Origin of the sequence: Pseudomonas sp. D8002 (assembly GCF_013385695.1) — a bacterium.
Lineage (GTDB): Bacteria > Pseudomonadota > Gammaproteobacteria > Pseudomonadales > Pseudomonadaceae > Aquipseudomonas.
This window is the reverse complement of record NZ_JACAPM010000049.1, coordinates 37,005-94,675: the sequence shown is the minus strand read 5'-3', so window position 1 is coordinate 94,675 and position 57,671 is coordinate 37,005. Positions and strand designations below refer to the sequence as shown.

General features: G+C 61.5%; 49 protein-coding genes (1 of these 49 only partly in view). 31 read left to right on the top strand and 18 right to left on the bottom strand.

The window, feature by feature from the left end:
• Positions 1 to 333 carry the end of a glutamine-hydrolyzing GMP synthase gene (guaA, locus tag HX807_RS26415; protein WP_003209644.1) on the top strand. It extends 1,245 nt beyond the left edge of the window, so 333 of the gene's 1,578 nt are visible here — the last part of the coding sequence; its start codon lies beyond the left edge, outside the window; it ends in the stop codon at positions 331 to 333.
• Positions 334 to 407: 74 nt separating this feature from the next.
• Here guaA and treR read toward each other — a convergent pair whose 3' ends face one another.
• Positions 408 to 1,112 (bottom strand): trehalose operon repressor, encoded by a 705-nt coding sequence (gene treR / locus HX807_RS26410; RefSeq protein WP_003209636.1) that lies wholly within the window; start codon positions 1,110 to 1,112, stop codon positions 408 to 410.
• Between the two features lie 235 nt (positions 1,113 to 1,347).
• On the opposite strand from treR, the gene treP reads away from it, so the two are divergent.
• From treP to HX807_RS26385, 5 genes are all read left to right on the top strand, one after another.
• The gene (gene treP, locus HX807_RS26405; protein WP_008438268.1) at positions 1,348 to 2,790 is read left to right on the top strand and encodes a PTS system trehalose-specific EIIBC component; all 1,443 of its coding nucleotides are present in this window, start codon (positions 1,348 to 1,350) and stop codon (positions 2,788 to 2,790) included.
• A gap of 66 nt (positions 2,791 to 2,856) precedes the next feature.
• On the top strand, positions 2,857 to 4,503 hold the full coding sequence (gene treC, locus HX807_RS26400; RefSeq protein WP_003209630.1) for an alpha,alpha-phosphotrehalase: 1,647 nt from the start codon (positions 2,857 to 2,859) through the stop codon (positions 4,501 to 4,503).
• A gap of 71 nt (positions 4,504 to 4,574) precedes the next feature.
• A complete protein-coding gene (locus tag HX807_RS26395; RefSeq protein ID WP_177051579.1) occupies positions 4,575 to 5,795 on the top strand; it encodes a carbohydrate porin in 1,221 nt (406 codons plus the stop codon).
• 49 nt (positions 5,796 to 5,844) lie between these two features.
• Complete coding sequence (gene ptsP, locus HX807_RS26390) at positions 5,845 to 8,376, top strand: phosphoenolpyruvate--protein phosphotransferase (RefSeq protein WP_177051577.1); 2,532 nt, start codon at positions 5,845 to 5,847, stop codon at positions 8,374 to 8,376.
• A 1-nt stretch (position 8,377) separates the two neighbouring features.
• On the top strand, positions 8,378 to 8,674 hold the full coding sequence (locus tag HX807_RS26385; protein WP_177051575.1) for a PTS transporter subunit EIIB: 297 nt from the start codon (positions 8,378 to 8,380) through the stop codon (positions 8,672 to 8,674).
• A 137-nt stretch (positions 8,675 to 8,811) separates the two neighbouring features.
• Here the strand turns inward: HX807_RS26385 and mltF are convergent, their stop codons facing one another.
• On the bottom strand, positions 8,812 to 10,272 hold the full coding sequence (mltF, locus tag HX807_RS26380) for a membrane-bound lytic murein transglycosylase MltF (RefSeq protein WP_087695124.1): 1,461 nt from the start codon (positions 10,270 to 10,272) through the stop codon (positions 8,812 to 8,814).
• Between the two features lie 287 nt (positions 10,273 to 10,559).
• Between mltF and purL the strand changes: the two genes are divergently transcribed.
• On the top strand, positions 10,560 to 14,456 hold the full coding sequence (gene purL / locus HX807_RS26375) for a phosphoribosylformylglycinamidine synthase (RefSeq protein ID WP_008438262.1): 3,897 nt from the start codon (positions 10,560 to 10,562) through the stop codon (positions 14,454 to 14,456).
• A 4-nt stretch (positions 14,457 to 14,460) separates the two neighbouring features.
• Positions 14,461 to 14,772, top strand: a complete 312-nt coding sequence (locus tag HX807_RS26370; RefSeq protein ID WP_087695123.1) for an NGG1p interacting factor NIF3 — start codon at positions 14,461 to 14,463, stop codon at positions 14,770 to 14,772.
• 179 nt (positions 14,773 to 14,951) lie between these two features.
• Here the strand turns inward: HX807_RS26370 and nagE are convergent, their stop codons facing one another.
• From nagE to HX807_RS26335, 7 genes are all read right to left on the bottom strand, one after another.
• Positions 14,952 to 16,610: an N-acetylglucosamine-specific PTS transporter subunit IIBC gene (gene nagE, locus HX807_RS26365; protein WP_218174117.1), complete on the bottom strand. Its 1,659-nt coding sequence runs from the start codon at positions 16,608 to 16,610 to the stop codon at positions 14,952 to 14,954.
• 74 nt (positions 16,611 to 16,684) lie between these two features.
• Positions 16,685 to 19,192, bottom strand: a complete 2,508-nt coding sequence (gene ptsP, locus HX807_RS26360) for a phosphoenolpyruvate--protein phosphotransferase (protein WP_177051571.1) — start codon at positions 19,190 to 19,192, stop codon at positions 16,685 to 16,687.
• A gap of 36 nt (positions 19,193 to 19,228) precedes the next feature.
• A complete protein-coding gene (locus HX807_RS26355; protein WP_177051569.1) occupies positions 19,229 to 20,251 on the bottom strand; it encodes an SIS domain-containing protein in 1,023 nt (340 codons plus the stop codon).
• The gene (gene nagA, locus HX807_RS26350) at positions 20,232 to 21,338 is read right to left on the bottom strand and encodes an N-acetylglucosamine-6-phosphate deacetylase (protein WP_087695120.1); all 1,107 of its coding nucleotides are present in this window, start codon (positions 21,336 to 21,338) and stop codon (positions 20,232 to 20,234) included. Before nagA ends, HX807_RS26355 begins: the two co-directional genes overlap by 20 nt.
• A gap of 10 nt (positions 21,339 to 21,348) precedes the next feature.
• A complete protein-coding gene (locus HX807_RS26345; RefSeq protein WP_003209609.1) occupies positions 21,349 to 22,107 on the bottom strand; it encodes a GntR family transcriptional regulator in 759 nt (252 codons plus the stop codon).
• Positions 22,108 to 22,370: 263 nt separating this feature from the next.
• Positions 22,371 to 22,874 carry a murein L,D-transpeptidase family protein gene (locus HX807_RS26340; protein WP_003209608.1) on the bottom strand — a complete coding sequence of 168 codons (504 nt, stop codon included), beginning with the start codon at positions 22,872 to 22,874 and terminating at the stop codon, positions 22,371 to 22,373.
• 42 nt (positions 22,875 to 22,916) lie between these two features.
• Positions 22,917 to 23,465, bottom strand: a complete 549-nt coding sequence (locus HX807_RS26335; protein WP_003209606.1) for an NUDIX hydrolase — start codon at positions 23,463 to 23,465, stop codon at positions 22,917 to 22,919.
• Positions 23,466 to 23,611: 146 nt separating this feature from the next.
• Between HX807_RS26335 and HX807_RS26330 the strand changes: the two genes are divergently transcribed.
• From HX807_RS26330 to purT, 5 genes are all read left to right on the top strand, one after another.
• Positions 23,612 to 24,214: a CoA pyrophosphatase gene (locus tag HX807_RS26330; RefSeq protein WP_003209605.1), complete on the top strand. Its 603-nt coding sequence runs from the start codon at positions 23,612 to 23,614 to the stop codon at positions 24,212 to 24,214.
• A gap of 39 nt (positions 24,215 to 24,253) precedes the next feature.
• Positions 24,254 to 24,778 carry a gamma carbonic anhydrase family protein gene (locus HX807_RS26325; protein WP_008438249.1) on the top strand — a complete coding sequence of 175 codons (525 nt, stop codon included), beginning with the start codon at positions 24,254 to 24,256 and terminating at the stop codon, positions 24,776 to 24,778.
• Entirely contained in the window at positions 24,775 to 24,990 is a 216-nt protein-coding gene (locus HX807_RS26320; protein ID WP_087695119.1) for a DUF1289 domain-containing protein, read from the top strand. Before HX807_RS26325 ends, HX807_RS26320 begins: the two co-directional genes overlap by 4 nt.
• A 164-nt stretch (positions 24,991 to 25,154) precedes the next feature.
• A complete protein-coding gene (locus HX807_RS26315) occupies positions 25,155 to 25,622 on the top strand; it encodes a hypothetical protein (RefSeq protein ID WP_003209599.1) in 468 nt (155 codons plus the stop codon).
• A 69-nt stretch (positions 25,623 to 25,691) separates the two neighbouring features.
• Positions 25,692 to 26,873 (top strand): formate-dependent phosphoribosylglycinamide formyltransferase, encoded by a 1,182-nt coding sequence (gene purT / locus HX807_RS26310; protein WP_023659130.1) that lies wholly within the window; start codon positions 25,692 to 25,694, stop codon positions 26,871 to 26,873.
• 126 nt (positions 26,874 to 26,999) lie between these two features.
• Here the strand turns inward: purT and HX807_RS26305 are convergent, their stop codons facing one another.
• From HX807_RS26305 to HX807_RS26295, 3 genes are all read right to left on the bottom strand, one after another.
• Positions 27,000 to 28,310 carry an MFS transporter gene (locus tag HX807_RS26305; RefSeq protein ID WP_177051567.1) on the bottom strand — a complete coding sequence of 437 codons (1,311 nt, stop codon included), beginning with the start codon at positions 28,308 to 28,310 and terminating at the stop codon, positions 27,000 to 27,002.
• Positions 28,311 to 28,531: 221 nt separating this feature from the next.
• Complete coding sequence (locus HX807_RS26300; RefSeq protein ID WP_177051565.1) at positions 28,532 to 29,770, bottom strand: transporter associated domain-containing protein; 1,239 nt, start codon at positions 29,768 to 29,770, stop codon at positions 28,532 to 28,534.
• 12 nt (positions 29,771 to 29,782) lie between these two features.
• The gene (locus HX807_RS26295; RefSeq protein WP_010176828.1) at positions 29,783 to 30,595 is read right to left on the bottom strand and encodes an inner membrane protein YpjD; all 813 of its coding nucleotides are present in this window, start codon (positions 30,593 to 30,595) and stop codon (positions 29,783 to 29,785) included.
• 234 nt (positions 30,596 to 30,829) lie between these two features.
• Here HX807_RS26295 and ffh point away from each other — a divergent pair, with 234 nt between their 5' ends.
• The 11 genes from ffh (at position 30,830) to HX807_RS26240 (ending at position 44,462) form a co-directional block, all read left to right on the top strand.
• Positions 30,830 to 32,206: a signal recognition particle protein gene (gene ffh, locus HX807_RS26290; RefSeq protein WP_003209589.1), complete on the top strand. Its 1,377-nt coding sequence runs from the start codon at positions 30,830 to 30,832 to the stop codon at positions 32,204 to 32,206.
• A gap of 250 nt (positions 32,207 to 32,456) precedes the next feature.
• Positions 32,457 to 32,708: a 30S ribosomal protein S16 gene (gene rpsP, locus HX807_RS26285; RefSeq protein ID WP_003209587.1), complete on the top strand. Its 252-nt coding sequence runs from the start codon at positions 32,457 to 32,459 to the stop codon at positions 32,706 to 32,708.
• Between the two features lie 5 nt (positions 32,709 to 32,713).
• On the top strand, positions 32,714 to 33,250 hold the full coding sequence (gene rimM / locus HX807_RS26280; RefSeq protein WP_003175898.1) for a ribosome maturation factor RimM: 537 nt from the start codon (positions 32,714 to 32,716) through the stop codon (positions 33,248 to 33,250).
• Positions 33,251 to 33,293: 43 nt separating this feature from the next.
• A complete protein-coding gene (trmD, locus tag HX807_RS26275) occupies positions 33,294 to 34,004 on the top strand; it encodes a tRNA (guanosine(37)-N1)-methyltransferase TrmD (RefSeq protein WP_236260845.1) in 711 nt (236 codons plus the stop codon).
• A 45-nt stretch (positions 34,005 to 34,049) separates the two neighbouring features.
• Entirely contained in the window at positions 34,050 to 34,400 is a 351-nt protein-coding gene (gene rplS, locus HX807_RS26270; RefSeq protein WP_003175895.1) for a 50S ribosomal protein L19, read from the top strand.
• 362 nt (positions 34,401 to 34,762) lie between these two features.
• Positions 34,763 to 35,659, top strand: a complete 897-nt coding sequence (xerD, locus tag HX807_RS26265; protein WP_003209584.1) for a site-specific tyrosine recombinase XerD — start codon at positions 34,763 to 34,765, stop codon at positions 35,657 to 35,659.
• 154 nt (positions 35,660 to 35,813) lie between these two features.
• A complete protein-coding gene (gene dsbC, locus HX807_RS26260) occupies positions 35,814 to 36,545 on the top strand; it encodes a bifunctional protein-disulfide isomerase/oxidoreductase DsbC (protein WP_003209582.1) in 732 nt (243 codons plus the stop codon).
• Positions 36,546 to 36,671: 126 nt separating this feature from the next.
• Positions 36,672 to 37,976 carry a homoserine dehydrogenase gene (locus tag HX807_RS26255; RefSeq protein ID WP_003209580.1) on the top strand — a complete coding sequence of 435 codons (1,305 nt, stop codon included), beginning with the start codon at positions 36,672 to 36,674 and terminating at the stop codon, positions 37,974 to 37,976.
• A gap of 67 nt (positions 37,977 to 38,043) precedes the next feature.
• Complete coding sequence (thrC, locus tag HX807_RS26250) at positions 38,044 to 39,453, top strand: threonine synthase (protein ID WP_003209579.1); 1,410 nt, start codon at positions 38,044 to 38,046, stop codon at positions 39,451 to 39,453.
• A 109-nt stretch (positions 39,454 to 39,562) separates the two neighbouring features.
• Positions 39,563 to 43,144 (top strand): transporter substrate-binding domain-containing protein, encoded by a 3,582-nt coding sequence (locus HX807_RS26245; RefSeq protein WP_177051555.1) that lies wholly within the window; start codon positions 39,563 to 39,565, stop codon positions 43,142 to 43,144.
• Positions 43,145 to 43,217: 73 nt separating this feature from the next.
• Positions 43,218 to 44,462, top strand: coding sequence for an EAL domain-containing protein (locus HX807_RS26240; protein ID WP_003209575.1), 1,245 nt, complete (start codon positions 43,218 to 43,220; stop codon positions 44,460 to 44,462).
• Here the strand turns inward: HX807_RS26240 and HX807_RS26235 are convergent.
• Both HX807_RS26235 and HX807_RS26230 read right to left on the bottom strand, forming a co-directional pair.
• The gene (locus HX807_RS26235) at positions 44,431 to 45,084 is read right to left on the bottom strand and encodes a response regulator transcription factor (RefSeq protein ID WP_003209573.1); all 654 of its coding nucleotides are present in this window, start codon (positions 45,082 to 45,084) and stop codon (positions 44,431 to 44,433) included. The two genes, HX807_RS26240 and HX807_RS26235, sit on opposite strands and share 32 nt — an antisense overlap.
• Positions 45,085 to 45,234: 150 nt before the next feature.
• Entirely contained in the window at positions 45,235 to 45,435 is a 201-nt protein-coding gene (locus tag HX807_RS26230; RefSeq protein WP_003209572.1) for a hypothetical protein, read from the bottom strand.
• Positions 45,436 to 45,737: 302 nt separating this feature from the next.
• Here HX807_RS26230 and HX807_RS26225 point away from each other — a divergent pair, with 302 nt between their 5' ends.
• Complete coding sequence (locus HX807_RS26225) at positions 45,738 to 46,022, top strand: DUF3509 domain-containing protein (RefSeq protein WP_003209570.1); 285 nt, start codon at positions 45,738 to 45,740, stop codon at positions 46,020 to 46,022.
• 171 nt (positions 46,023 to 46,193) lie between these two features.
• On the opposite strand, the gene HX807_RS26220 is transcribed toward HX807_RS26225, so the two are convergent.
• On the bottom strand, positions 46,194 to 47,072 hold the full coding sequence (locus tag HX807_RS26220; RefSeq protein WP_003209569.1) for a TIGR02285 family protein: 879 nt from the start codon (positions 47,070 to 47,072) through the stop codon (positions 46,194 to 46,196).
• The gene (locus HX807_RS26215; RefSeq protein ID WP_177051553.1) at positions 47,072 to 48,271 is read right to left on the bottom strand and encodes a CaiB/BaiF CoA-transferase family protein; all 1,200 of its coding nucleotides are present in this window, start codon (positions 48,269 to 48,271) and stop codon (positions 47,072 to 47,074) included. Before HX807_RS26215 ends, HX807_RS26220 begins: the two co-directional genes overlap by 1 nt.
• Before the next feature lie 145 nt (positions 48,272 to 48,416).
• On the opposite strand from HX807_RS26215, the gene HX807_RS26210 reads away from it, so the two are divergent.
• The 6 genes from HX807_RS26210 to HX807_RS26185 all read left to right on the top strand — a co-directional run bounded on the left by HX807_RS26210 (position 48,417) and on the right by HX807_RS26185 (position 53,709).
• Positions 48,417 to 48,959 (top strand): YaeQ family protein, encoded by a 543-nt coding sequence (locus HX807_RS26210; protein ID WP_003209567.1) that lies wholly within the window; start codon positions 48,417 to 48,419, stop codon positions 48,957 to 48,959.
• Positions 48,960 to 49,145: 186 nt separating this feature from the next.
• Positions 49,146 to 50,855, top strand: a complete 1,710-nt coding sequence (recJ, locus tag HX807_RS26205; RefSeq protein ID WP_008438230.1) for a single-stranded-DNA-specific exonuclease RecJ — start codon at positions 49,146 to 49,148, stop codon at positions 50,853 to 50,855.
• Positions 50,856 to 51,006: 151 nt separating this feature from the next.
• Positions 51,007 to 52,113, top strand: a complete 1,107-nt coding sequence (locus HX807_RS26200) for an NADH:flavin oxidoreductase/NADH oxidase (protein ID WP_003209564.1) — start codon at positions 51,007 to 51,009, stop codon at positions 52,111 to 52,113.
• A 192-nt stretch (positions 52,114 to 52,305) separates the two neighbouring features.
• Positions 52,306 to 52,806, top strand: coding sequence for an ATP-binding protein (locus tag HX807_RS26195; protein ID WP_177051551.1), 501 nt, complete (start codon positions 52,306 to 52,308; stop codon positions 52,804 to 52,806).
• Positions 52,790 to 53,326 (top strand): GNAT family N-acetyltransferase, encoded by a 537-nt coding sequence (locus tag HX807_RS26190; protein ID WP_177020423.1) that lies wholly within the window; start codon positions 52,790 to 52,792, stop codon positions 53,324 to 53,326. Before HX807_RS26195 ends, HX807_RS26190 begins: the two co-directional genes overlap by 17 nt.
• 197 nt (positions 53,327 to 53,523) lie before the next feature.
• A complete protein-coding gene (locus tag HX807_RS26185; protein ID WP_003209560.1) occupies positions 53,524 to 53,709 on the top strand; it encodes a hypothetical protein in 186 nt (61 codons plus the stop codon).
• Positions 53,710 to 53,754: 45 nt separating this feature from the next.
• Here the strand turns inward: HX807_RS26185 and HX807_RS26180 are convergent, their stop codons facing one another.
• Both HX807_RS26180 and HX807_RS26175 read right to left on the bottom strand, forming a co-directional pair.
• Positions 53,755 to 55,380 (bottom strand): glucan biosynthesis protein D, encoded by a 1,626-nt coding sequence (locus tag HX807_RS26180; RefSeq protein ID WP_102368202.1) that lies wholly within the window; start codon positions 55,378 to 55,380, stop codon positions 53,755 to 53,757.
• 361 nt (positions 55,381 to 55,741) lie between these two features.
• Positions 55,742 to 57,604, bottom strand: a complete 1,863-nt coding sequence (locus HX807_RS26175; protein ID WP_177051549.1) for an NAD(P)/FAD-dependent oxidoreductase — start codon at positions 57,602 to 57,604, stop codon at positions 55,742 to 55,744.
• Between the last annotated feature and the right edge of the window lie 67 nt (positions 57,605 to 57,671).

Here is a 57,671-nt window from a genome sequence, read left to right as displayed (position 1 = left end):
GTGAAGAAAGAATACGCCGACCTGCTGCGTCGCGCCGACCACATCTTCATCGAAGAACTGCGCAAGGCCGACTGGTATCACAAGGTCAGCCAGGCGTTCGTAGTGTTCCAGCCGGTGAAATCGGTTGGCGTGGTCGGCGATGGCCGTCGTTACGCCTGGGTTGTTGCCCTGCGTGCGGTGGAAACCATCGACTTCATGACCGCCCGTTGGGCACACCTGCCGTACGAACTGCTGGAGACGGTCAGCGGCCGTATCATCAATGAGATCGAAGGTATTTCGCGCGTGACTTATGACGTGTCGAGCAAGCCGCCGGCGACCATTGAGTGGGAATGATCCTGCCGTAGCAGGTGAGCGCTGAATAACAAAACCCCGGCCTGGTGCCGGGGTTTTGTGTTTCTGGCGTTTGTCTACCGCCGCGCAATATCCGAAAAGTAAAACTTATCCAGCGTATGCCGCGACTCGGTGTACTCGAACTGCCGTCCATCCTGCAAAAACGTCTGGTTGCTCACCACGATCACATGGCTCTGACCTTCGAGGTCCAGGTGTGTCTGATCGTCCTTTCCCCGCGGCAGCGCTTCGATAGTGCGCTGGGCATAGCTGATCTGCAGCTGCAAGGTCTGTTCGATAAACGCATAGATCGACTGCTCGGCAATCTCCCGATCCAGCCCCGGTATCAGGTCGGCGACGAAGTGGTTGATGTCGAGAATCACCCGTTTGCCATCGATCCGCCGCACCCGTTTGACCCGGGTTATCAGGCTGCCGGCTTCGGCTTCGATGTGTTGCATCAGCGGGCCTTCCAGGGGGAATTGGCTGAACTCCACCACTTCGGTGCTGACATCATCGCCTAGGGCGGCATGGGTCTCGCGAAAGCTGACGATACCGCCGAGCTGGAACTCGATGGGGTTGGGTGACAGCACGAAGGTGCCCTTGCCGTGGATCTTTTGCGCGAAGCCGCGCTCCTGCAATTGCTCGATCGCCCGGCGTACCGTGCCACGGCTGGCCTGGTAGGCGTCCATCAGTTCGGTTTCGGAGGGCAGGCGCGTGCCGCGTTGCAGGCGTTCGGTGGTGATGCTGGCAAGCAGATCGGTATAGATCTGGTTGTATTTACTCATGGGGAAGGGCTCTGTGCCGCGTTGGCGTTCAAGGCAGGAACCTTAGTGGCAGCGATGGGGTTTGTCCATGCAACCCATTGTAGAACTCGGAAATTTCTGACTCAAAAAACAGAAAATTAATCATTTTCAAACTCGTACATACGAGTTATTGCTTTAACTCGTACAGACGAGTACTTTTGGCTTCGGCGTGCTGCCTATGACCGCCCAATAAAAAAAACCAGAGTGGATACCAAGCATGAGCCACGACTATCCGAATATTGCCCGCGAGATTCTCAAGAACCTCGGCGGCAGCGACAACCTTGAGCAAGCTGCCCACTGCGTGACCCGCTTGCGCCTGGCCCTCAAGGACCCGAGCCTGGCCAACAGCGGCGAGCTGAACCAGGTCGACCTGGTCAAGGGTTCGTTCTTCACCGGCGGCCTGTTCCAGATCGTGATCGGCCCCGGCGAAGTGGAAAAGGTCTACGCCGCCCTGCGCGAGCAAACGGGCCTCGCCGCGTCGACCATCGCGGACGTGAAACAGAAAAGCGCCGACAAAATAAACCCGATGCAGCGCCTGGTGCGGGTGTTCTCCGATGTGTTCATGCCGATTTTGCCGGCGCTGATCATTGCCGGTTTGCTCATGGGGGTGAACAACCTGATGGGCGCCAAGGGCATGTTCATCGCGGACAAGACCCTGCTCGACGCCTATCCGAACCTGGATGGCCTGTGGAGCCTGATCAACCTGATGGCCAACACCTCGTTCGTTTTCCTGCCGGCGCTGGTGGGCTGGTCGGCGGCCAAGCGCTTTGGTGGCAGTGAAATCCTCGGCATTGTCCTCGGCCTGATGCTGGTGCACCCCGATCTGCTCAACGCCTGGAACTACGGCAAGGCGGTCGCCGGCCTCGACGGCCAGAGCCTGCCGTACTTCGATATTTTCGGCTGGTTCAAGATCGAGAAGGTCGGCTACCAGGGCCAGATCCTGCCGATCCTGCTGGCCGCCTACGTGATGAGCGTGATTGAGAAATGGCTGCGGGCACGGGTGCCGAATGCCATTCAGTTGCTGGTGGTGCCGATCACTACCATCGTCGTCACCGGCGTACTGGCGCTGGCGATCATCGGCCCGGTGACCCGTCACCTCGGCATCCTGATCACTGAAGGTGTGGTCACCCTGTTTGACCTGGCGCCGATGGTCGGCGGCGCAATCTTCGGCCTGCTGTATGCACCGCTGGTGATCACCGGCATGCACCACATGTTCCTCGCCGTGGACCTGCAACTGATCTCCACCCAGGGCGGCACCTTTATCTGGCCGATGATCGTCATGTCCAACCTGGCCCAGGGCAGCGCGGCGCTCGGCGTGTTCTACATGAGCCGCAATGCGCGGGACAAGAGCATGGCGTCCACCTCGGCGATTTCCGCCTACTTCGGCATCACCGAGCCGGCGATGTTCGGGGTCAACCTGCGCTTCAAGTTTCCGTTCTACGCGGCGCTGACCGGCTCGGCGCTGGGCAGTATTTTCCTCTCGCTGAACAAGGTGCAGGCCTCGGCGATTGGCGTGGGTGGCTTGCCCGGGTTCATCTCGATCATCCCGCAGTACATCCCAAGTTTTGTCATCGGCATGGTCGTCGCGATTGTCGTACCGTTTGTTTTGACCTGTGTGTTGAGCATGAAAATTGTCCGGCCTGGCTACCGGGTCGCCTGATCTACCGCTATCGCAGGCAAGCCAGCTCCCACAGTTGATCGCATTTCCAGATTGAAGGAACCCGTCATGCAAAACTGGCAACATTCGGTGATCTACCAGATCTACCCCAAAAGCTTCCACAGCCACGCGGGTAACGCCACCGGTGACCTGCTGGGCATCGTGGACAAGCTCGATTACCTGAAGTGGCTGGGCGTCGACTGCCTGTGGATCACCCCGTTCCTGCGTTCGCCCCAGCGCGACAACGGCTACGACATCAGTGACTACTACGCCATCGACCCGAGCTACGGGACCATGGCCGATTGCGACCTGCTGATCAGCGAAGCCGCCAAGCGCGGCATCACGCTGATGCTCGACATCGTGGTCAACCACACCTCCATCGAACACGAGTGGTTCCAGCAGGCCCGCAGCAGCCTCGACAACCCGTACCGCGACTTCTACATCTGGCGCGACCAGCCGAACAACTGGGAATCCAAGTTCGGCGGCTCGGCCTGGGAATACGAGGCGCAGACCGGCCAGTACTTCCTGCACCTGTTCGACCACACCCAGGCCGACCTGAACTGGGACAACCCCAAGGTGCGCGCCGAAGTGTTCAAGCTGATGCGCTTCTGGCGCGACAAGGGCGTGGGCGGTTTCCGCCTGGACGTGATCAACCTGATCTCCAAGCCGGCGGATTTTCCGGAAGACAACAGCGACGGTCGGCGCTTCTACACCGACGGCCCGAACGTGCATGAATACCTGAAGGAAATGCACCGCGAAGTGTTCGAGGGGCATGACCTGATCAACGTCGGCGAGATGTCGTCCACCAGCCTTGAGCACTGCATTCGTTATTCGAATCCACAGTCGAAAGAGCTGTCGATGACCTTCAACTTTCACCACCTGAAAGTCGACTATCCGAACCTGCAGAAGTGGGTCGCGGCCGACTTCGACTTCCTGCAACTCAAGCAGATTCTGTCCGACTGGCAACTCGGCATGCAGGCCGGTGGCGGCTGGAATGCGCTGTTCTGGTGTAACCACGACCAGCCGCGGGTGGTCTCGCGTTTTGGTGACGACGGCGAGCACCGCGTGGTCTCGGCGAAGATGCTCGCCACTGCGTTGCACTTCCTCCAGGGCACGCCTTTCGTGTACCAGGGCGAAGAGTTGGGCATGACCAATCCGGGCTTCGACACCATCGACCAATACCGGGATGTCGAGACGCTGAACATCTATCGGCTCAAGCGTGAGGCCGGTGAGTCCGAGGCATCGAGCATGGCGGCGATCATGCAGAAGTCCCGCGATAACAGCCGCACACCGATGCAATGGAATGCCGAGCAAAACGCTGGCTTCAGTCGCGGCGAACCGTGGATCGGCATCCCGGCCAACGCCGCGCAGATCAACGTGCAAAGCGAGCTGGATGACCCGCAATCGGTACTGCATCACTACCGTGCGCTGATCAAGCTGCGTCGGCATGAGCCGCTGATTCAGGAAGGCGTTTATCGCCAACTGCTGCCGCAGCACACCCAGGTCTGGGCGTACCTGCGCGAAGGCCACGGCGAACGCCTGCTGGTGCTGAACAACTTCTACGGTACGCCCTGCCAGATCGAACTGCCCGATGGCCTGCTGACGGCGGCGAGTGAGCAACGCCTGCTGATCAGCAACTACGACGACTGCCCACAGCGCTCGAGCCAGGTCTCGCTGCGCCCGTATGAATCGTTTGTGCTGCACCTCAAGGACTGAGACCCGCTTTACCCCCGGCGTGGGAGAGCCGGGGCGCTTAAAAAAACATAATAAAAATATCGGAGTGCTTCATGAAAACAACAATAAAGCTGGGCCTCGTTGCATCCTGCCTGACCTTGCCGATGGCAGCCCAGGCGTTGGAATTTGCCGGCTACTTGCGTAGCGGTGCGGGGACTTCAACCGGCAGTGGCAAGCAGCAGTGCTTCCAGTTGCCGGGTGCACAATCCAAATACCGTCTGGGCAACGAATGCGAGCAGTACGCCGAACTCGAATTGCGCCAGGACCTGCTGACCCTCGACGACGGCTCGGTGTTCAGCGTCGACGCCATGGCTTCGCTGTACAACAAGTACGACCGGGCGCTGAAGTTCCAGGGCGAAGACAACGGCTCGGCACGCATGCCGCAGATGTATGCGCAGTGGTCGAACATCCCCAGCCTCAACGGCGGTTCGCTGTGGGCCGGCCGGCGCTACTACAAACGAAACGACATCCATATCTCCGACTTCTACTACTGGAACCAGAGCGCCACGGGCGGCGGTATCGAGGACGTGAAAATCGGCGACCTGAAATACAGCTACGCGCTTTCCCGCAAGGACAACCTGTATCAGAAGGAATACGCCACCCGTCACGACTTCAACGTGGCCGGCTTCAAGACCAATCCCGGCGGCGAGCTGGAACTGGGCTTGAGCTACATCGAAAAAGCCGGTGGCCGTGACACCAACAGCGGCTGGGCCATTACCGCCCAGCATGTGCAGAAACCCTTCCTCGGCGGGCGCAACAAATTTGCCCTGCAGTACGGCGAAGGCCCCGGCACCGGCCTCGGTTATACCGGCGATACCTTCCTCGATAAAAGCAGCAAGAGCTACCGCGCAGTGGAGTTCTTCGACTGGCAAGTGACGCCACGGTTGGGCGGGCAGATCGAGGCCGTGTACCAGAAGGATATTCGCCCGGGCAGCCAGGATCAGACCTGGATGTCGCTGGGCGTGCGCCCGGCCTATGCGATTTCCGAACAGTTCAAGCTGGTCACCGAACTCGGTCATGATCAGGTCGAGGCTACCGGTGGCACGCGCAAGCTGAGCAAATTTACGTTCGCCCCGACCTGGTCGCCCAAAGGCCCGGATTTCTGGGCACGACCGGAAGTGCGCCTGTATTACACCTACGCGACCTGGAACGAAGCGGCCAAGCGTGCGGCCAATGAACTGGCGGCAGGTTCGGCGTTGTCCGACACCGGCAGTTATGGCTCGGCGTTGCATGGCTCCAACTTTGGTGTGCAGGTTGAGTACTGGTGGAAATAAAGCCGTCGATGCCCAATGATTTTTACAGAACCAAACAGCAGGTGAAGTCATGACCACAACCCAATCCCTGGAATTGCTGGCGCCATTGTCCGGGGTGCTGCTCGCCCTGGACCAGGTGCCTGATCCGGTGTTCTCCAGTCGCCTGATCGGCGATGGCCTGTGCATCGATCCGACCTCGCAGACCCTCTGCGCGCCACTGGCCGGGGTGATCAGCAATATCCAGGACAGTGGTCATGCGGTGAGCATCACCGATGACAACGGCGTCCAGGTGCTGATGCACATCGGCCTGGACACCGTGAACCTGGCGGGCAAGGGTTTCACCCGATTGGTCGAGGAAGGCCAGCGGGTGGAAGCCGGGCAACCGCTGATTGAATTCGATGCCGACTACGTGGCGCTCAATGCCCGTAGTTTGCTGACCCTGATGCTGGTGGTCAGTGGCGAGCCCTTCAAGCTGCTGACGCCCGAGCAGGGCCTGGTAGACGTGGGGCAGCCACTGCTGCGAGTCACGCCGCAAGCCGTTGCCGACGAGGTGAAAGACGAGGAGGGTGACGCCCTGTTCTCCAGGCCACTGACCTTGCCCAACGCCAACGGCCTGCATGCGCGCCCGGCGGCGGTGCTGGCGCAGGCGGCCAAAGGCTTCAAGGCGAGTATTTACCTGCACAAGCAAACCGAGAGCGCCAACGCCAAGTCGCTGGTACGGATCATGGCATTGCAAACGGTGCAGGGTGACACCTTGCAAGTCAGCGCGGCTGGCGAGGATGCCGAAGCGGCGATCCAGGCGCTGGTGACCTTGCTGGCCGAAGGCTGCGGCGAAACCGTCGCGGCTCCTCAACCTGGCGCTGCACCCGTGGCGCCTGATTCATCGGCGACCTTGCTGCGCGGCGTGTGCGCCTCGCCCGGTTCGGCGTTCGGCCAGGTGGTGCAGGTCAAGGAGCCGGCACTGACGTTCGTAGAGACCGGCAAAGGTGAAGCGCTGGAACGTGCGGCCCTGACCCATGCCCTGAACAACGCCAATCAGGCGCTGCAAGCCCTGCAGGAAAAGGCCGTCGGCACTGCCCAGTCCGAGATCTTCCGCGCCCATCAGGAGTTGCTGGACGATCCGGCCCTGCTGGAACAAACCCGCGACCTGCTGGACCAGGGCAAGAGCGCGGCCTTCGCCTGGAACAGCGCCACCGAGGCCACCGCCACGCTCTTCCAGGGCCTGGGCAACGCCTTGCTTGCCGAGCGCGCTGCCGACCTGGCAGACGTTGGCCAGCGGGTACTGAAATTGATCCTCGGGGTTCAGGACAGCGCCTGGGATTTGCCGGAGCAGGCAATCCTGATTGCCGAACAACTGACCCCCTCGCAAACCGCCAGCCTCGACACGCGCAAGGTGCTGGGTTTTGTGACGGTGGGCGGCGGCGCTACCAGCCACGTCGCAATTCTCGCCCGCGCCCTTGGCTTGCCGGCCATCTGCGGGTTGCCGGCGCAGGTGCTGGAACTGGCCAACGGCAAGCAAGTGCTGCTGGATGCCGACAAGGGCGAGTTGCACCTGGACCCGGACCTGGCCGAGATCGAACACTTGCAAGCCAGCCGCCAACAACAAGTGCTGCGCCGCCAGCGGGAAGTGGAGCAGGCGTCGTTGCCCGCCACGACCCGCGACGGTCATCACGTCGAAGTGACGGCCAACGTCGCATCGTTGCAGGAGGTGGAGCAGGCATTGTCCCTGGGGGGCGAAGGCGTTGGTTTGCTGCGTTCCGAGTTCCTCTACCTGGACCGCAACCGCGCGCCGAGCCCCGAGGAGCAGGCGGGCACCTACAGCGCCATCGCCCGTGCATTGGGGCCGCAGCGCAATCTGGTGGTGCGCACCCTCGACGTTGGTGGCGACAAGCCGTTGGCCTATGTGCCGATGGACAGCGAGACCAACCCGTTCCTTGGCCTGCGCGGGATTCGCCTGTGCCTGGAGCGCCCGGAACTGTTGCGTGAACAATTCCGTGCAATTCTCGCCAGTGCCGGTTTCGCCCGTTTGCACATCATGTTGCCGATGGTCAGCCTGCTCTCGGAGCTGCGCCTGGCGCGGCAGATTCTTGAAGAGGAGGCGCTGGCCCTGGGGCTGACGGAACTGCCGAAGCTGGGAATCATGATCGAAGTGCCATCGGCGGCATTGATGGCCGATCTGTTTGCGCCGGAGGTGGATTTCTTCTCCATCGGCACCAACGACCTGACCCAATACACCCTGGCCATGGACCGCGATCACCCGCGCCTCGCCAGCCAGGCCGACAGCTTTCACCCGGCGGTGCTGCGCCTGATCGCCGCCACCGTCAAGGCGGCCCATGCCCATGGCAAGTGGGTCGGCGTGTGTGGGGCGTTGGCGTCTGAAGCGCTGGCGGTGCCGGTGCTGATCGGGCTGGGGGTGGATGAGTTGTCGGTCAGCGTGCCGCTGATCCCGACCATCAAGGCTACCGTGCGCGAGCTGGACCTGGCGGACTGCCAATCCATCGCCCGCCAGGTGCTGGGCCTGGAAGAAGCGTCGCAGGTTCGCGAGGCGTTACGCCTGTATCACGCGGCTACCGTTGAAACCTCATTGGTTGTGGAGAACTGACATGTTCGAGAAATTTCAGCGGGCGTTCTGGAAGGCCCTGACGCCGGATCTGGTGCTTGAAGCGCCGCAGGCAGCTCCAGTGAGCGAAACACTGTTGGCCCCGGCAGTGCTGAATGCGCTGGGCGGCGCGGAGAATCTCAAGTCGCAGCAGCGGGTAGCACTGACCCGAGTGCGGGTGCAGTTGCAGGATGTGGGGCGGTTGGATGCACAGGCGCTCAAGGCGGCAGGCGTGCCGGGCGTGATGGTGTTGGCGGGTGGGGTGGTGCACCTGCTTACCGGCCTGAACACCGCTCTATAAGACGACGAAGATCAAATGTGGGAGCGGGCTTGCTCGCGAAGGCGGTGTGTCAGTCAATACATGTGCTGGCTGAACCACCGCCTTCGCGAGCAAGCCCGCTCCCACATTGGTTTTGTGGTGTTTGGATAATCGGGGGATTACAGCGGCGGGGTTTCTTCCGTCGGCTTGGTCTTGTCCACACCCGGCACATGCAGGTTGCCTTCGACCACCTGGTTGCCTTCCAGCTGCGGCTGCGTCACCCACGTCAGAATGTCGTAGTAACGCCGGATGTTCGCCACAAAATGCACGGGCTCACCGCCACGGGCATAGCCATAACGCGTCTTGCTGTACCACTGCTTCTGCGACAGGCGCGGCAGCATCTTCTTCACGTCCAGCCACTTGTTCGGGTTCAGGCCTTCTTTTTCGGCCAGCTTGCGCGCGTCGTCCAAATGCCCGGTGCCGACGTTGTACGCCGCCAGGGCAAACCAGGTGCGGTCCGGCTCGGCAATCTTGTCGTCCAGCTCATCCTTGATCTTGGCCAGGTACTTGGCGCCGCCCATGATGCTCTGCTTGGCGTCCAGGCGGTTGGACACGCCCATGGCCTGCGCCGTGTTCTGGGTCAGCATCATCAGGCCGCGCACGCCGGTCTTGGAGGTCACCGCCGGCTGCCAGAGTGATTCCTGGTAGCCGATGGCCGCCAGCAGGCGCCAGTCGACCTTTTCTTCCTTGGCATAGGCCCGGAAGTGTTTCTCGTATTTGGGCAGGCGCTGCTGCAGATGCTGGGCGAAGGTGTAGGCGCCCATGTAGCCGAGTACATCGACGTGCCCGTAATAGCGATCTTTCAGGCGTTGCAGCGTGCCGTTCTTTTCCACCTTGTCGAGGTAGTTGTTGACCTCGTTGAGCAGGCTGTTGTCTTCACCGGCGGCGACCGCCCAGGCCTGATGGCTGGCGTCACCGAGGTCAAAGGCCACCCGCACGTTGGGGAAGTACACCTGGTTCATCGCCACTTCGTTGGAGTCCACCAGGGTCAGGTCGATCTGGCCCTCATCCACCATGCGCAGCAGGTCGACCACCTCAACGGCGTCGGACTCTTCGTATTCAATTCCGGGAAACTGTTTTTTCAGCTGCGCCAGTTGCTCGGCGTGGGTGCTGCCCTTGAGCACCATGATCTTCTTGCCCACCAGGTCTGCCGCGGTGGTCGGCCGGGACTGGCCGTTGCGGTAGATGATCTGCGGGGTCACTTCCAGATAAGGGTGGGAGAAACGCACTTGCTGGCGACGCTGCTCACTGCTGACCAGGCCGGCGGCGGCCAGTACCGGGCCGTTGGGTTTGCCGATCTGCGAGAACAGGTCATCCAGGTTGTCGGCCGCCTCGATCTCGAGCTTTACCCCCAACTCGTCGGCAAAACGTTTTACCAGTTCGTATTCGAAGCCGGTTTCGCCGTTACGGTCCTGGAAATAAGTGGCCGGACTGTTTCGGGTGACCACCCGCAATACGCCATCCTCCTTGATTCGCTCGAGCGTGTTGGGTTTATCCACACACGCACTGAGCAGCAGGAAGAGTCCGGTAACGAAGAGCCATTTGGCGCATCGCGGGCGTAAAGCAGTAGGGGAGAACATCTGCGCAGTATACGCAAAGGACCCTCGGCGCCATATCTCGACAGCGGGGCACTTGTCTGCTAGCGCCCGTAAACCTTGGCTGCAGCCCGCAGAAACGGGGCTTGGCAGCCGATTGTGACGGTTAAAATAACTGCCCGGAATAGCCTATATGGCCATATGATATCGTGCGATTTATGCCAACTGACGTCCGGCTGCGGCCACTGGTGCCGTTTCGGGTGCCGTTGGCGACGGTTTACGCTAGAATGCACGGCCTCAAAGCACACCCCCTTCCCGAGGCTGTCCCGAAGATGTTGATCCTGCGCGGCGCTCCTGCCCTTTCTGCCTTTCGCCACAGCAAACTCCTTGAGCAACTGAGCCAGAAGGTACCTTCTGTCAGTGGCTTGTATGCTGAATTTGCTCACTTCGCCGACGTTACTGGCGTTTTGACCGCCGACGAACAGCAAGTGCTGGCGCGCCTTCTGAAGTACGGTCCCAGCGTTCCTGTCCAAGAGCCTAACGGCCGCTTGTTCCTGGTCCTGCCACGGTTCGGCACCATCTCGCCCTGGTCGAGCAAGGCCAGCGACATCGCCCGCAACTGCGGCCTGGACAAAATCCAGCGCCTGGAACGCGGGATTGCCTTCTATGTAGCAGGCCAGTTCAGCGAGGCCGAGGCCGAGCTGATCGCCAGCAGCCTGCACGATCGCATGACCCAGATCATCGTCAGCCAGCTGGAACAGGCCGCCGGTCTGTTCAGCCACGCCGAACCCAAGCCGCTGACCGCGATTGACGTGCTCGGTGGTGGCCGTGCCGCCCTGGAAACCGCCAACACCGAGCTGGGCCTGGCCCTGGCCGAAGACGAAATTGACTACCTGGTCAACGCCTTCATCGGCCTGAAGCGCAACCCGCACGACATCGAACTGATGATGTTCGCCCAGGCGAACTCCGAGCACTGCCGCCACAAGATCTTCAACGCCAGTTGGGACATCGACGGCCAGAGCCAGGAAAAAAGCCTGTTCGGCATGATCAAGAACACCTACGTGATGCACAGCGAAGGCGTTCTGTCGGCTTATAAGGACAACGCTTCGGTCATCGTCGGCTCCGTCGCCGGCCGTTTCTTCCCGGACCCTGAAACCCGCCAGTACGGCGCGGTGCAGGAGCCGGTGCATATCCTGATGAAAGTCGAGACTCACAACCACCCGACCGCGATTGCCCCGTTCCCGGGCGCAGCCACCGGTTCCGGCGGCGAGATTCGCGACGAAGGTGCAACCGGTCGTGGCGCCAAGCCAAAGGCTGGCCTCACCGGCTTCACCGTGTCCAACCTGCAGATCCCGGGCTTCGAACAGCCGTGGGAAGTGCCGTACGGCAAGCCTGAGCGCATCGTCACCGCGCTGGACATCATGATCGAAGGCCCGCTGGGCGGCGCCGCGTTCAACAACGAATTCGGGCGTCCGGCCCTGACCGGTTACTTCCGTACTTTCGAGCAATCCATCACCACCCCCCGTGGCGATGAAGTGCGCGGTTACCACAAGCCAATCATGTTGGCCGGCGGCATGGGCAACATCCGCGCCGAACACGTACAGAAAGGCGAGATTCTGGTCGGCTCCAAGCTGATCGTCCTCGGTGGCCCGGCGATGCTGATCGGCCTGGGCGGCGGCGCCGCTTCCTCCATGGCCACCGGCACCAGCTCGGCCGACCTGGACTTCGCTTCCGTACAGCGCGAAAACCCTGAGATGGAACGCCGTTGCCAGGAAGTCATCGACCGTTGCTGGCAACTGGGTGACAAGAACCCCATCAGCTTCATCCACGACGTCGGCGCGGGTGGTTTGTCCAACGCCTTCCCGGAACTGGTCAACGATGGCGACCGTGGCGGCCGTTTCGAACTGCGCAACATTCCAAACGACGAGCCGGGCATGGCCCCGCACGAAATCTGGAGCAACGAATCCCAGGAACGTTACGTGTTGGCGGTAGGTCCTGCAGACTTCGAACGCTTCCAGGCGATTTGCGAGCGCGAGCGCTGCCCGTTTGCGGTAGTCGGCGAAGCCACTGCCGAGCCGCAACTGACGGTCACCGACAGCCACTTCGGCAACAGCCCGGTGGACATGCCGCTGGAAGTGCTGCTGGGCAAAGCCCCGCGCATGCACCGTTCGGCCGTGCGTGAAAACGAACTGGGCGACGATTTCGATCCATCGACCCTGGCCATCGCCGACTGCGTGGAGCGCGTCCTGCACCACCCGGCCGTTGCCAGCAAAAGCTTCCTGATCACCATCGGCGACCGCACCATCACTGGTCTGGTTGCCCGTGATCAAATGGTCGGCCCGTGGCAGGTCCCGGTGGCTGACGTTGCCGTCACCGCCACCAGCTTCGACGTGTACACCGGTGAAGCCATGGCCATGGGCGAGCGTACTCCGCTGGCGCTGCTGGACGCCCCGGCGTCGGGCCGCATGGCCATCGGCGAAACCCTGACCAACATCGCGGCTTCGCGTATTGCCAAGATCTCCGACATCAAGCTGTCGGCCAACTGGATGTCCGCTGCCGGTCACCCGGGTGAAGATGCGCGCCTGTACGACACCGTGAAAGCGGTCGGCATGGAGCTGTGCCCTGAGCTGGGCATCACCATTCCGGTGGGCAAGGACTCCATGTCCATGGCCACCCGCTGGAACGATGAAGGCGTGGACAAGAGCGTCACCTCGCCGCTGTCGCTGATCGTTACCGGCTTTGCGCCAGTCACCGACATTCGCCAGACCCTGACCCCGCAACTGCGCATGGACAAGGGCACCACCGACCTGATCCTGATCGACCTCGGTCGCGGCCAGAACCGCATGGGTGCCTCGATCCTTGCCCAGGTGCACGGCAAGCTCGGCAAGCAGGCCCCGGACGTCGACGACGCCGAAGACCTGAAAGCTTTCTTCGCCGTGATCCAGGGCCTGAACGCCGACGGCCACCTGCTGGCTTACCACGACCGTTCCGACGGTGGTTTGCTGACCAGCGCCGTGGAAATGGCCTTCGCCGGTCACTGCGGCCTGAGCCTGAACCTCGATGGCCTGGCAGAAACTTCCGCCGACATCGCAGCAATCCTGTTCAACGAAGAGCTGGGCGCCGTTATCCAGGTTCGCCAGGACGCAACCCCGGACGTACTCGCACAGTTCAGCGCCGCTGGCCTGGGCGACTGCGTGGCCGTGATTGGCCAGCCGATCAACAACGGTGAAATCAACATCGTCTTCAACGGCGAAACCGTGTTTGAAGGCCAGCGCCGCCTGCTGCAACGCCAGTGGGCCGAGACCAGCTACCAGATCCAGCGCCTGCGCGACAACGCCGACTGCGCCGAGCAGGAATTCGACGTGATCCTGGAAGAAGACAACCCGGGCCTGAGCACCAAGCTCAGCTTCGACGTCAACCAGGACATCGCCGCGCCTTACATCAAGAAAGGCATCCGCCCACAAGTTGCCGTACTGCGTGAGCAGGGCGTCAACGGCCAGGTGGAAATGGCGGCAGCGTTCGACCGTGCCGGCTTCAATGCGATCGACGTGCACATGAGCGACATCCTCGCCGGTCGCGTCGACCTCAACGAGTTCAAAGGCCTGGTTGCCTGCGGTGGTTTCTCCTACGGCGACGTACTGGGTGCCGGTGAAGGCTGGGCCAAGTCGGCCCTGTTCAACAGCCGTGCCCGTGACGCGTTCCAGGGCTTCTTCGAGCGTAATGACAGCTTCACCCTGGGTGTGTGCAACGGTTGCCAGATGATGTCCAACCTCAGCGAACTGATCCCGGGCAGCGAGTTCTGGCCGCACTTTGTGCGTAACCGATCCGAGCAGTTCGAAGCGCGGGTTGCGATGGTCCAGGTACAGGAATCCAACTCGATCTTCCTGCAGGGCATGGCCGGTTCGCGCATGCCAATCGCCATCGCCCACGGTGAAGGCCATGCGGAATTCGCCAGCGAAGAAGCACTGCTGGAAGCCGACCTGTCCGGTACTGTGGCCCTGCGTTTCGTCGACAACCACGGCAAGGTCACCGAAGGCTACCCGGCCAACCCGAACGGCTCGCCGCGCGGGATCACCGGGCTGACCAGCCGCGACGGTCGCGTCACCATCATGATGCCGCACCCGGAGCGTGTGTTCCGCGCCGTGCAGAACTCGTGGCGCCCGGAAGAGTGGAACGAAGACGGCGCGTGGATGCGCATGTTCCGTAACGCTCGCGTCTGGGTGAACTAAGGCGGTGTACAAGCTCAGCTTCTTTGTGCCCGACAGCCACGTGGAGACGGTGAAAACCGCCGTCTTCGCAGCCGGCGGCGGGCGCATCGGCAACTACGACAGCTGCGCCTGGCAGGTCCTGGGCCAGGGCCAATTCCGCGCGATGGACGGCAGCCAGCCGTTTATCGGGCAGGTGGGGCAGGTTGAAGTGGTTGAAGAATGGAAGGTTGAGTTGGTGGTGGCGGATGAGTTGATCGTGGCTGTAGTGGCTGCGTTGAAACTGAGCCATCCGTACGAGACACCGGCGTATGAGGTGTGGCAGTTGGCGGATTTTTGATTCGCTGGTTGCAAAACAAGAAACCCGCTGGGCCAGTTTGGTCAGCGGGTTTTTTGTTGCCTGTCACGGCCATTCGCGAGCAAGCCCGCTCCCACATTTGACCGCGTTGCCATGACGGGCACCGATCAAAATGTGGGAGCGGGCTTGCTCGCGAAGAGGCCCTGATGCTCAGCAAAGATTCAGGCTTTTACCCCAACCTCACGGCCACTGACCAACCGCTCCAACGCCTCACCCAACCCCGAAGCCTTGTCACCAATCAGCAAGTGCCAAATCCCACTCTCAAGCTGGCTCACACCCTGGCAACCCAGCGCCGTCAGTTGAGATTCCGACAACACCGAACCATCCCCCAACTCCACCCGCAGCCGCGTCATCGCCACCGCATCCAATTGCAAAACATTGGCCCGACCGCCCAGCGCACTCAGCCATTTCTCGGCCTCATGCACGTTCACCGGCGTGCTCTTCTCAACCGGTGCAGCAGCGACCGGAGTGACTCCAACATACGAAGGCATCGCCAACCGAATCTCATCGGCAATGCTGTCCGCCATCGGCCCGACCACCACCTGCAAACTCCCGCCATTACCCGGTCGAACCACCGCCATCGCACCCAGTGCTTTCAGCTCGGCATCCACCGCCCTGTTGCGATCCACCATGTCCAGCCGCAGACGCGTCGTGCAAGCACCCACGCTCAGCAGATTCCCCGCACCACCCAGCGCCCGAATGTAAGCCCCGGCCCGTTGGTTATCGGTCATGGCCTCGGCCTGCGCGACCTGAATATCCTCGCGCCCCGGCGTCTTCAAATTGAAGCGACGAATGCAGTAATTGAACACGCTGTAGTAGATCACCGCATACGCCAGCCCAACCGGGAATACCAACCAGCCGTTGGTGGATTTACCCCAGCCCAGCACCATGTCGATAAACCCACCGGAGAAGGTAAAGCCCAGGTGAATGTTGAGCATGTTGGTGATCGCCATCGACAACCCGGTCAGCAGCGCATGCACCAGGTACAGGAACGGCGCGAGGAACATGAAGGCGAATTCGATCGGCTCGGTGACCCCGGTCAGGAACGAGGTCAGCGCCATCGACAGGAAAATCCCGCCCATGATCTTGCGCCGCTCCGGCAGTGCATTGCGGTACATCGCCAGGCACGCCGCCGGCAGGCCGAACAGCATTACCGGGAACATGCCGGTCATGAACTGCCCACCTTTCGGGTCGCCGGCAAAATAGCGAGTCAGGTCGCCGGTCACTACCGCGCCGGTCGTCGGGTCGGTGAAGGTGCCGAACACAAACCACGCCATGTTGTTGAGGATATGGTGCAAGCCGGTGACGATCAGCAGGCGGTTGAACACGCCAAACACGAACGCACCAAAACTGCCGCTTTCCATCAGCAGCACGCCGAAGCTGTTGATGCCTTGCTGCACGGGTGGCCAGATCAAACCAAAGATCACCCCCAGCGCCACCGCGGAGAACCCGGTGACGATCGGCACAAACCGTCGCCCACCAAAGAATGCGAGGTACTCCGGCAGCTTGATGTCCTTGAAGCGGTTATACAGCGCACCGGCCATCAAGCCGCTGGCGATGCCCGCGAGCATGCCCATGTTGATGCTGGCGTCCATCACCTTGAGGGTGGAGACCATCACCAGGTAACCGATGGCGCCTGCCAGGCCCGCCGTGCCGTTGTTGTCGCGGGCAAAACCCACGGCAATGCCGATGGCGAAGATCAGCGCCAGGTTGGCGAAGATCGCCTGCCCGGCGTCGTGCATCACCGCGATGTTCAGCAGGTCAGTGTCGCCCAGTCGCAGCAGGAGGCCGGCGATCGGCAGAATCGCGATCGGCAGCATCAGCGCACGGCCCAGGCGTTGCAGCCCTTCGATAAAATATTGGTACACGGCGTGTCTCCCTATTCTTGTTGTTTTCAGCTCAGCGGCCAGTGGTGTTGACAGGCTTGGCGAACGGCTTTGGCGCTGCTCAGGTTAAGCAGGCTTTGGCTCAGTTGCCGGCATTGGGCTGCGTCCAGGTGACGGACACGGTCCTTGATTTCTCCGATCTGCGGCGGGCTGACGGACAGCTCGCTGATGCCCAGACCGATCAGCACCGGCGTGGCCAGCGGATCGGACGCCAGCGCCCCGCACACACCGACCCAGCGCCCATGCTTGGCTGCGCCGATGCACGTCTGGGCGATCAGCCGCAACAGCGCCGGGTGCATGGCATCGACCCGGGCGGCGAGGCCGGCGTGGTCGCGGTCCATGGCGAGGGTGTACTGGGACAGGTCATTGGTGCCGATGGACAGAAAGTCCGCGTGCTCGGCCAGTTGTTCGGCCATCAGCGCCGCCGCGGGCACTTCGATCATCACCCCCAGTTCCGGGCGTTGGGTCAGTTCCAACTCGGCGCACAGTTCATCGAGGCGCTGGCGAATGTGCAGCAGTTCGTCGACTTCGCTGACCATTGGCAGCAGGATGCGGCAACGTTCCAGCGGGCTGACCTGGAGAAGGGCACGCAGTTGCTGGTCCAGCAGTTCCGGGCGTACCTGGGCCATGCGAATGCCCCGCAGGCCCAGCACCGGGTTGGTCTCGAACGGCAGCGGCAGGTAGTCGAGTTGCTTGTCGCCGCCGACGTCGATGGTGCGGATGATCACTGATTTGTCGCCCATGGCATCCAGTACGGCTTGGTAGGCCTGGCGCTGCTCTTGCTCGTCGGGCGCGGTGCGGCGGTCGACGAAGAGAAATTCTGTGCGCAGCAGGCCGACGCCATCGGCGCCATTCTCGAAGGCCAGTTGGGCTTCGACGCTGGAGGCGACATTCGCGGCCACTTCAATACGCACGCCATCCTGAGTGCTGGCGGTGCCTTGAGCCTGCGCGTGCTGCTGTTGGCGCCGCAGTTTCTGTGCATCGCGCAACTGGTGAACCTGGGCGTGGCGCGCATCATCCGGCGTCAGCTCCAGGCGGCCGTTGGCGGCATCCAGCACCACGCGCTGGCCTTGGGGCACATCAAGCAATTCAGTGCCCAGTGCAACCACGCACGGCAAGCCTTTACCCCGCGCCAGAATCGCCACATGAGACGTCGCGCCGCCTTCGGCCATGCAGATACCGGCGGCGTGTTGATTGCTCAGTTGCAGCAGATCCGATGGGGTCAGCTCATGGGCCGAGACGATAGCGCCGGCCGGCAAATCAAAATTCCAGGCCTCGCCGAGCAACGCCCGCAGCACGCGTTGCTGCAAGTCGCGCAGGTCGTTGGCGCGTTCGGCGAACAACGGTTTACCCAGTGCCAGCAGCACCGCGCATTGGGCCTGGATCGCATCACGCCAGGCGTGAGTGGCGGCGCTGCCCTGTTCGATGGCGGCGGTGGCGGCCTCCAGCAACGTAGGGTCTTCCAGCAGGGCCAGGTGGGCGGCGAAGATCTCTTCTTCCTCCACATCCTTGCGCTGACGGGCCTGGTCCAGGGTGTGGCGGATTTCGCTACGCACCTGTTCCAGGGCACTGTCCAGGTGCTGCAGCTGTTCATCCGGGGCGTTGTTGCCCGGGTCCACCGGCAGCTCGATTCCGTTCAGGCGGAACAACGGGCCGCAGACCAACCCCGGCGCGGCACACACGCCTTGCAGTACTCCGGCTTCGGTATTCGCGCGGCGTGGGGCGACGGCCACTGGAGCGTGATGCGCTTCGCCAACTTCCACCGACAGCGCAGCGATCAGTGTTTGCAGCGCCGCTTCACAATCCTTGCCACGACAGGTGACCTGCACCTCGTCCTGCTCACCAATCCCCAGGCCCATCAAGCCGATCAGGCTGTCGCACGAAGCCGACTTGCCAGCGAAATGCAGCTGCGACTGGCTGCTGAATGCCTGTGCGGTCTTGCGGATCAAGGCAGCGGGGCGCGCATGCAGGCCGCCACGATGGGTGATGCGAATAGTCGCGCTGGCTTCGGTGACCGACTCATCAATCACTTTCGCTGCACCGGCCAACCGTGCAACCACATGCAGCAGCGGCTCGCCGACCTTCACTGTTTTCAAGGTGATCGGCCGTAGCTCAAACAACTCGCTATTGGTCAGGATGATCAAGCTGACCAGGCTTTTGCACTGGCGCGCAATCAGGTCCAGGTCAAACTGGACCAGTGCCTGGCCCTTGCTGACCCGCGCACCTTGCTTGACCAGCAGCGCAAAGCCTTCGCCATTCAATTCCACCGTGTCGATGCCCACGTGCATCAGCAATTCAGCGCCATTATCGGCGCGAATGGTCAGCGCATGCCCGGTGCGGGCGACGTGGATGATCACGCCATCACACGGCGCGTGCAGGCAATCGTTGAGCGGGTCGATGGCAATGCCGTCGCCCATGGCGCCACTGGCGAACACTTCGTCGGGAACGTCGCCCAGGGTCAGCACCGGCCCACTGAGGGGAGCGCTGAGGGTGAGGTCTTTATTATTGTGGGACATGGGCACGGTACTCATCAGGAAAACGCTGCAATCAACTCAGTGGGTGCGGGTCACTTTGCTCAAGTGACGCGGTTGGTCCGGGTCCATGCCCCGGGCCTCTGCCAAACCGGCGGCCATCACGTAGAAACTCTGGATCGCCAGGATCGGGTCCAGGGCCGGGTGTTCGGCGCGGCTCAGAGTCAGGTCGCGCTCGGCGATGTCATCGGGAGCGGCCAGCAGCACGCGGGCACCGCGCTGGCGCATATCTGCGGCCAGGCTCAGCAGGCCGGCTTGTTCGGCGCCGCGTGGGGCGAAGACCAGCAGCGGGTAGTTGTCATCGATCAGGGCCATCGGGCCATGGCGTACTTCGGCGCTGCTGAAGGCTTCGGCCTGGATCGCCGAGGTTTCCTTGAGCTTGAGCGCGGCTTCCTGGGCAATGGCAAAACCGGCGCCACGGCCGATCACCATCAGTTGCTGGCAGCCGCGCAGGGCATCGATGGCCACGCTCCAGTCTTGCCTGGCGGCTTCACGCAAGCCTTCGGGCAATGCCTTACAGGCTTGCAGCAACTCGTCTTCCTGATTCCAGTGGCCGATCAGCTGGGCGCTGGCGCTCAGGGTCGCGATAAAGCTTTTGGTGGCGGCGACGCTGCGTTCCGGCCCGGCGCACAGCGGCACATGGAATTCGCAGGCGGCTTCCAGTGGCGAGTCTTCGGCGTTGACCATCGAGATGCTCAAGGCACCGCGCTTGCGCAACAGGCGCAGGCTGTTGACCAGGTCCGGGCTCTGTCCCGACTGGGAGAAACCGAACGCCACTTGCCCGCTGACCTTGAGCGGCGATTGCAGCATGGTCACCACCGACATCGGCAGCGACGCCACCGGAATCCCCAGGTGTTGCATGGTCAGGTAGGCGAAGTAACTGGCGGCGTGGTCCGAGCTGCCACGGGCGATGGTCATCGCCACTTGCGGTGGCTGGCGACGCAGGCGGCCGGCGACTTCCACCAGCAGCGGGTCCAGGCGTTGCAGTTGAGCCTCGACGGCCTCACAGGAGGCCAGGGCCTCTTCAAGCATTTTTGAAGTCAATGGTTTCTCCTTCGACCATTACGTCGGTGAGGTGCAGGGAGCGGTCCAGGCGCACGCAGTCGGCAAAGCTGCCGGGTTGCAGGCGACCGCGTTCTTCGAGGCCCAGGTAGTCCGCAGGAAATTGCGACAGGCGTTGTGAGGCTTCGCTGATCGGCAGGCCGATCTTCACCAGGTTGCGCAGCGCCTGGTCCATGGTCAGGGTGCTGCCGGCCAGCGTTCCATCGGCCAGGCGGACGCCGCCCAGGCACTTGGTCACGGTGTGGCTGCCCAGCTTGTATTCGCCGTCGGGCATGCCGGCGGCGGCGGTGGAATCGGTGACGCAATACAGGCACGGGATCGAGCGCAGCGCCACGCGCATGGCACCGGGGTGCACGTGCAGCAGGTCGGGAATCAACTCGGCGTATTTGGCGTGGGCCAGGGCCGCGCCGACGATGCCGGGCTCGCGGTGATGCAGCGGGCTCATGGCGTTGTACAAGTGGGTAAAGCTGGTGGCCCCGGCGGCGAGGGCGGCGACGCCTTCTTCGTAGCTGCCCAGGGTGTGGCCGATCTGCATGCGCACGCCACGTTCGCTGAGGGCGCGGATCAGGCCGTCATGGCCGGCGATTTCCGGAGCAATGGTGATCACCCGGATCGGCGCCAGGCGCAGGTATTCTTCGACTTCGGCCATCAAGGCGGTGTGGGCGAAGTTCGGTTGTGCGCCGAGTTTTCCCGGATTGATGTAGGGGCCTTCCAGGTGCACGCCCAGGACGCGAGCGGTGCCGGTCGGGCGGCTTTCGCAATAGGTGCCGATTTCGCCGAGCACGCGGGAAATCTCATCCACTGGCGCGGTCATGGTGGTGGCCAGCAGCGAGGTGGTGCCAAACCGCACGTGGGTGCGGGTGATGGTGTGGAAGGCGTCGGTGCCTTCCATGATGTCTTTGCCGCCACCGCCGTGCACGTGCAGGTCGATAAAGCCTGGCAGCAGGTACGGCAGGTCGTTGTCAGCCGGGTTGCACGGGCTGCCTTCTACAGCAGTGACCTTGCCGTGCTGGTGCACCAGGCGGCCGCGAATCCAGCCGTGTGGCGTGAGGATATTGTCTTCGGACATGGGCAGTTCTCTAAATTCGCAGTTCAGCGGAATAGTCGTGGCGGCGCAGTTCTGCGACGAAGTCGTAGTAGTCGTTGCGGCAGTAGGTGTCGGTGATTTCAATCGGGGTGTTGTCGGCGGTGTAGCCCACCCGGGTCATCAGCAGCATGGCGGTGCCGGGGGCGATGCCCACCAGGGCTGCGAACTCGTCCGAGGCGTTGATCGCCTGGATGTGTTGCAGGGCGCGCACGATGGGTTTGCCGATGCTTTCCAGGTATTCGTAGAGCGAGTTGCCGATGGCCTGCGGGTGGGGCAGGACGGAGGCGGGCATGGCGGTCATTTCAATCGCCATCACCGTGTCGTCGGCCTTACGCAAACGCTTGAGCCGCGCGACCTTGTCGCTCGGCGACAGGCCCAGGCGGATCAGCTCTTCATGGGTCGGCGGGGTGATGTCGCGCTCCAGCCACTGGGACGTCGGTACAAACCCCTTGAGCCGGAGCATTTCGCTGAAGCCCGAGAGGCGCGACAGCGGTTGTTCCAGGCGTGGCGTGATGAAGGTTCCGGAGCCTTGGCTGCGACGGATCAGGCCTTGTTCGAACAGCACTTCCAGCGCTTTGCGGGCGGTCACCCGGGAAATGCTCAGTTGCTCGCTGAGGGCACGTTCCGACGGCAATGCCTGCTCGGATTTCCACTGGCCGGCATGAATCGCGGCTTCGAGGTTGCGGGCCAGTTGCAGGTACAGCGGCGTCGATTGTTTATCGTCGGGGCGCAGGGCCAGGATGGGGTTCATCGTGTCGGTTTCCGATGCGGTTATTGGAGTGTTGTCGCCCGGTAATGATCGCAAGCTAATACCACTTAAATACCATGTCAATGCAGCGAAAACAGTGCAGGCGAGCGTTTGCGGGCGCCTTAATAGTGCGCCAGTTCAAGTGGTATTAGAGAGGTCTTTATTTCAGGCAGAAGCGCGCAGCTTGCCGAGGTGAACTGGTATTCACCGGCAGGCCACCCATGGGGCGGGAATTTTTTTTGAATTATTTTACGAGGGGCAGGAAATTACGGACGAATCTCGATCATCGTGCCGTCTTTCACCAGGTTCCAGACTTCGCGCATGTCGACATTGCGCATGCCGATGCAGCCGTCGGTCCAGTCCAGGGTGTGGAACAGCTCTTCGGGGTAGTCCTCGGCGTCGGGGGTGCCGTGGATCATGATCATGCTGCCGGGCTTGACCCCTTCGCGGCGGGCGCGCGCGGAATCGCTGATATTGGGGTAGGAGATGTGCATGGCCAGGTTGAAGCGGTCGCTGGTCTTGCGCCAGTCGATCCAGTAGAAACCTTCCGGGGTGCGGCGGTCGCCTTCCATCAGCTTGGTGCCCTTGGGGTTCTTGCCCAGGGAAATGCGGTAGGTCCTGAGGGGCTTGCCGTCATTGATCAGTTGCAACTGATGGGCAGACTTGAGCACCAGGATTTTCTCGACGGGTTTGCCCCCCAGGATCACTTGGGTGGAGGCTGGCGACAGCGTGGCAAACGACAGGCAGATCAGAGCAAGCAACCAACGCATTGAAACGGTATCCCCTGAAAAGACTACGTGCCGCCTGGATTGTTATTTGGCCAACTGGGTCAGCGGCGGCACCGATTCGCTGCGCACCGGATACGACTGTTGCCGGCGGTCAGCAAAAAAGCATTCTAAGGTACGCCCGACCGTGCGGAAAGCCAGCTCGGACCAAGGGATGTCGGCTTCATCGAATAAGCGCACTTCAAGGCTTTCGGGGCCGGCGGCAAAATCCAGGTCGATCAGTTCGGCCCGGTAGAAGATGTGCACCTGGCTGATGTGCGGCACGTCGATCAGGGTGTAGATGCTCAGGTTGCGCACCCGGGCGCAGGCTTCTTCCAGGGTTTCGCGCATCGCGGCCTGCTCGACGGTCTCGCCGTTCTCCATGAAGCCGGCGGGCAAGGTCCAGAAACCCAGGCGCGGCTCGATGGCGCGCCGGCACAGCAGCACCTGGTCGCCCCACACCGGTACGGTGCCCGCGACGATATTGGGGTTCTGGTAGTGAATGGTCTGACAGTGATCGCAGACATAACGCAGGCGTGCGTCGCCTTCGGGAATGCGCTGGGTGACCGGTTTACCGCACTGGCTGCAGAAGTTCATGCTGGGGTTCCTGGAGAGTGCGCCTATCTTGGCGTGACCGGGTATGGGCTGCAAGTTGTCGTTTAGCGACATGGCCAGGGTTTTGGGGTTGGGCGTGCGCAAGGTTTGGTGCATGATGCAAGGTAGCCAACAGACCGAGATGACTCATGCTGGACGAGCTACTTCGCCGGGTAAGCAATCATACGCCCCACACGCTGGAGACCGACGGTCGTTTCCCGGAAGCGGCGGTACTGGTGCCGATCACCCGCAGTGACGAACCCGAGCTGATCCTGACCTTGCGCGCCAGCGGGTTATCCACCCATGGCGGCGAAGTGGCGTTCCCTGGCGGGCGCCGCGACCCTGAAGATCCCGACCTGATATTCACCGCGCTGCGCGAAGCCGAAGAAGAAATCGGCCTGCCGCCGGGCCTGGTGGAAGTCATCGGCCCGTTGAGCCCGCTGATTTCCCTGCACGGTATCCGTGTCACGCCTTATGTAGGCGTTATCCCCGATTACGTCGAATACCTGGCCAATGACGCCGAGATCGCCGCTGTTTTCAGCGTGCCCCTGGAGTTTTTTCGCCAGGACCCGCGCGAACACACCCACCGTATCGATTACCAGGGCCGCAGTTGGTATGTGCCCAGTTATCGGTTTGGCGAATACAAGATCTGGGGCCTGACGGCGATCATGATCGTCGAGCTGATCAATCTGCTCTATGACGATGCCGACATTAGCCTGCATCGACCGCCGAAAAGCTTCATCAATACCTAAGAGCCAGATGGCCATCGTTCCTGCCGTGAGGATCCACCTATGAAATACCGCCTGGGCGACGCCCGAGTCGAAACCCATCCCAACAGCTGGGTGGCCCCCAATGCCACGCTGGTGGGCAAGGTCAAGCTGGAGGAGGGCGCCAACGTCTGGTTCAACGCGGTGTTGCGCGGCGACAACGAGCTGATCCTGATCGGCAAGAACAGCAACGTGCAGGACGGCAGCGTGATGCACACCGACATGGGTTACCCGCTGACCCTTGGCACTGGCGTGACCATCGGCCATAACGCCATGTTGCATGGCTGCACCGTCGACGATTACAGCCTGATTGGCATCAATGCGGTGATTCTTAACGGGGCGAAGATCGGCAAGCACTGCATCATCGGCGCCAATTCGCTGATCGGCGAGGGCAAGGAAATTCCCGATGGTTCGTTGGTGATGGGCTCGCCGGGCAAGGTGGTGCGGGAACTGACCGACGTGCAGAAGAAAATGCTCGAGGCCAGCGCTGCGCACTATGTGCATAACGCCCAGCGGTATGCCCGTGATCTGGTTGAGCAGGAAGAATGAACCCGGTAGAACGACCCGTCGCCTCGCCGTGCGTGAGCATTTGTGCGCTGGATGACGATGATATCTGCACGGGATGCCAGCGCACGGTGGATGAAATCACCCGCTGGAGTCGCATGGACAACGCCGAGCGCCGGGTAGTGCTGGGGTTGTGCCATGAGCGGGCGAAGGCGAGTGGGCTGGTGTGGATGATTCCGGGGAAGTCCGGCGCCTGATAGACCGCTTTCGCGAGCAAGCCCGCTCCCACATTTGATTGCGTTTATCTTGGAGGAATGCGTTCAAAATGTGGGAGCGGGCTTGCTCGCGAAAGGGCCTGCCCAGACGACATATTTCCAAATGTGAAGTACCCTGTGCCCCTTGTTCACAGGTCCCTCGCCCCATGTTCTTCCTGATTGCCTACATCAGCAGCGTCGTGCTGATCAACTTCGCCTTTTCTACCGCTCCGCACCTGGATGTGATCTGGTCTGCCTGGGGCGGCCTGGTATTTGTCCTGCGGGACATGGTGCAAACCCGTTTCGGCCATGGCGCGATCATCGCCATGCTGGCGGCGCTGGTGCTGTCCTATATCACCTCCGATCCGTCCATCGCCCTGGCCAGCGCCACGGCGTTCGCGGTGTCCGAATGCATTGACTGGCTGGTGTTCAGCATCACCAAGCGCCCACTCCACGACCGCCTGTGGATAAGTTCGGCGCTGAGTATCCCCCTCGATACCTTCATCTTTTTCGGCCTGATCGGCGCCTTGACGCCCGCGGTCGCCGGCACTGCCCTGGTGTCGAAATTCGCCGGCGTTACCGTGGTGTGGCTGGCCATGGCCTGGCGTTTGCGCCGGCAGCGCGTCGCCAACTGAAGCCAATCTTTACAGTTCATGTAAAATGCCGGCCTTTCTCCCCACGATCCGCTCCCCTGAGGACCTGAGATGACCCGAATCGGAACTCCATTGTCGCCAACCGCGACCCGCGTAATGCTGTGTGGCTGCGGTGAGCTGGGCAAGGAAGTGGTAATCGAACTGCAACGCCTGGGCGTTGAAGTGATTGCCGTGGATCGCTACGCCAACGCGCCGGCCATGCAGGTTGCCCACCGCAGCCACGTGATCAACATGCTCGACGGTGCCGCGCTGCGTGCCGTGATCGAAGCCGAAAAGCCGCACTTCATCGTGCCGGAAATCGAAGCGATTGCCACCGCCACCCTCGTTGAGCTGGAAGCCGAAGGCTTCACCGTGATCCCGACCGCCCGCGCGACGTTGCTGACCATGAACCGCGAAGGCATCCGTCGCCTGGCCGCCGAAGAGCTGGACCTGCCGACCTCGCCGTACCACTTCGCCGACACCTTCGAGGACTACAGCAAGGCCGTCACCGACCTGGGCTTCCCGTGTGTGGTCAAGCCGGTGATGAGTTCGTCGGGCAAGGGCCAGAGCCTGCTGCGCAGCGCCGATGACGTGCAGAAAGCCTGGGATTACGCCCAGGAAGGCGGGCGTGCCGGCAAGGGCCGCGTGATCATCGAAGGCTTTATCGACTTCGACTACGAAATCACCCTGCTGACCGTGCGCCACATTGGCGGCACTACCTTCTGTGCGCCTGTCGGTCACCGTCAGGAGAAGGGTGACTATCAGGAATCCTGGCAGCCACAGGCCATGAGCCCGATTGCACTGGCGGAATCCGAGCGCGTTGCCAAGGCGGTAACCGAAGCGTTGGGTGGTCGTGGTCTGTTTGGCGTCGAGCTGTTTATCAAAGGCGATCAGGTGTGGTTCAGCGAAGTGTCGCCGCGCCCCCATGACACTGGCCTGGTGACCCTGATTTCCCAGGACTTGTCGCAGTTCGCCCTGCATGCGCGGGCAATTCTCGGCCTGCCGATCCCGTTGATCCGTCAGTTCGGGCCTTCGGCTTCGGCAGTGATCCTGGTGGAAGGCAAGTCGACCCAGACGGCGTTTTCCAACCTGGGTGCAGCCTTGAGCGAGCCGGATACGGCGTTGCGTCTGTTCGGCAAGCCGGAAGTGAATGGCCAGCGCCGTATGGGCGTGGCGTTGGCGCGGGATGAGTCGATTGAGGCAGCGCGGGCTAAAGCCACTCGTGCTTCGAAAGCTGTTGTTGTAGAGCTGTAACCCCCCGCCGATCGTTCCCACGCTCCGCGTGGGAATGCCGCGCTGGACGCTCCGCGTCCGCTCTTAAGGGCGTGACGCAGAGCGTCACCGGATGCATTCCCACGCAGAGCGTGGGAATGATCATCATCAGGCGACCTTGTTCAAATCGTTATTGCGCGTCTCTTTCAGGCACAACACAGCAATCAAGCTGATCACCGCTGCCGCCGACACATACCCGCCGACATAACTCAAACCGCCCATCGCCACCAGCTTGGTCGCGAAGAACGGTGCCGCCGACGCACCCACGATCCCACCCAGGTTATACGCCGCCGAAGCACCGGTATAACGCACGCGGGTCGGGAACAGTTCCGGCAACATCGCGCCCATCGGGGCAAACGTCACGCCCATCAGGAACAGCTCCAGCGCCAGGAACAGTGCCACGGCCCAGGTTGAACCGTGGGTCAGCAACGGTTCCATGGTGAAGCCGGAGAGGATGGTCAGAATCGCCCCCACAATCAGCACCGGCTTACGCCCGTAACGGTCGCTGGCCCACGCCGCCAGCGGCGTCGCCGCGCCCATGAACAGCACCGCGAAGCACAACAGCCCGAGGAAGGTTTCACGGCTGTAACCCAGCGTAGACACGCCGTAGCTCAGGGAAAACGCGGTGGTGATATAGAACAGCGCATAACACACCACCATCGAGGCCGCACCCAGCAGGACCGGCAGCCAATGCTGGCTGAACAGTTCCACCAGCGGCACCTTCACCGGCGCTTCCTTGGCCACGGCGTTCGCGAACACCGGCGTTTCATGCAGTTTGAGCCGCGCATACAGCCCCACCATTACCAGCGCCGCGCTGAGAATGAACGGAATGCGCCAGCCCCAGCTGCGGAACTGTTCGTCGCTCAGGCTCATGGCCAGGATCAGGAACAGCCCGTTGGCCGCCAGAAAGCCAATCGACGGGCCCAACTGCGGGAACATGCCGAACCAGGCGCGTTTGCCCTTCGGGGCGTTCTCGGTGGCCAGCAACGCCGCGCCGCCCCATTCGCCGCCAAGCCCGAGGCCCTGGCCGAAGCGCAGTACGCAGAGCAGGATCGGTGCCCAGGCGCCGATCCTGTCATATCCGGGCAGCAAGCCGATCAGCGTGGTGCACACGCCCATCAGCAGCAGGGAAGCCACCAGTGTCGACTTGCGGCCAATCCGGTCACCAAAGTGGCCGAACAGCGCCGAGCCCAGTGGCCGCGCGATAAACGCGATACCGAAGGTCAGGAACGAGGCGAGCATCTGCGCCGTGCCGGAGGTTTGCGGGAAGAACACCGGGCCGATCACCAGCGCGGCGGCAGTTGCGTAGATATAGAAGTCGTAGAACTCGATGGCGGTGCCGATGATGCTCGCGGTGGCGACCCGGGCCGTCGAGTTGGTCGGGGCGGCGGTCGCCGTCTCGTTATAGGTGGTGCTCATTGAGGTATCCCTGACGGTCATTGCGCGTTTGGACGCGGATTATTATTGGTCGAACACCCATGGATCAGGGTTGTGCGCGGGGCGGCTCGGGATGGGAGCAAACACCGGTCAGACACGGTAAAACGCTGCCTGGACGCGCTCAGTGCGGGTAGCACGCGGTCGGGCGGGGCTTGGGTAAGCCGCCCGATTATAGGAAGGGGTTTGCGGATCCAACAAGGGGCTTAAGCGGCGACCGGCACCGTGCTGGTGTGCCAGATCAGCACCTTGGCGACGCGGTTGTCCTCGGTCTCGAGGATTTCCAGGCGATAGCGGCCGATTTTCAGGCACACGGCGCAATCCGGAATGGTCTCCAGTGCTTCGGTCACCAGGCCGTTGAGGGTCTTGGGGCCGTCGCTGGGCAGGTGCCAGCCGAGGGTTTTGTTCAAGTCGCGGATCGAGGCGGCGCCGTCGATCACGTAGCGGCCATCCAGTTGGGGCTGGATGTGCGGGTTGTCGAGGTGGTGCTCGTTTTCGAACTCACCGACGATTTCTTCAAGAATGTCTTCCAGGGTCACAATGCCCAGCACTTCGCCGTACTCATCCACCACCATGCCCAGGCGGCGCTGTTGCTTGTGAAAATTCAGCAGTTGCAGTTGCAGCGGCGTGCTTTCCGGAACGAAGTAGGGCTCGTGGCAGGCCTCCAGCAGCGCTTCCTTGGTCAGGCTGGCGTCCGGCAGCAGGTGGCGGATCTGCCGCGTGTTGAGCACCGCCTCGACCTGGTTGATGTCGCTGTGGAACACCGGCAGCCGGGTTCGGGTGGAAACCCGCAGTTGCTCGATGATTTCCTCTACCGGGTCATCCAGGTTGATGCCGTCCACTTCGCTGCGGGGCACCAGGATGTCGTTGACGGTGATGTTGTCCAGGGCGTGGATGCCCGGCATGCCCGGCGCGCGGGTGTTGGGGATTTCGGCTTCCGGCTCGTCGTCCTGGTCCGGCTGCGGCTCGTCGCTCTTCTTGACCAGCCCGGGCTTGCGGGTGAACGGGCGCAGTAGCAACAGGCTGACACCGTTGAGCAGCCAGGCCAGCGGATAAAGGATTTTCAGCGGCACGCTCAGCAAGGTATTGCCGAAGCCAAGGATGGTTTGCGGGTGGCGAGTGGCCAGGGCACGCGGCAGATAGTCGGCCAGCACCAGCAGCACTGCGCTGGAGATCACCCAGCCGAGCCACGGGCCGTTTTGCGCCCAGGCGTAGATCGCCAGCAGGGTGCAGAGAATCACCACCACGGCGCGGCACAGGGTGTTGCAGAGGATCAGGCTGTTGCGCGGAAAGTTCAGGCGGGCGGCGGCTTTGTCACCCTGGCGGGTGCCGGGGCGCAGGGCCAGCAAATGTTGCTGGGCGGCTTCGATGGCGGTAAACAGCGCCGACCATAAAACCAGCAAGGCTACTACCGCAAGCATCGGCCCCAAGGGCAAGTTGTCCATGTCGGCTGCCCGTCAGATATGCAGGATGTATTCGCGAACCAGCTTGCTGCCGAAATAGGCCAGCATCAGCAGGCAGAAACCGGCCAGGGTCCAGCGGATCGCCTTGTGCCCGCGCCAGCCGAGACGGTTGCGGCCCCACAGCAGCACGCTGAACACCACCCAGGCCAGGCACGCCAGCAGGGTTTTATGCACAAGGTGCTGGGCAAACAGGTTCTCGACGAACAGCCAGCCGGAGATCAGCGACAGCGACAGCAGCGTCCAGCCGGCCCAGAGGAAGCCGAACAGCAGGCTTTCCATGGTTTGCAGTGGCGGGAAGTTCTTGATCAGCCCCGACGGGTGCTTGTGCTTGAGCTGGTGGTCTTGCAACAGCAGCAGCAAGGCCTGGAACACCGCGATGGTGAACATGCCGTAGGCGAGGATCGACAGCAGGATGTGGGCGAGGATGCCCGGCTCTTCATCAATGACCTGCACGGTGCCGGTCGGTGTGAATTGCGCCAGCAGCACCGTCAGCATCCCGAGCGGGAACAACAGCACCAGCAGGTTCTCCACCGGGATCCGGTAGCAGGCCATCAGGGTCAGCGCGATCACCGCGGCGGCAATCAGGCTGGCAGCGCTGAAGAAATCCAGGCCCAGGCCGACCGGCGTCATCAAGTGCGTGAACAGGCTGGCGGCGTGAGCCAGCAGGGCGAGGACGCCAAGGCCTACCAGCAGGCGTTTGTCGGCCTTGGCGCCTTGGGCCAGACGAGTGCCCTGATAGAGGGTCGCAGCGGCATACAAGATGGCGGCGGCGAGGCTGGGTAGCAAACTGGGTGACAAAGGGAGCATAAATCCTGTTAAGCAGGCCCGAAAGGCGCTGAGTTTGGCATACACCTGCGTAACACGAAAGACTCTCAGGCCAGACAGCGGGTGTGCATGGCGACAGTCTTCGCTATAATCCGCGACCTGCCCACGCCGCAGGCTCGCCGAGCGCTGTTTTTAATAGCGATTTACCACAGCCTGGGCCGCCATTACCTCGGTCTAACAATGCATTTCGATGAATAGGGCCTGAAAGGATCGCGCATGTTTGAAAATCTGACTGACCGTCTCTCGCAGACGCTGCGCCATGTTACCGGCAAGGCCAAGCTGACCGAGGACAATATTAAAGACACCCTGCGTGAAGTGCGCATGGCGTTGCTGGAAGCCGACGTCGCCTTGCCGGTGGTGAAGGACTTCGTCAACTCGGTCAAAGAGCGCGCGGTCGGCACCGAAGTGTCCCGCAGCCTGACGCCGGGCCAGGCCTTTGTGAAGATCGTCCAGGCCGAACTCGAAAGCCTGATGGGCGCGGCCAACGAAGATTTGAACCTCAGCGCCGTGCCGCCAGCCGTTGTGCTGATGGCTGGCCTGCAAGGTGCGGGTAAAACCACCACCGCCGGCAAACTGGCGCGCTTCCTTAAAGAGCGCAAGAAGAAGTCGGTGATGGTGGTGTCTGCCGACGTTTACCGCCCGGCGGCCATTAAACAGCTGGAAATGCTCGCGGGCGAAGTGGGCGTGACCTTCTTCCCGTCCGACCTGAGCCAGAAGCCGGTCGATATCGCCCAGGCGGCTATTAAAGAAGCCAAGCTGAAATTCATCGACGTGGTCATCGTCGATACCGCCGGTCGCCTGCACATCGACGAAGAGATGATGGGCGAGATCAAGGCGCTGCATGCCGCGATCAACCCGGTAGAAACCCTGTTCGTGGTCGATGCCATGACCGGCCAGGATGCGGCCAATACCGCCAAGGCCTTTGGTGATGCGCTGCCGCTGACCGGTGTGATCCTGACCAAGGTCGACGGCGATGCCCGTGGCGGTGCCGCCTTGTCGGTACGCGCCATTACCGGCAAGCCGATCAAGTTCATCGGTATGGGCGAGAAGAGCGAAGCGCTCGAGCCGTTCCACCCTGAGCGGATCGCCTCGCGTATCCTCGGCATGGGCGACGTGCTCAGCCTGATCGAGCAAGCGGAAGCGACCCTCGACAAGGACAAGGCCGACAAGCTGGCTAAAAAGCTGAAGAAGGGCAAGGGCTTCGACCTCGAAGACTTCCGTGACCAGCTGCAACAGATGAAGAACATGGGCGGCCTCGGCGGCCTGATGGACAAGCTGCCGAACATCGGCGGCGTGAACCTGGCGCAAATGGGCAATGCCCAGGGCGCGGCAGAGAAGCAATTCAAGCAGATGGAAGCCATCATCAATTCCATGACCCCGGCCGAGCGCCGCGACCCTGAGCTGATCAGCGGTTCGCGCAAACGTCGGATCGCCATGGGTTCCGGCACCCAGGTGCAGGATATCGGTCGCTTGATCAAGCAGCACAAGCAGATGCAGAAGATGATGAAGAAATTCTCCGCAAAAGGCGGGATGGCCAAGATGATGCGCGGCATGGGCGGTATGTTGCCCGGCGGCGGCATGCCGAAAATGTAAAGAATTCGAGCAGAAGTTCGCTTCTGCTCCGACCCGCAGGGATGCGGGATCTCCAGCAAACCCGCCATTGGCGGGAGCTGACTTGCCGTTTTAACCGACGGCTCTATAGCAGATCTGAATGGCACGCTGATAGGCGCCAGAAAAAGACATTTGCAAAAGTCCGGATATTCCTTAGAATATGCGGCCTTTCGGGCACCTATGCCCGCTGTGCATTTAGATTTGCAGCACCGACTACAGGAACGATGTTCACATGCTAACAATCCGTCTTGCCCTTGGCGGCTCCAAAAAGCGCCCGTTTTACCACTTGACCGTAACTGACAGCCGCAACCCACGTGACGGCTCTCACAAGGAACAAGTTGGCTTCTTCAACCCGATCGCTCGTGGTCAAGAAGTCCGTCTGTCCGTGAACCAAGAGCGCGTAGCCTACTGGCTGAGCGTTGGTGCACAACCTTCTGAGCGCGTTGCTCAGTTGTTGAAGGATGCATCTAAGGCTGCGGCCTGAGCAATATGAACGCGACGCCAGCGGTAGCTGATGATTTGATCGTTATCGGCAAGATTTATTCTGTTCATGGCGTTCGCGGCGAAGTGAAGGTGTATTCCTTTACTGATCCGACTGAAAACCTGTTGCAGTACAAGACCTGGACGCTCAAGCGCGAAGGTAGTGTGAAACAGGTAGAGCTGGTCAGTGGACGCGGGAGCGACAAGTTCCTGGTCGCAAAGCTCAAGGGTCTTGATGATCGTGAAGAAGCTCGTCTTCTGGCCGGTTATGAGATCTGCGTGCCGCGCAACCTGTTCCCTGAATTGACCGACGGCGAGTACTACTGGTACCAGCTGGAAGGTCTGAAGGTTATTGATCAACTCGGGCAATTGCTCGGGAAAATCGATCATCTTCTGGAAACCGGCGCCAATGATGTAATGGTGGTCAAGCCTTGCGCTGGCAGCCTGGATGATCGCGAACGCCTGTTGCCCTATACCGAGCAATGCGTGTTGGCCGTCGACCTGGCAGCGGGCGAGATGAAGGTGGAATGGGACGCGGACTTCTAACGTGGCTAACCTGCGCGTTGAAGTGATCAGTTTGTTTCCCGAGATGTTTTCCGCCATCAGCGAGTACGGCATCACCAGTCGGGCGGTGAAACAGGGGCTCTTGCAGCTCACCTGTTGGAACCCGCGAGACTACACGACGGATCGACATCACACTGTGGACGATCGCCCATTTGGCGGTGGCCCGGGCATGGTGATGAAGATCAAGCCCCTGGAAGATGCGTTGGTTCAGGCCAAGGCAGCCGCCGGGGAGAAGGCGAAGGTAATTTACCTGTCCCCTCAAGGCCGTCAGCTGAATCAGTCGGCGGTACGCGAGTTGGCGAATCTGGAAGCATTAATCCTGATTGCCGGTCGCTATGAAGGCATTGACGAGCGTTTTATTGATGCTCATGTCGATGAAGAGTGGTCGATTGGGGACTATGTCCTGTCTGGCGGCGAGCTGCCGGCGATGGTCCTGATAGATGCGGTTACACGACTGCTGCCTGGAGCTTTAGGGCATGCGGACTCCGCGGAGGAAGATTCCTTCACGGATGGTTTGCTGGATTGCCCGCACTACACCCGACCGGAGGTGTATGCGGATCAGCGTGTTCCCGACGTATTGCTAAGTGGCAATCACGCACACATCCGGCGTTGGCGTTTACAGCAGTCCCTCGGGCGGACCTATGAACGACGCGCCGATCTTCTGGAAAGCCGCTCGCTTTCTGGAGAAGAGAAGAAGCTGCTCGAGGAATACATCCTCGGGCGGGACGATAGTTAACAACGTATCGATGGTAGGTCCGACGACTTACCTTAGGAGCACAGCATGACTAACAAAATCATCCTTGCACTCGAAGCAGAGCAGATGACCAAAGAGATCCCTACCTTTGCCCCGGGCGACACCATTGTCGTTCAGGTGAAAGTGAAGGAAGGCGACCGTTCGCGTCTGCAAGCGTTCGAAGGCGTGGTAATTGCCAAGCGTAACCGTGGTGTGAACAGTGCTTTCACTGTTCGTAAAATCTCCAACGGTGTTGGCGTAGAGCGTACTTTCCAGACCTACAGCCCGCAAATCGACAGCATGGCCGTTAAACGTCGCGGTGACGTACGTAAAGCCAAGCTGTACTACCTGCGTGACCTGTCCGGTAAAGCAGCTCGCATCAAGGAAAAACTGGCTTAAGTCCAGCTTCCCGATGCAGAAAAAAGCAGCCTACGGGCTGCTTTTTTGTTGCCTGAAATTTGTCCATTTCCCCGGTATCTATTCATGACTCCCCGCCTCGAAGAAATTCAGCGTCGTACTGACCTTAAAGCCGTTTTCCGCTTTTGTGGCGAGGGAGCTTGCTCCCGTTGGGCTGCGCAGCGGCCCTGAAACCGGCAATAGAAGTCTCTCTGTTGGACCTCAATGGTCAATCAGGGCCGCTTCGCGCCCCAGCGGGAGCAAGCTCCCTTGCCACAGATTATTTGCCCGCTTTCATTGATGTGTAGCGGCCCGTGCTGCGATAGGATCTACCCGACATCGCCATTTTCCCTGCTTGAGCCCTCATGTCCGCCATCGACCACCCCCAGATAGACCGCTTCCTCGACGCCCTCTGGCTGGAAAAAGGCCTGTCGGACAACACCCGCCAGGCTTACCGCAGCGACCTCGCGTTGTTCAATGGCTGGCTGCAGGAGAAAAACCTCGAGCTGCTCGACGCCGGTCGCGAGCTGATTCTCGACCACCTGGCCTGGCGCCTGGAGCAAAACTACAAGCCTCGCTCTACTGCGCGTTTTCTCTCAGGCGTGCGTGGCTTCTATCGCTACCTGCTGCGGGAAAAGCTGATCGCTGTCGACCCAACCCTGCAAATCGACATGCCGCAGCTGGGCCGGCCACTGCCCAAATCCCTGTCGGAAGCCGACGTCGAAGCCCTGCTCGCAGCCCCCGACCTGAGCGAAGCCATCGGCCAGCGCGACCGTGCCATGCTGGAAGTGCTGTATGCCTGCGGCCTGCGCGTCACCGAGCTGATCAGCCTGACCCTGGAACAGGTCAACCTGCGCCAGGGTGTATTGCGCGTAATGGGCAAGGGCAGCAAGGAGCGCCTGGTGCCCATGGGTGAAGAGGCGATCGTGTGGATCGAACGCTACATGCGCGACGCCCGAGCCGAGTTGCTCAACGGTCGGCCCAGCGATGTGCTGTTTCCCAGCCAGCGCGGCGAACAGATGACCCGCCAGACCTTCTGGCATCGCATCAAGCACCAGGCCAAGGTTGCCGGCATCGGCAAGTCGCTGTCGCCCCACACCCTGCGTCACGCGTTCGCCACGCATTTGCTCAACCACGGCGCGGATTTGCGCGTGGTTCAAATGCTCCTGGGCCACAGCGACTTATCCACCACCCAGATCTACACCCATGTGGCGCGGGCACGTTTGCAGGAGATGCACGCCAAGCACCATCCCCGTGGATGAAAAATACTTCGGAAAAAGCCCAATTTCCCCGCGACTGGCTGCCCTGCGGCCCAACTGTGGTAGGCTTTGCCGGTTCGCAAAGGGGACGGCCCAAACCCGTGTTTGAAGATCGGTGTTCCTGCTCCCGTCCCTGCATCTGCCTTCAGGAGTTCCCATGCGCTTGACCCAGATTTTTGCCATCGCAGCCATTGCGTTGGTCTCAACCTTTGCCGTCGCCGACGACGCCGCAGAGAAGACAATCCGCAAGAGCCTGGAAGCCCTCCAGCTCGACACACCGATTGAAAGCATCAACGCCAGCCCGATGGCCGGCCTGTACGAAGTCAAGCTCAAGGGCAGCCGCGTGCTGTACGCCAGTGCCGATGGCCAGTACATCGTCCAGGGCTACCTGTTCCAGCTCAAAGACGGCAAGCCGGTGAACCTCACCGAGAAAGCCGAGCGCCTGGGCGTGTCCAAGCTGATCAACGGTATTCCGGTGGCTGAAACCGTGGTTTACCCGGCCATCGGCGAAACCAAGACCCACATCACCGTGTTCACCGACACCACCTGCCCGTACTGCCACAAGCTGCATGCCGAAGTGCCTGAGCTGAACAAGCTCGGCGTTGAAGTGCGCTACGTGGCGTTCCCGCGCCAGGGCCTGGGTTCGCCGGGTGACGAGCAGTTGCAAGCCGTCTGGTGTTCGGCCGACAAGAAAGCGGCCATGGACAAGATGGTCGATGGCAAGGAAATCAAGGCCGCCAAGTGCGCCAACCCGGTTTCCAAGCAGTTCGCCCTCGGCCAGTCGATTGGTGTGAACGGTACGCCGGCCATCGTTTTGGCTGACGGCCAGGTGATTCCGGGCTACCAGCCTGCGCCGCAAGTTGCCAAACTGGCACTGAACGCAAAGTAAGCATTATCGTCGAGCCTTGACGATCATGATCCGCCGACAGTTCGGCGGGTCATTAATAGAGAGCCGCAGTTGTGCGGCTGTTTTCACGGCCGACCTTGAGTCGGCCGTTTCATGGGGAGTTCTTCAGTGAAACCGGTCAAAGTAGGCATCTGTGGGTTAGGGACCGTCGGTGGCGGCACCTTCAACGTACTTCAGCGTAACGCTGAAGAAATTTCCCGCCGTGCAGGGCGTGGGATTGAAGTGGCACAAATTGCCACGCGTACGCCAAAGCCTCAGTTCCAAACGACCGGTATTGCGATTACCAACGATGTCTTCGAAGTCGCCACCAACCCTGAAATCGATATCGTCATCGAGCTGGTAGGCGGCTACACCGTGGCCCGCGAGCTGGTGCTCAAGGCCATCGAAAACGGCAAGCATGTGGTCACTGCCAACAAGGCGCTGATTGCCGTGCACGGTAACGAAATCTTCGCCAAGGCCCGCGAGAAGGGCGTGATCGTGGCGTTCGAAGCCGCCGTGGCCGGTGGCATCCCGGTGATCAAGGCGATCCGTGAAGGCCTGTCCGCCAACCGTATCAACTGGGTGGCCGGCATCATCAACGGCACCGGTAACTTCATCCTCACCGAAATGCGCGAGAAGGGCCGTACCTTCGAAGACGTGCTGGCCGAAGCCCAGGCCCTGGGTTACGCCGAAGCCGATCCGACCTTCGACGTGGAAGGCATCGACGCTGCCCACAAGCTGACCATCCTGGCGTCCATCGCCTTTGGTATCCCGCTGCAGTTCGACAAGGCCTACACCGAAGGCATCACCAAGCTGACCACCGCCGACGTGAACTACGCCGAAGCCCTGGGCTACCGCATCAAGCACCTCGGTGTGGCGCGCAGCACCCCGGCCGGTATCGAGCTGCGTGTGCACCCGACACTGATCCCGGCCGACCGCCTGATCGCCAACGTCAATGGCGTGATGAACGCCGTGATGGTCAACGGTGACGCTGCCGGTTCCACCCTGTTCTACGGCGCCGGCGCCGGCATGGAGCCGACCGCTTCGTCTGTGATCGCCGACCTGGTGGACGTGGTGCGTGCCATGACCAGCGACCCGGAAAACCGCGTACCGCACCTGGCCTTCCAGCCGGACTCGCTGTCGGCCCACCCGATCCTGCCGATCGAAGCCTGCGAAAGTGCCTACTACCTGCGCATCCAGGCCAAGGATCATCCGGGCGTGCTCGCTCAGGTGGCCAGCATCCTGTCGGAGCGCGGCATCAACATTGAATCGATTATGCAGAAGGAAGTCGAAGAACAAGACGGCCTGGTGCCCATGATCCTGCTGACTCACCGTGTGCTGGAGCAGCACATCAACGACGCCATCGCCGCGCTTGAAGCGTTGCAGGGCGTGGTTGGGCCGGTGGTGCGGATTCGCGTCGAACACCTGAACTAATCGTTTTGCGGCAAGGGCCCCACGCGTTCGGCGGCCCTTGTTCAAGCATGCTCTAGAGGAGCCAGTCATGCGTTATATCAGCACCCGCGGCCAGGCACCGGCCCTGAATTTCGAAGACGTTCTGCTGGCCGGTCTGGCCACTGACGGCGGCCTGTACGTGCCGGAAAACCTGCCACGCTTCACCCAGGAAGAAATCGCTTCGTGGGCCGGCCTGCCGTACCACGAGCTGGCGTTCCGGGTCATGCGCCCGTTCGTCACCGGCAGCATCCCGGATGCGGATTTCAAGAAGATCCTGGAAGAAACCTACGGCGTGTTTTCCCACAGCGCCATCGCCCCGTTGCGTCAACTGAACGGCAACGAATGGGTCCTGGAGCTGTTCCACGGCCCAACCCTGGCGTTCAAGGATTTCGCCCTGCAACTGCTGGGTCGCCTGCTGGACTACGTGCTGGAAAAACGCGGTGAGCGCGTGGTGATCATCGGCGCTACTTCCGGTGATACCGGCTCGGCGGCGATCGAAGGCTGCAAGCACTGCGAAAACGTCGACATCTTCATCCTGCACCCGCACAACCGCGTGTCGGAAGTGCAGCGTCGGCAGATGACCACGATCTTCGGCGAGAACATCCACAACATCGCCATCGAAGGCAACTTCGATGACTGCCAGGAAATGGTCAAGGCCAGCTTCGCCGACCAGAGCTTCCTCAAGGGCACGCGCCTGGTGGCGGTGAACTCGATCAACTGGGCGCGGATCATGGCCCAGATCGTCTACTACTTCCATGCTTCCCTGCAGTTGGGCGGCCCGGCGCGTTCGGTGTCGTTCTCGGTGCCAACCGGCAACTTCGGCGACATCTTCGCCGGTTACCTGGCACGCAACATGGGCCTGCCGATCAACCAGCTGATCGTCGCCACCAACCGCAACGACATCCTGCACCGCTTCATGAGCGGCAACCAGTACGTCAAGGAAACCCTGCACGCCACACTGTCGCCGTCGATGGACATCATGGTCTCGTCGAACTTCGAACGCCTGCTGTTCGACATGCACGGTCGCAACGGTGCTGCGCTGGCCGGCCTGATGGACAGCTTCAAGCAAGGTGGCGGTTTCAGCGTCGAGCAGGAGCGCTGGACCGAAACCCGCAAGCTGTTCGACTCCCTGGCGGTGGACGACGCAGAAACCTGCGAGACCATCGCCGAAGTCTACGCCCAGACCGGCGAGCTGCTGGACCCGCACACCGCCATTGGCGTCAAGGCCGCGCGCGAATGCCGCCGCAGCCTGGACATCCCGATGGTGATTCTCGGCACCGCGCACCCGGTCAAATTCCCGGAAGCGGTAGAGAAGGCCGGGGTTGGCAAGGCGCTGGAATTGCCGCCGCACCTCACCGACCTGTTTGAGCGTGAAGAGCGTTGCACGGTATTGGCCAATGACCTGAAAGCGGTACAGGCGTTTGTCAGCCAGCATGGCAATCGCGGCAAGCCACTCTGATCCAACGGCTTTGCGTGGTGGATCAAGCCCGTCTTCGTGACGGGCTTTTTCATTCTGGCGAGCCATACTTGCGCGGCGACCAACAAGAATAATCAAGGAAACCCAACCGGTGTATTTATCGACCCGAGCACACGCGTGGCTGGCATGTGTGCTGCTGCTTGGCCATGGTTCGGCAAGCCTCGCGGCTGTCAGCCTGCCGTTCAAGCTGGTGCCGGCGTTCATTGCCCTGGAGCCCATGCCCCTGACGGCCAGCGAGCAGCAATGGCTGGCGGCCCATCGGCCACTGAGAGTGGGCATTTCGATTGATGACTATCAGCCGATCGATATCACCCGCGACCGCAATCGCTACCAGGGCATCAGCGCCGATTACCTGAGCCTGATCGGCGCGCGTCTGCATGCACCGATGCAAGTCCTGGGTTTTGCCGAGCGGGCGCAGGCGGTGGAGGCCCTGCGGAGCGGCGCCATCGATATTCTCACCAGTGCCAACGGTTACGAGCGTGATGTGTCGGGGTTGCGCTTTACCGAAGACTACATGCCGGACCGCTCGGTGGTGGTCGTGCGCCGGGATGACAGCACCCAGAACGAGGACCTCAAGGACAAGAAGCTGGTGTTGCTGGACGGTTACGCCAACGTCAAGAACGTCCATCAGGCGTATCCCGGCAGCCACATCATGCTGGCACCGAATCTCTACAGTGGCCTCGAAGCGCTGAAGCAAGGTGATGCCGATGCGTTTATCGGCAACGAAGTGATCGTGCGCGCCTATAAATCGCTGCGGCCCTATCTGGGCTTGCAGATCAAGGTGGAAAGCCGGCTGGCGCCCATCGGCTTTGCCTTTGCCACGCGGGAGGCCGACCCGCTGCTGGGGACGCTGATGGACCGGGCGCTGGCGAGTATTGATGAGTCTGTGCGGCGGGAGATCCTTGCGCGCTGGACCACCGGACTGGGGGTGGGCATTGCCGCCGAGCGCATCGCCTTGTCGGCCCCGGAGCGGGCCTGGGTACTTCAGCATCCGCATGTGGTGGTGGCGTCCCAGCAACTGTCTCCCTATGTATTCAAGGACAAGGACGGCCAGTGGGTGGGGCTGAATGTGGACTTGCTCAACCGCATTTCACGCATGACCGGCCTGCAGTTCGTGATGGAGGAAGTGTCTTCCACGGCACAGACCCTGGGGTTGCTGGAAACGGGCAGGGCGGACATGAACACCACCCTGGCCGAAAATCAGGAGCGCAAGGCCTTTCTCGATTTCAGCCATGGGTTCGGGGGCTCAGGCTGGGTGTTTATCCAGCGCGCTGACGCACCGCCAGTGGCCAGTTTGAGCGAGCTTTCAGGCAAGGTGCTGGCGCTGCCGGCACGCCATGTCCTGGAGGGATATATTCGTCGCGAGCACCCCGGGATCAAGCTGCAATCGGTGGATAACTACGTCCAGGCCCGTGAGCTGGTAACGCAGGGTCGCGCGGCGGCGACTATCCAGAGTGAAGTGGAAGTGCAGAGTTACCCGGCCGATGAGTTGCGCATCGGCCGCAGTGTCGAGGGCAAGTGGTCGGCCAACAGCCTGTCGGTGCGCAAGGATCAACCGGAACTGCTGAGCATTTTGAACAAGGCGCTGGAAGCGCTGCCGGTCGCGGAGCTGAGCGCCCTGCGTTTGCGTTGGCTGGGGAGCGTACCCGTCCCGGTGCCGGCCTGGCAGCGTGTGCCGCCATGGGCCTACTGGACGGTCGCCATGGCGCTGCTGTTTGTGCTGGTGTCCCTGGCCTGGAACAGCCGGCTCAAGCGCCAGATTCGCCAGCGCCTCCAGGCCGAGCAGCGGCTCAACGACCAGTTGGCGTTCAAGCGCGCGCTGCTGGACGGCATGCCCAACCCGGTATTTGTGCGTGATCTGGAAGGACGCCTGGTGACCTGCAACACCAGCTATGAACAACAGTTGAACACCCGGCGCGAGCAGATCCAGGGCCTGACGCTGATGGAAAGCGGGCTGATGCCTGACGCTACGGCCGCGCGCCTGCATGCCGGCCACATGGAGCAATTGGCGAGCCAGCAGTCGCTGTTCGTCGACCGGCAGCTGGAGTTCAATGGCGGGGCGTTTCATGTGTATCAGTGGACGGTGCCGTTCTTCGACGCCAAGGGCCAGCTCCAGGGTTTGCTCGGTGGCTGGGTCGATATCAACGAGCGCAAGGTCCTGGAGCTCCAGCTGATGGATGCGCGGCAGGCCGCTGACGAAGCGAACTACGCAAAAAGCGCGTTTCTCTCGACCCTGAGCCACGAGATTCGCACGCCGATGACCGCCATTATCGGTCTGCTCGAGCTGGAGCAGGAGCGTGCCCAGGCTGAAGGCAAGCCAGTGTCTGAAGCCCTGCGAGTGGCCCATCGCTCGGCGCGTGAGTTGATTGCCCTGATGGGTGACAGCCTCGACCTGGCCAAGATTGAAGCCGGTCATCTGCAACTGGCGCCGCAGGCCACTGACTTGAAAGGTTTCTTCGAGGGCATACAGCGCTTGTTCGAACCCATGGCGCAGAAAAAGGGCCTTCACCTGACCCTGGCATTCGACCCGAGCGCGCAAGGGTATTACTGGTTCGACCCGCTGCGCCTGCGTCAGGTTATCCATAACCTGTTGGGCAACGCGCTCAAGTTCACCTCGCGCGGCGAGGTTCGGGTCAGTGTTGTGCGCAAGCTTGACCCGGCGGGGGCCGAATATTTGCACCTGTGTGTGGAGGACAGCGGGCCGGGCATTGGCGTCGAGCAGCAGGCGCGAGTGTTCAAGCCGTTTATCCAGGTCAGCGCGCGGACGGCTGCCGAGCACGGCGGCACGGGACTGGGCTTGAGCATCTGCCAGCAACTGGTGGAATTGATGGGAGGCAGCATCACCCTGAGCAGCGTGGTGGGAGAGGGCACGGTGGTGTGCATCGACCTGTACCTGGATCGGGTCAGCAGTGACGACGTGCCAGCATCTGCCGGTGTACCGCTGCTGGTGGCCGGCCGCAACCTGTCGGTGTTGGTGGTGGATGACCTGCCGGCCAATCGGCTGGTGCTGGTTCAGCAGTTGCAGTTCCTGGGTCATCAAGTAGTGGCCGTCGACTCGGCCGAAGCGGCCTTGCAGCGTTGGCATCATGAGGTGTTTGACGTCATGGTCACCGATTGCAATATGCCGGGCATGTCCGGCTACGCCTTGAGTGAGGCCATCCGCCGGCTTGAAGCCCAGGAGCAACGGCCACGCCTGGCGCTGGTGGGTTGCACGGCGAATGCCCTGGATGATGAACAGCAGCGCTGCCGGGAGGCGGGAATGGATGAACTGCTGGTCAAGCCCGTGACCCTTGAGCACTGGACGCGTGTGCTCGCCCGCGTCGTGCCTGCACGCTCTTTCAGCATCCAGACCCTGCGCACCATGACCCAGGCCGACGGACCGGTTTTGCAGCGGATGCTGCAGGAGCTGGCGAGGAGCCTTGAGCAGGAGCATAACCTGATGGCCTCCGCCATGGCGGACCACGACCAGGTCCGGCTGGCCGCCTCGCTGCACCGCCTGAAGGGCATATGCTGCCTGGTGGATGCGTTGCCGCTGGCCAAGGCCTGTATGGCGCTGGAAGGGTGTATTCGGGAGCAGCGCAACGCTGAGATTGAAATGCATTGGTTAGCGCTGCGCGAAGCATTGATCGAATTCCAGGTCGAGCTTGAGGCTTATCTGGACCCGTCCGAATAAGACATGTCCTATGGGGAAGGCGCGGGGTTTTTATTAGTCTGTGCACCCTCGCTTCTCCCCGGTAACGTTTTTCATGCGCTCCCTCAACGTCCTGATCCTCGAAGATAACCCGTTCCAACTGATGGCCCTGCATCAGATGCTCAACGCCAACGGCGTATTCAATGTACGCACGGCCGAAACGGTCGACGCCGCTCGCCAGTCACTGGAGAGCAAGGGCGCGGTGGACATCGCGATTTGCGATCTGTACCTGGAGCAGGGTGATGGCCTTGAGCTGATTCGGGAAATGGCCGAGCGCCGCCAGGCTCAGGTGTTGATCCTGCTGAGCAACGCCGAGCCGGATGTGCTGGAAGGCGTGGCGCACATGGCCCGACAGTTGGGGCTCAACGTGCTCGGCTGCCTGCCCAAACCGGCGTCGGCAACGCTGATCGGGAAAGTCCTCGAGGCGTGCCGGGAACGCTTGCGGCCCGGGCCGCCGGTGGTGTCCTGGGAGCGGGTGCGCCAGTTGCTGGACTTGAGTGAGTCCGAGCAGTTGCCGCCTTCGGCGGATCTGAGCCAGGTCGCTATCGCCCGCTGCGGCACGGTCTGGTATCAGCCCATTGTCAGCCAGGCGGGCGCGTTGCAAGGTGTCGAAGCGCTGGCCCGCTGGCAGCTTCCTGACGGCGAGTTGCTGTTGCCTGACGCGTTTCTGCCGGTGCTGGAGTTTGCCGGAATGGAAGAGGCGTTTACCTGGCACGTGCTGGAACAAGCGCTGGGCCAGGCGGCACACGTCATGCGCGAAACCGGGCAGGTGCTGCCGGTGGCGGTGAATATCCCGGGGCGGATGCTGGAGCGTCCGCACTTTCCCCAAGTGCTGCAAGGCTTGCTGCAACTTCACGGCGTGCCCGCCCGTGGCCTGACCCTGGAACTGGTGGAAACCTCGCGCCTGAACACCGACAGCGCCCACGTCACCGGCTTGCTGCGTTTGCGGATGATGGGGTGCAAGCTGTCCATCGGTGATTTCGGCGTGGGCGGCACCAGCCTGCAACGCTTGCTGGAATTGCCCTTCAGCGAATTGAAGATCCCGCCGGCGTTTGCCAGCGGCATGGCCAGGGACGATCGCAAGGCGGCAGTGGTTGCTGGCGCCATGAGCATGGCGAGGCGACTGGGTGTGGGTGTGGTGGTGACCGGGGTTGAAAGCGCCGCCGACTATCACGCGGTAAGTGAACTGGGGGCTGCGTGGTTGCAAGGCTGCTTTATCGCCGGCCCCATGGACGCCGAGGCGCTGAAGCAGTGGATCGCGTTTCAGGCTAGGCCAGCCCGTGTTCCTGCACATAGATAAACAGCGCGGCGTCGTTGCTCAGGCCCAGCTTGCGCATGGCGCTGACCTTTTGTGCACTGACGGTTTGCTTGCTGCGATGAAGATTCGCGGCGATCTCGCCTACCGTCAGGCCGCCGGCCAGCAGGCGGATGACTTCCAGTTCACGGGGTGATAGTTGATCCTGGGAGTGCACACGCTCGACGCCTGCCAGGTTCAGTGACTGACTGATGGTCTGGGCCACATAACGTCGCTGCTGGCGCACCTGACGGATTGCTTCAGGCAATTCGTCTGCGAGACTGGCCTTGCTCAGCAGGCCCATGACACCCAACTCCAGGATGGCGTGGAACAGGCCGGCGTTGTTCAGCATGGTCACCACCACGATGGGCAGGCCCGGGTGATGCCGGCGCAGTTGTTCGATCAGGCGCAAGCCGTCGGCCTGGGGCTCGGCGGGCATCATGAAGTCGGTCACCAGAATGTCGCAGGCACAACGTTGCAGCAGTTCGCCAAGGGCCTGGGGTGAGTTGGCTTCACCGACGATGGTTAGCCTCTCGTCACGTTCCAGGACCGCCCGCAGACCGATGAGGAAAATCGGGTGGTCGTCGGCGAGGACGATGCGCAATGGCTTGTCAGACGTTTCGTTCAATACAGGCTCCCGGGGTAATTCGGGGATTCTAGCCTGTTAACGCAGGAGAGGCTCTGAAGGTGGGTTCTACAAAGGCGTAAAAAACGCCGCGTCCCCGTCCGTGGGGCAGCGGCGTTTTTCGTTTCTGGCAGGCCCGGCCGGAGCGATCGTTTAGGCGAGTAGTTTTTGCGCCACTGCCATTACGGTTCCGACAGCCGTGAAGAAGCCGATGGCGATACCAACGGGATACCAGAAATTCTCTCGGGTTATCTTGTGGGACTCTGCGTTTAGCTTGCGTTGCTCGGCATAAATTCTGGATATGTCGGCGTGAATCTTCTCTAGTATTGCCTGCTCTTTTTCGTGTTCCAGCATGGTCTTCGTCCTTCGCAACGGGGCCTCTTGGTATGCGCTGTTTATCGATGTGCCGGCATGATCAGCACTCACCGAGTATAGGATTCACCCTCGGCATCAGCGCCAAAACGGCAACTCATTGAGTAAGCAGTTATGTGCTGCCGTTTTTTGCTTGTCATGTTGCAAGCGCATGCTGGACACGTCATCCCCCGGCAACCCTTGAAAGACGAAAAAGCGAACTTTCCTACGACGCAAATAGTCACTTAGGATAGATGCAGCTCCCGTTTACACGATTGTTTCCGAACTATTGAGTGGTGATCGAGATGGAAAGTATCAGCCTATTGCTCGGTGAAGCACTGAGCCCTTATCAGGTCACGCTGACCACCTCGGGTGTGCAGGGCGAATGCCTGGTGACCGTAAAGAATCCGGCCGGTGCCATCGTGGTCGAACGAGAAGTCGACCAGGCACAATTGACCGACAAGCGTGCATTGGTGGATGTGGTGGACTGTTTGCACCGCGACTTGATGATTGCCGAAGGACGCCTGGAACCCTCGGTCATGGCGGCCCTGCGCAATGCGGCCCTGACTCGGCCGATCGCCTGCGCATGAAGATTTATTTTTGTTGGGAACCTTCCTACGGCAAGGTGAGTCAGATTTTGTAACAGCGAGATCAAGCATTGTGCTCCGGTGCTTGTGGCTCGTTGTTACTGGTCTTTTTAGGCCCTTATTAACCCCGAGTTGTCTCCCCACTGCTCGGGGTTTCTTTTTGCCTGCGATTTGTCATGGGCTCGGGGCATCCTGGAAAAACGTCGGGTGGTCTTGCAGGTATTGCTCACGCATGACCGGGTCGAGCCATGAGGCGTAGGACTGTCGCAGTTGCTCCTGCGGGATCTCGCGCAGCACCTGATTGATCCGCTCGATAGCCGTGCGGCCTGAGGCGTTATCCGTGCAGGCAATCCGGGTCAGTTGATAGGGCGGGGTGCCTTTGATGGGGTAGAAGATCAGCTCTTGTGGATCAATGCCTTGTTGCAGCGCCTGGTAGCGCACTTCTGTCCAGTAACCCAGCACCGCTTCCAGCCGCCCCTTTCGTTGCATCTGCAGCAGGCTGCCGAGGGCGTCATTGCCGTAATGCGGCGCCAGTTTGTGAGCACTGGTGTGCTTCAGCGCTTCATCGATGATGGCGCCGTAGCTGCGTTCGGCGATGATGCCAAGGCGCGCATCCCGTGCATTCAAAAATGCCTCCAGGTCGAACCGTCCATCCACCACAAACGGCGCCAGCAGCGCCCGCTGACCCTGGCGGATCGTCACCCCGTTGCTCACGGCCGCGAAGGCCTGGGCGGAAAACACGATGGTTTTAGCGCGCTCCGCCGTCCACAGCAGGGACGGGTCGCAGGTAAGCGTGCCGGGGTCGCGGAGCATCTGCATGCCGCGCGCGCGGTTCACGTGGAGGATCTGATGTCGATACTCCGGCATGTGTTCGGCGAGTATCGGCAGCAGTTGGTCGAGGGCGCCCTGGCCTTTTTGCGGGCCTTCGAAAATCGTCACTGGCGGCAGGTCACGCAACAGCCAGATCAAGGTTTCCTGGGCCTGGCTCGACAGTGGCCAAGTCCCGAGCAGTGAACCCAGGAGGCAGAGTCGAATGATGAAGCGCCGGCCCATCAGATCGCGCCGTTCTCACGCAGGCGAGTAACGGCGGCCGTATCGTAGCCCAATTCAGCGAGCACCACGCTGTTGTGCTCGCCCAACTGCGGTCCGACCCATTCACAACTGCCCGGTGTGTCCGACAGTTTGGGCACGATGCCGGGCATCTTGAAGTCCTTGCCGCCCGGGAGCTGCGCCTTGAGGAACATCTCGCGGGCGAGAAATTGCGGGTCTCCCAGCATGTCTTGCGCGCTGTAGATACGGCTGGCGGGCACTTCGGCCTTGTTCAGCTGTTCCACCACTTGCTCAAGCGGCAGCGAGTTGACCCAGCGATCAATCACCCCGTACAACTCATCGCGCCGGCTGTCGCGGCCATCGTTGCTGGCCAGTGCCGGGTCGTTGGCCAGGTCGTCGCGACCAATGGCCGACATGAAGCGCTTGAAGATCGCGTCGCCATTGGCGCCGATCTGCACATGCTTGCCATCTTTGCTGGTGTGGATCGAGGAGGGCGTGATGCCGGGCATGATGTTGCCGGTGCGCTCGCGGATAAAGCCGAACACGTCGAACTCCGGGATCATGCTCTCCATCATCGCGAAGATCGCCTCATACAGCGCCACATCCACCACCTGGCCGAGCCCGCCATTCACTTCACGATGACGCAGGGCCATCAGCGCCCCGATCACGGCCCACAACGCCGCGATCGAGTCCCCGATGGAAATCCCGGTGCGCACCGGCGGGCGGTCCTCGAAACCGGTGATGTAACGCAGGCCCCCCATGGATTCGCCCACCGCGCCAAACCCTGGCTGGTCCTTCATCGGCCCGGTCTGGCCAAAGCCCGAGAGGCGCACCATCACCAGTTTCGGGTTCAGGGCGTGCAAGGTTTCCCAGCTCAGGCCGAGCTTTTCCAGCACGCCAGGGCGAAAGTTCTCAATCAAAATGTCGGCATCCGCCAACAGTTGCTTGAGGATCGCCAGGCCGTCCGGGTGTTTCAGGTTCAGGGTCAGGGATTTCTTGTTGCGCGCCTGCACAAACCACCACAGCGAGGTGCCTTCATACAGCTTGCGCCACTTGCGCAGCGGGTCGCCGCCATCCGGGGATTCGACCTTGATCACCTCGGCGCCGAACTCGGCGCAGATGCGCGACGCAAACGGGCCGGCGATCAAGGTGCCGAGTTCGATGACTTTCAGGCCGGCAAGTGGTTTGGCGGTAAACGACATGAGGAACCTTTCGGGCAGGGCAGGGATGTGAGCCTTTTAACATAGGCGAGTGGCGCAGTGATAAGGATGATGCAGCGCAGGATTCGTTGAATCACCTCGCCATCGGTTAGACTTGCCGCCTTTCCCTGTCTCTAGAAGTCCGTTCATGGCCCAGCCGTCCACGACCTACAAGTTTGAACTCAACCTCACCGACCTTGACCGTTCGGTGTACGAGAGCGTCAAGCAGACCATCGCCCGCCACCCTTCGGAAACCGAAGAGCGCATGACCGTGCGTTTGCTGGCCTACGCGCTTTTCTACAACGAGCAGCTGTCTTTCGGTCGTGGCCTGTCAGATGTAGACGAGCCGGCGCTGTGGGAAAAAAGCCTGGATGATCGCGTCCTGCACTGGATCGAAGTCGGCCAGCCGGACGCGGACCGCCTGACCTGGTGTTCCCGCCGTACCGAACGCACGACCTTGCTGGCCTACGGCAGCTTGCGCGTCTGGGAAGGCAAAGTGGTGCCGGTGGCGAAGAACCTGAAAAACGTGAGCATCGCCGCCGTACCCCAGGAAATCCTGGAAGTGCTGGCCAAGGACATGCCCCGGGTGATCAAGTGGGACGTGATGATCAGCGAAGGCACGATCTTCGTGACCGATGACCGTGGGCAGCACGAAGTCCAGCTGGAATGGCTGGCTGGCGAGCGCGGCTGAAACGTCGATAACTGATTGGACGCTGGTCGAGTGTGGGAGCTGTCGAGCTTCAGCGAGGCTGCGATGCAGGCGCTGCGGTCTGACAGGTACACCGAGGTGATCCCATCGCAGCCTCGCTGGGGCTCGACAGCTCCTACAAGGGATCACCGCTAATTTTCAACATTAAAGAGAAGCTTCCGTCACCCCATGCGTATCGATCCTCGCCCGTTGCCCGCCGTCCTGCCATTCCTCGGTGAATTGCCACCGTTGTTGACCCGTCTCTACGCCGCACGCGGGGTGCAATCGGAAGCCGAGCTGGATAAAAGCCTGGCGCGGCTGATCCCGTATCAGCAGCTCAAGGGCATCGATGCCGCGGTGGACTTGCTGGTGACGGCCCTGGAGCAGCGCCAGCGGATCCTGATCGTGGGTGACTTCGACGCCGACGGCGCCACCGCCAGCACCGTGGGTACCCTGGGCCTGCGCTTGTTGGGCGCCGCCCATGTCGACTACCTGGTGCCCAACCGTTTCGAATACGGCTACGGCCTGACCCCGGAAATCGTCGCCGTGGCCCTGCAGCGCCAGCCACAGCTGCTGATCACCGTGGACAACGGTATCTCCAGCGTCGAAGGCGTGGCGGCCGCGAAAGCGGCGGGGCTCAAGGTGCTGGTTACCGACCACCACTTGCCGGGCGACGAACTGCCCGCAGCCGACGCCATCGTCAACCCGAACCAGCCGGGCTGTGAATTCCCCAGCAAGGCCCTGGCCGGTGTGGGCGTGATCTTCTACGTGCTGATGGCCCTGCGTGCGCGCTTGCGCAGCTTGGGTTGGTACGAGAACAAGCCGCAGCCGAATATCGGCGAACTGCTGGATCTGGTGGCCCTGGGCAGCGTGGCCGACGTGGTCCCGCTGGACGCCAACAATCGCATCCTGGTCTACCAGGGCCTGGAACGCATTCGCGCCGGTCGTGCCCGGCCGGGGATCAAGGCGATCCTCGAAGTAGCCAAGCGCGATCACGCCCGCATCACCTCCACCGACCTTGGTTTTATCCTCGGCCCGCGCCTGAACGCCGCCGGGCGCCTGGATGACATGAGCCTGGGTATCGAGTGCCTGCTCACCTCGGATTTCGCCGCCGCCCGGGAAATGGCCGCGCAACTGGACGGCATGAACCAGGACCGCAAGTCCATCGAACAAGGCATGCAGCGCGAGGCCCTGGCCCAGCTCAAGGACTTGCCGGTGGAGTCGATGCCGTATGGCTTGTGCCTGTTCGACCCGGAATGGCACCAGGGCGTGATCGGCATCCTTGCCTCGCGCATGAAAGAGCGTTACTTCCGCCCGACCATCGCCTTTGCCGACGCCGGTGACGGCCTGCTCAAGGGCTCCGGACGCTCCGTGCCGGGTTTTCATATTCGTGACGCGCTGGCCGTGGTGGCCAGCCAGCATCCGACGCTGATCGCCAAGTACGGCGGCCACGCCATGGCGGCGGGTCTTACCTTGCCCGAGGCCAACTTCCCACTGTTCGCCGAGGCCTTTGACGCCGAAGTGCGTCGGCAACTGCGCGAAGAAGACCTGACGGGCCGGCTGCTGTCCGACGGCACCCTGGCGGTTGAAGAGTTTCACCTGGAACTGGCCCGCGCCCTGCGCAACGCCGGGCCGTGGGGCCAGCATTTCCCAGAGCCGTTGTTTCACGGGGTGTTCCAACTGGTGGAGCAGCGCGTCGTCGGCGAGCGCCATCTGAAGGTGGTGCTCAAGAGCGAGTGTGGATCGGTGAAGCTCGATGGCATTGCTTTCGGCATCGACCGCGAGATCTGGCCCAACCCCACCATTCGCTGGGTGGAACTGGCCTACAAGCTCGACGTGAACGAGTTCCGTGGTCAGGAAACCGTGCAACTGATGATCGCGCATATCGAGCCGCGCTGAACCCTGTGCAATCCTCTGTTGTCGACTAGTCTCTAAGCACTGTGTGATCGGTCTTGTGACCTTGTCTTATTTCAGCCCGCCGGGGACGGGATTTTCGTCGACCTTTCAAACAGAACCCTGGAGCCTGCCCACTGCATAAAAGAGGTGCCCCATGAGTCTGCTGCTTGAACCCTATACCCTGCGCCAACTGACCCTGCTCAACCGCATCGCCGTGTCACCAATGTGCCAGTATTCCAGCGTCGATGGCCTGGCCAATGACTGGCACCTGGTGCACCTCGGCAGCCGTGCCGTCGGTGGCGCCGGGCTGATCTTTACCGAAGCCACCGCCGTGACTGCCGATGGCCGCATCACCGCCCAGGACCTGGGCCTGTGGAACGACGAACAGATCGAACCGCTGCAACGCATCACGCGCTTTATCAATGCCCAGGGCGCGGTGGCGGGCATTCAACTGGCCCACGCCGGGCGCAAAGCCAGCACGCACCGGCCATGGATCGGCAAGCACGGCAGCGTCAAGCCGGAAGATGGCGGCTGGGTGCCGGTGGGCCCCTCGCCGATTGCCTTCGATCCGCAGCACACTTCACCCAAGCAACTCGATGAAGGGCAGATCCAGCAAGTGATCGCTGACTTCGTCGCTGCCGCCAAGCGCGCGTTGACTGCCGGTTTCAAAGTGGCGGAAATCCATGCCGCCCATGGCTACCTGTTGCATCAATTTCTTTCGCCCCTGAGCAACCAGCGCCAGGACCAGTACGGCGGCTCGTTCGAAAACCGCATCCGCCTGGTGCTGCAAGTGACCACGGCGGTGCGTGAGGCCTGGCCGCAAGAGCTGCCGCTGTTTGTACGGGTCTCGGCCACCGATTGGGTCGAGGACGGCTGGAACCCGGATGAAACCGTCGAACTGGCGCGCCGCCTGAAAGACCTGGGCGTCGACCTGATCGACGTCTCCTCGGGTGGCACCGCGGCCAATGCGGAAATTCCTACCGGGCCCGGCTACCAGACCCGCTTTGCCGAGCGTGTGCGCAAAGAGTCGGGAATCGCCACCGGCACCGTGGGCATGATTACCGAGCCCGCCCAGGCCGAGCACATCTTGCGTACCTGTCAGGCCGATATCATTTTCCTCGCCCGTGAACTGTTGCGTGACCCGTACTGGCCACTGCATGCCGACGATGACCTGGGCGGGCGCAAAGCGACCTGGCCGGCGCAGTATCAGCGGGCTACGCATCGCGACCAGCCGATTCATGAGTCGGACTTGCGGGATTAACCTTGCGTAGGAAAACGCCTGAAGCTAATGTCGAAACTATGACTCTATTACTGAACGCCTCGATTATTCCCACCCTCCAGGAGAGGGTGGGCTGACGCGTGCTGGAAAAGCATGAAAAACCCGCCCTTGAACCGGCGGGTTTTTTATTGCCCGCCGATCACCGGCCAAGCCCTGCGACACAAGGAGAAGCTCATGTTGCACCTGATCTGCGGCAAAATCGCATCCGGTAAATCGACCCTGACCCAGCAGTTGTCGCAAGCCCCACAGACGGTATTGATCAGCGAGGATGAGTGGCTGTCACGCCTTTATCCCGGACAGATCCAGGCTCTGGGCGACTACGTGCGCTGCACCGGCCACCTGCGCGATGCGTTGACGGCCCATATCATCTCGTTGCTCAAGGCCGGCGTCTCGGTGGTGCTGGATTTTCCCGCCAACACCCTGGCCAGCCGCCGCTGGATGCGCTCATTGTTCGAAGGCGCAGGCGCTGACCATCAATTGCACTACCTGGATGTGCCGGACGAGGTCTGCAAGGCACGCCTGCGTGCGCGCAACGCGGCGGGTACCCACGCGTTCGAAACCAGTGACGCCCAGTTCGACTTGATCACCGGCTATTTCGAAGCACCGACACCTGCGGAAGGCTTCAACCTTGTTCACCATCAACCCTTGGAAGCACAGCATGTTGATCAAGCGTGACCTGACCGAACAGGACCTGCCGTTGCTGGCGCTGATTGACCGTACCGAACGGATCGAGGCGTGCTATCGCGTGGAGCACGGGGAGTTGCTGCTGTACCCCGAGCACCACGACATGCGCGGCTGGCCCGAAGGCGAAGCCGAGCAGGATGCCGTGGCCTTGCAGGCGTGCCTGAAGCGCGGCGGGTGGCTGCACGGTGTGTTTGACGATGCAAAGCTGCTGGCGGCCGTGGTAGTGGACAACCGGGTTATCCTCAACCAGGGCCTGCGTATGCGCCAGCTCAAATTCCTGCATGTGAGCCATGGGGCCCGTGGCCTGGGCCTGGGTGGCCAGCTGTTTGCCCTGGCCTGTGAACACGCCCGCGCAGCCGGGGCCGAGGCGTTGTACGTATCGGCCACGGAATCGCGCAATACGGTGGAGTTCTATCTGCGGCTCGGCTGCCGGTTGCTCAAGCAGCCGGATCCCGAGCTGTTTCAACAGGAGCCGCACGACATCCACCTGTACCGGCCGCTTGTGGGATAACGCTGTAGGTCATTGCCCTGCAAGCGTTTTTTTAAGTGATTACTCTAAAAAAGTCCCACGCCCTGCAAGATAGTTTCTACGCTTAAGGTAAGCATGATTTCTGGCCCAGGAAATCAGCTTGTTGATCCTCGCAGGTCGCATCGCGGGATGGGGTTATGGGCAACCAGGAGCAGTTGATTGATACGAGGAGACAGTCCATGGCCAAGTCTTATGGTGTAGCGGGGGTGTTGTCGTCTTTTCTGGCCCGCAGGATGTCGCTGCGCAGCCGGCGCCTGAGTTCGGACGAAGAGCAATTGCTGGAACAGTACCGCGCCCTGACCGAGAGTGATCAGGTGGCGATGCGGTACTTGATCGGGGCGATGAAGAGTATTTCGCGGTTCTGAAGATCCCGAAGGGGCGTTCCCACGCGAGCGTGGGAACGTTCGGTATCAGGTGTACTTGCGCTTGTCTGGTGCAGGTGGGAAGTATTGGTACAGCCAGGTTTCGCTCAAAGTGCGGTCCTGGGTGCGGATGAACAGCCGCAGTTCAACCGGCTCGACGCTGTCGCTGGTCGGGTACCAGTCAAACAGAATTCGATAGCCCTTGATGGCATCCAGTACCAACACGCTGAAGTCTTTGACCTCACCATGGGAGCAGGTCACCACCGGCTCGATCCCGGTGCCTTCAGGCAAACGATCCAGCCCGCCGCCGTTGAAGTCCACGGCAAAGCGCCGCGCCCAGACTTCGGGGTAGTGCTCGCCCGGCGCCCAACCTTCGGTGAAACCGCCCATGCCCGAACGGGTGGCATTGACCTGCGCCAGTGGCGTGCTGACCGGCGGCAGGGCGCTCCAGTAGAGCTTGTAGCCGTAGTTCAGGGATTCGCCGGCAGCGACGGGCTTCTTCGGGGTCCAGAAGGCCACGATGTTGTCCAGGGTCTCGCCGGTTGTAGGAATTTCCAGCAGATCGATAGAGCCTTCGCCCCACGCGGTTGTAGGTTCTACCCACAGGCTTGGGCGTTTGCTGTACCAGTCCACCGTGTCCTGATAGCTGGCGAACTCATGATCGGTCTGCACCAGGCCGAAGCCTTTCGGGTCGGTGTCGGCAAACGCGTTGAATTGCAGGGTAGCCGGGTTGTTCAGCGGGCGGCAGATCCACTCGCCATTGCCGCGCCACATGGCCAGGCGATCCGAGTCGTGGATTTGCGGGTGAATGGTGTCGCACATCCGCCGCTCAACGGTGCCGCAGCTGAACATGCTGGTCATCGGTGCGATGCCCAGTTGCTCGATGGCGGTACGCGCATTGATATGGGCGTCGATGGCCATTACCACCTGGTTGGCCTGGCAGTCGATATCGAAGCGATAGGCACCAGTGGCGCTCGGCGAATCCAGCAGTGCGTAGACCACGAAGCGGGTGCTGTCCTTGTCCGGGGTTTCGAACCAGAACTTGGTGAAGTCCGGGAATTCCTCGCGCTTTTTCGCGTAGGTGTCGATGGCCAGGCCGCGTGCGGAAAGGCCGTACTGGCCGGTGGAATCCACCGCACGGAAGTAGCTGGCGCCGAGGAAGGACAGCACGTCGTGGCGGTCCAGTTCCGGGGCCTTGAACAGCTTGAAGCCGGAGAAACCCAGGTCGCCGGTCAACTGCTTGGTGTCTACCGTGGTTTTTTCATAGTTGAACAGCGAAGGGCGGAAGTGCACCTCGCGGGCCTGGCGGGTTTTCGGGTCGACGCTGTACATGCGCACCGGCGTCTTGAAGCCCATGCCGACGTGGAAGAACTGCACGTCCAGTTGGCCGTTCAATTCTTTCCACAGCGAATGCTTGCCGTCGTAGCCGATGGCGTTGAAATTCTGCGGGGTCATGGTCGCCAGGGTCGGCGGCAATACCTGCTTGGTGTCCTGGTAGCGATTGCTTGCCAACTGCTTGGCCTGGATCTTCAGGGCCTCGAAATCGAAGGCCTGGGCCTCGCCATCAGCGGCGCGGTTGCCCGCCCAGGCCTGGGCGGCCAGCAGGCCACTGGCCGACAGACCGGTGTAAGCCGCGATGGCCATGGACGCTTTGAGCAAATTCCTGCGGTGCATAAATACAACCTGTCGTGAACAATCCCGCGCCGTTCCTGGCACGTGCTGGATCAAGGAAAACGGTTCGGACATGCCTTCGGCCAAACGCAACGGACATTAAACAGATACCAAATAGCTTAAGCGGTTCGGTGCGCAAGGAAAAATGATTGATGGCGGGTTGATGGCGCTGCATATGAAACAAGACGTTTCTGTGGAAACCGTGTGGTGAGGGAGCTTGTTCCCGTTGGCGCGCGAAGCGACCCCAGCACAGGCGATCGAGATCCTTCAGGGATATCTCGATCGCCTGGTTTGGGGCTGCTGCGCACCCCAGCGGGAGCAAGCTCCCTCGCCACAATAATCTCTTCCTTCAGGAATGCCGGGATCAGCCCACTTCGCCTACCGCTCGATATGCCTCATCAATCGCCGCATGGGCATACGCGCTCCACGCGGCATCCGAGTTGGCGATGCTCACATGTCCCACCGGCTGGCGCGCCATGTCCTTCAGTTTTTCGCTTTCATCGGCATCGTCAAACAAGCTGTTGGAGAAGGTCGCATAGCCGTGTGACCAACGGTTGACAGTGATCGCCAGAATGTCGGTCTGGTGGTTGAAACCGCCCGGGCCGAGCATGCGCTGCAGTTGGTCGCGCAGTTGCGCTTCCAGTTGTTCAAACGTCTGCCCGTACAACTTGCCCCGCCCGGCGCGGGCCTGGTCGCGGCCGTTCATGCCGCTGTTGGGGCTGGTGGGCACATAGACCATGTGCAAACCAATCGGCTGCGTCGGGTCGCGCGGGTGCTCGTAGCCGCCCATGCTCACCGGGTAATCCAGCTTGATCCGGCTGTAAGGCTGGGTCGCTGCATAAATCTCGTGCACCCCCAGCTTCTGGAACGAGGTCCAGTTGCGCACCACCACTTTGGTGTAGACCAGCGGGTACTTCACGTTCTGGCTCAGGGCCTGGGCTTGTTCTGCCGGCAGGTCCCGCAGCAGGTACGGGATCATCATGTTGTAGCAGGCCAGGATGCAGCGTTTGCCGCGTACCTGTGCGAGTTGGCCGCCACGGCTGTAGCCGATGTGCACACCGTCACCGACGTTACGCACACTGACCGCAGTGCTGTTCAAACGCACCCGCACCGGCGTCCTGGGCTGATCAAGCCTGGCGTAGTCAAACGGCGCCAGCACGATGTCATCCATGGTGTGCCCCGGTGCCACTGCCGGAATCAGGCTGCGCACCAGCAAGCGTGCCAGCGAGGCGTTGCCGTCGGGGAAGTGGTAGATGTAGGGTTCTTCCATTTCTGCAGCGGCTTCTTCGCTGATCGGTGCCAGGTTCATTCCGCCGAAGCCAGGGAAACCCACGCTATAGGCATCAGCCGACGCCACCGCGTCGATACTCAAGGCCATGAAGTCGTTGGTGCGGCTTTGGAAGTACTTCACCGCGCCTTCCGAGAGTCCTACGTTCTTGAGCAGGAAATCGCGGTAGCTGGTGGTCGCGAGGTACTCGGTCTTTTCCTCGGCAGTCTTGCCCGGCAGGTAATCCTTGGGCGCGACGTGCAAGGCAATCAGCGCCTGACGGTCGGTTTCCGGCAGCGGGAAATCATTGATGAAGTCGCTGATGGAGCGCGCATGCAACTGGTCCGGGGCGATGTCGTCGGCGACCATCGGCGTCGGGTCGCCGGTCACCAGTTTGTCTTCGCCAAAGTTTTCCTTGTCGAAGAACACCCCGCGGGACAAACCCAGGCCCGGGTAGAACTGGCGGTCGAAGGCGGTCTCGAAGCGCTTGATGTTTACCCCGAGTTTTTTCAACAGCCCGTTTACTTCCTTGCTGTAAAGATGATTCGGTGACTGGAACGCTTCGCTGCCGCCGTAGCCGATGATCAGCCGGCCACCGGCCTGGAACTCATTGCGCTTGGCATGGCCGCCGAAGTCGTCGTGGTTCTCCAGGATCAGGATCTTCGCCTTCGGGTGCTTCTCACGGTAGAACCACGCCGCCGACAAACCGCTCAAGCCACCGCCGACCACCACCAGGTCGTAGTCTTCGGTGATCGGCAGTTTATCGGTGTCGAAGGCCTTCTTTTCCCAGCCCATCTGGTGGGCAACTTCGAATGAGCCGACATGGCTGCCGCGCAAGCCGGTGAGGGCGGGCGGGTAGTAGCGGCCATCGGGAGCGGCCTGGAGGATTTGCAGCGGGGTCATACCGGCGGCAATCGTGATAGCGACGCCGTTGAGGAAGTCGCGGCGGGTGATGTCCATGGGAACCTGCGAATTATTTATTGTTATGAGATCCCTGCAGGAGCCGGCTGTTGTGGCGAGGGAGCTT

Coding starts and splice junctions, on each gene's coding strand:
- treR (WP_003209636.1), bottom strand. CDS start 1,112: ATGAGTAAATACAACCAGATCTATACCGATCTGCTTGCCAGCATCACC.
- treP (WP_008438268.1), top strand. CDS start 1,348: ATGAGCCACGACTATCCGAATATTGCCCGCGAGATTCTCAAGAACCTC.
- treC (WP_003209630.1), top strand. CDS start 2,857: ATGCAAAACTGGCAACATTCGGTGATCTACCAGATCTACCCCAAAAGC.
- HX807_RS26395 (WP_177051579.1), top strand. CDS start 4,575: ATGAAAACAACAATAAAGCTGGGCCTCGTTGCATCCTGCCTGACCTTG.
- ptsP (WP_177051577.1), top strand. CDS start 5,845: ATGACCACAACCCAATCCCTGGAATTGCTGGCGCCATTGTCCGGGGTG.
- HX807_RS26385 (WP_177051575.1), top strand. CDS start 8,378: ATGTTCGAGAAATTTCAGCGGGCGTTCTGGAAGGCCCTGACGCCGGAT.
- mltF (WP_087695124.1), bottom strand. CDS start 10,272: ATGTTCTCCCCTACTGCTTTACGCCCGCGATGCGCCAAATGGCTCTTC.
- purL (WP_008438262.1), top strand. CDS start 10,560: ATGTTGATCCTGCGCGGCGCTCCTGCCCTTTCTGCCTTTCGCCACAGC.
- nagE (WP_218174117.1), bottom strand. CDS start 16,610: ATGCTGCCGATCGCGATTCTGCCGATCGCCGGCCTCCTGCTGCGACTG.
- ptsP (WP_177051571.1), bottom strand. CDS start 19,192: ATGTCCCACAATAATAAAGACCTCACCCTCAGCGCTCCCCTCAGTGGG.
- nagA (WP_087695120.1), bottom strand. CDS start 21,338: ATGTCCGAAGACAATATCCTCACGCCACACGGCTGGATTCGCGGCCGC.
- HX807_RS26345 (WP_003209609.1), bottom strand. CDS start 22,107: ATGAACCCCATCCTGGCCCTGCGCCCCGACGATAAACAATCGACGCCG.
- HX807_RS26340 (WP_003209608.1), bottom strand. CDS start 22,874: ATGCGTTGGTTGCTTGCTCTGATCTGCCTGTCGTTTGCCACGCTGTCG.
- HX807_RS26335 (WP_003209606.1), bottom strand. CDS start 23,465: ATGAACTTCTGCAGCCAGTGCGGTAAACCGGTCACCCAGCGCATTCCC.
- HX807_RS26330 (WP_003209605.1), top strand. CDS start 23,612: ATGCTGGACGAGCTACTTCGCCGGGTAAGCAATCATACGCCCCACACG.
- HX807_RS26325 (WP_008438249.1), top strand. CDS start 24,254: ATGAAATACCGCCTGGGCGACGCCCGAGTCGAAACCCATCCCAACAGC.
- HX807_RS26320 (WP_087695119.1), top strand. CDS start 24,775: ATGAACCCGGTAGAACGACCCGTCGCCTCGCCGTGCGTGAGCATTTGT.
- HX807_RS26315 (WP_003209599.1), top strand. CDS start 25,155: ATGTTCTTCCTGATTGCCTACATCAGCAGCGTCGTGCTGATCAACTTC.
- purT (WP_023659130.1), top strand. CDS start 25,692: ATGACCCGAATCGGAACTCCATTGTCGCCAACCGCGACCCGCGTAATG.
- HX807_RS26305 (WP_177051567.1), bottom strand. CDS start 28,310: ATGAGCACCACCTATAACGAGACGGCGACCGCCGCCCCGACCAACTCG.
- HX807_RS26300 (WP_177051565.1), bottom strand. CDS start 29,770: ATGGACAACTTGCCCTTGGGGCCGATGCTTGCGGTAGTAGCCTTGCTG.
- HX807_RS26295 (WP_010176828.1), bottom strand. CDS start 30,595: ATGCTCCCTTTGTCACCCAGTTTGCTACCCAGCCTCGCCGCCGCCATC.
- ffh (WP_003209589.1), top strand. CDS start 30,830: ATGTTTGAAAATCTGACTGACCGTCTCTCGCAGACGCTGCGCCATGTT.
- rpsP (WP_003209587.1), top strand. CDS start 32,457: ATGCTAACAATCCGTCTTGCCCTTGGCGGCTCCAAAAAGCGCCCGTTT.
- rimM (WP_003175898.1), top strand. CDS start 32,714: ATGAACGCGACGCCAGCGGTAGCTGATGATTTGATCGTTATCGGCAAG.
- trmD (WP_236260845.1), top strand. CDS start 33,294: ATGTTTTCCGCCATCAGCGAGTACGGCATCACCAGTCGGGCGGTGAAA.
- rplS (WP_003175895.1), top strand. CDS start 34,050: ATGACTAACAAAATCATCCTTGCACTCGAAGCAGAGCAGATGACCAAA.
- xerD (WP_003209584.1), top strand. CDS start 34,763: ATGTCCGCCATCGACCACCCCCAGATAGACCGCTTCCTCGACGCCCTC.
- dsbC (WP_003209582.1), top strand. CDS start 35,814: ATGCGCTTGACCCAGATTTTTGCCATCGCAGCCATTGCGTTGGTCTCA.
- thrC (WP_003209579.1), top strand. CDS start 38,044: ATGCGTTATATCAGCACCCGCGGCCAGGCACCGGCCCTGAATTTCGAA.
- HX807_RS26240 (WP_003209575.1), top strand. CDS start 43,218: ATGCGCTCCCTCAACGTCCTGATCCTCGAAGATAACCCGTTCCAACTG.
- HX807_RS26230 (WP_003209572.1), bottom strand. CDS start 45,435: ATGCTGGAACACGAAAAAGAGCAGGCAATACTAGAGAAGATTCACGCC.
- HX807_RS26225 (WP_003209570.1), top strand. CDS start 45,738: ATGGAAAGTATCAGCCTATTGCTCGGTGAAGCACTGAGCCCTTATCAG.
- HX807_RS26220 (WP_003209569.1), bottom strand. CDS start 47,072: ATGGGCCGGCGCTTCATCATTCGACTCTGCCTCCTGGGTTCACTGCTC.
- HX807_RS26215 (WP_177051553.1), bottom strand. CDS start 48,271: ATGTCGTTTACCGCCAAACCACTTGCCGGCCTGAAAGTCATCGAACTC.
- HX807_RS26210 (WP_003209567.1), top strand. CDS start 48,417: ATGGCCCAGCCGTCCACGACCTACAAGTTTGAACTCAACCTCACCGAC.
- recJ (WP_008438230.1), top strand. CDS start 49,146: ATGCGTATCGATCCTCGCCCGTTGCCCGCCGTCCTGCCATTCCTCGGT.
- HX807_RS26200 (WP_003209564.1), top strand. CDS start 51,007: ATGAGTCTGCTGCTTGAACCCTATACCCTGCGCCAACTGACCCTGCTC.
- HX807_RS26195 (WP_177051551.1), top strand. CDS start 52,306: ATGTTGCACCTGATCTGCGGCAAAATCGCATCCGGTAAATCGACCCTG.
- HX807_RS26190 (WP_177020423.1), top strand. CDS start 52,790: ATGTTGATCAAGCGTGACCTGACCGAACAGGACCTGCCGTTGCTGGCG.
- HX807_RS26185 (WP_003209560.1), top strand. CDS start 53,524: ATGGCCAAGTCTTATGGTGTAGCGGGGGTGTTGTCGTCTTTTCTGGCC.
- HX807_RS26180 (WP_102368202.1), bottom strand. CDS start 55,380: ATGCACCGCAGGAATTTGCTCAAAGCGTCCATGGCCATCGCGGCTTAC.
- HX807_RS26175 (WP_177051549.1), bottom strand. CDS start 57,604: ATGGACATCACCCGCCGCGACTTCCTCAACGGCGTCGCTATCACGATT.